The 57,671-nt window shown below is 67.5% G+C and carries 35 protein-coding genes and 1 other RNA gene (2 of these 36 cut by a window edge); 18 read left to right on the top strand and 18 right to left on the bottom strand.

The window, feature by feature from the left end:
• Both WJU27_RS10015 and WJU27_RS10010 read left to right on the top strand, forming a co-directional pair.
• Window positions 1-488: the 3' portion of a TetR/AcrR family transcriptional regulator gene (locus tag WJU27_RS10015; RefSeq protein WP_019919168.1), read on the top strand. The gene continues 184 nt to the left of window position 1, outside the view; the window shows 488 of its 672 coding nt (coding positions 185-672); its start codon lies beyond the left edge, outside the window; it ends in the stop codon at window positions 486-488.
• 84 nt (window positions 489-572) lie between these two features.
• The gene (locus tag WJU27_RS10010; protein ID WP_341422025.1) at window positions 573-1,460 is read left to right on the top strand and encodes a nitrate- and nitrite sensing domain-containing protein; all 888 of its coding nucleotides are present in this window, start codon (window positions 573-575) and stop codon (window positions 1,458-1,460) included.
• Here WJU27_RS10010 and cphA read toward each other — a convergent pair.
• Window positions 1,449-4,028: a cyanophycin synthetase gene (gene cphA, locus WJU27_RS10005; RefSeq protein ID WP_296809863.1), complete on the bottom strand. Its 2,580-nt coding sequence runs from the start codon at window positions 4,026-4,028 to the stop codon at window positions 1,449-1,451. The two genes, WJU27_RS10010 and cphA, sit on opposite strands and share 12 nt — an antisense overlap.
• A 20-nt stretch (window positions 4,029-4,048) precedes the next feature.
• On the bottom strand, window positions 4,049-6,229 hold the full coding sequence (locus WJU27_RS10000; protein WP_341422024.1) for a cyanophycin synthetase: 2,181 nt from the start codon (window positions 6,227-6,229) through the stop codon (window positions 4,049-4,051).
• A gap of 243 nt (window positions 6,230-6,472) precedes the next feature.
• Here WJU27_RS10000 and WJU27_RS09995 point away from each other — a divergent pair, with 243 nt between their 5' ends.
• From WJU27_RS09995 to WJU27_RS09975, 5 genes are all read left to right on the top strand, one after another.
• Window positions 6,473-8,734, top strand: a complete 2,262-nt coding sequence (locus WJU27_RS09995) for a cyanophycin metabolism-associated ABC transporter (RefSeq protein ID WP_296809865.1) — start codon at window positions 6,473-6,475, stop codon at window positions 8,732-8,734.
• Window positions 8,731-9,192 carry a cyanophycin metabolism-associated DUF1854 family protein gene (locus WJU27_RS09990; protein WP_341422023.1) on the top strand — a complete coding sequence of 154 codons (462 nt, stop codon included), beginning with the start codon at window positions 8,731-8,733 and terminating at the stop codon, window positions 9,190-9,192. The genes WJU27_RS09995 and WJU27_RS09990 overlap by 4 nt, the downstream gene beginning before the upstream one ends.
• 235 nt (window positions 9,193-9,427) lie before the next feature.
• On the top strand, window positions 9,428-10,651 hold the full coding sequence (locus WJU27_RS09985) for an efflux RND transporter periplasmic adaptor subunit (RefSeq protein WP_341422022.1): 1,224 nt from the start codon (window positions 9,428-9,430) through the stop codon (window positions 10,649-10,651).
• A 9-nt stretch (window positions 10,652-10,660) separates the two neighbouring features.
• Window positions 10,661-13,807 carry an efflux RND transporter permease subunit gene (locus WJU27_RS09980; protein ID WP_296809871.1) on the top strand — a complete coding sequence of 1,049 codons (3,147 nt, stop codon included), beginning with the start codon at window positions 10,661-10,663 and terminating at the stop codon, window positions 13,805-13,807.
• Window positions 13,788-15,251 carry an efflux transporter outer membrane subunit gene (locus WJU27_RS09975; protein WP_341422021.1) on the top strand — a complete coding sequence of 488 codons (1,464 nt, stop codon included), beginning with the start codon at window positions 13,788-13,790 and terminating at the stop codon, window positions 15,249-15,251. Before WJU27_RS09980 ends, WJU27_RS09975 begins: the two co-directional genes overlap by 20 nt.
• 79 nt (window positions 15,252-15,330) lie before the next feature.
• On the opposite strand, the gene ggpS is transcribed toward WJU27_RS09975, so the two are convergent.
• Together ggpS and WJU27_RS09965 are read right to left on the bottom strand one after the other, a co-directional pair.
• The gene (gene ggpS / locus WJU27_RS09970; protein WP_341422020.1) at window positions 15,331-17,595 is read right to left on the bottom strand and encodes a glucosylglycerol-phosphate synthase; all 2,265 of its coding nucleotides are present in this window, start codon (window positions 17,593-17,595) and stop codon (window positions 15,331-15,333) included.
• Between the two features lie 40 nt (window positions 17,596-17,635).
• Window positions 17,636-18,889: an MFS transporter gene (locus WJU27_RS09965; RefSeq protein ID WP_341422019.1), complete on the bottom strand. Its 1,254-nt coding sequence runs from the start codon at window positions 18,887-18,889 to the stop codon at window positions 17,636-17,638.
• A gap of 393 nt (window positions 18,890-19,282) precedes the next feature.
• Here WJU27_RS09965 and WJU27_RS09960 point away from each other — a divergent pair, with 393 nt between their 5' ends.
• The 6 genes from WJU27_RS09960 to WJU27_RS09935 all read left to right on the top strand — a co-directional run bounded on the left by WJU27_RS09960 (window position 19,283) and on the right by WJU27_RS09935 (window position 32,966).
• The gene (locus WJU27_RS09960) at window positions 19,283-20,500 is read left to right on the top strand and encodes an MdtA/MuxA family multidrug efflux RND transporter periplasmic adaptor subunit (protein WP_341422018.1); all 1,218 of its coding nucleotides are present in this window, start codon (window positions 19,283-19,285) and stop codon (window positions 20,498-20,500) included.
• Window positions 20,501-20,510: 10 nt separating this feature from the next.
• A complete protein-coding gene (locus tag WJU27_RS09955; protein ID WP_341422017.1) occupies window positions 20,511-23,597 on the top strand; it encodes a multidrug efflux RND transporter permease subunit in 3,087 nt (1,028 codons plus the stop codon).
• A gap of 76 nt (window positions 23,598-23,673) precedes the next feature.
• Window positions 23,674-26,772 carry a multidrug efflux RND transporter permease subunit gene (locus WJU27_RS09950; protein ID WP_341422016.1) on the top strand — a complete coding sequence of 1,033 codons (3,099 nt, stop codon included), beginning with the start codon at window positions 23,674-23,676 and terminating at the stop codon, window positions 26,770-26,772.
• A complete protein-coding gene (locus tag WJU27_RS09945) occupies window positions 26,769-28,205 on the top strand; it encodes an efflux transporter outer membrane subunit (RefSeq protein WP_341422015.1) in 1,437 nt (478 codons plus the stop codon). The genes WJU27_RS09950 and WJU27_RS09945 overlap by 4 nt, the downstream gene beginning before the upstream one ends.
• 218 nt (window positions 28,206-28,423) lie before the next feature.
• Window positions 28,424-30,016, top strand: a complete 1,593-nt coding sequence (locus tag WJU27_RS09940) for a FecR domain-containing protein (protein WP_341422014.1) — start codon at window positions 28,424-28,426, stop codon at window positions 30,014-30,016.
• 58 nt (window positions 30,017-30,074) lie between these two features.
• A complete protein-coding gene (locus WJU27_RS09935; protein ID WP_341422013.1) occupies window positions 30,075-32,966 on the top strand; it encodes an EAL domain-containing protein in 2,892 nt (963 codons plus the stop codon).
• Window positions 32,967-32,993: 27 nt separating this feature from the next.
• Here WJU27_RS09935 and WJU27_RS09930 read toward each other — a convergent pair whose 3' ends face one another.
• Together WJU27_RS09930 and WJU27_RS09925 are read right to left on the bottom strand one after the other, a co-directional pair.
• Complete coding sequence (locus tag WJU27_RS09930; RefSeq protein ID WP_341422012.1) at window positions 32,994-33,707, bottom strand: phasin family protein; 714 nt, start codon at window positions 33,705-33,707, stop codon at window positions 32,994-32,996.
• Entirely contained in the window at window positions 33,694-35,283 is a 1,590-nt protein-coding gene (locus WJU27_RS09925; RefSeq protein ID WP_341422011.1) for an acyl CoA:acetate/3-ketoacid CoA transferase, read from the bottom strand. Before WJU27_RS09925 ends, WJU27_RS09930 begins: the two co-directional genes overlap by 14 nt.
• Before the next feature lie 176 nt (window positions 35,284-35,459).
• On the opposite strand from WJU27_RS09925, the gene clpB reads away from it, so the two are divergent.
• Window positions 35,460-38,045 (top strand): ATP-dependent chaperone ClpB, encoded by a 2,586-nt coding sequence (gene clpB / locus WJU27_RS09920; protein WP_341422010.1) that lies wholly within the window; start codon window positions 35,460-35,462, stop codon window positions 38,043-38,045.
• Window positions 38,046-38,098: 53 nt separating this feature from the next.
• On the opposite strand, the gene WJU27_RS09915 is transcribed toward clpB, so the two are convergent.
• Window positions 38,099-38,986, bottom strand: a complete 888-nt coding sequence (locus WJU27_RS09915; RefSeq protein ID WP_341422009.1) for a cation transporter — start codon at window positions 38,984-38,986, stop codon at window positions 38,099-38,101.
• Between the two features lie 100 nt (window positions 38,987-39,086).
• Here WJU27_RS09915 and WJU27_RS09910 point away from each other — a divergent pair, with 100 nt between their 5' ends.
• Window positions 39,087-40,091 carry a tRNA dihydrouridine synthase gene (locus tag WJU27_RS09910; protein ID WP_341422008.1) on the top strand — a complete coding sequence of 335 codons (1,005 nt, stop codon included), beginning with the start codon at window positions 39,087-39,089 and terminating at the stop codon, window positions 40,089-40,091.
• Here WJU27_RS09910 and WJU27_RS09905 read toward each other — a convergent pair.
• From WJU27_RS09905 to WJU27_RS09855, 11 genes are all read right to left on the bottom strand, one after another.
• Window positions 40,046-40,873 (bottom strand): mechanosensitive ion channel domain-containing protein, encoded by an 828-nt coding sequence (locus WJU27_RS09905; RefSeq protein WP_043363790.1) that lies wholly within the window; start codon window positions 40,871-40,873, stop codon window positions 40,046-40,048. The genes WJU27_RS09910 and WJU27_RS09905 overlap by 46 nt on opposite strands.
• A gap of 63 nt (window positions 40,874-40,936) precedes the next feature.
• On the bottom strand, window positions 40,937-44,464 hold the full coding sequence (locus WJU27_RS09900; RefSeq protein ID WP_341422007.1) for a TonB-dependent receptor domain-containing protein: 3,528 nt from the start codon (window positions 44,462-44,464) through the stop codon (window positions 40,937-40,939).
• Window positions 44,465-44,543: 79 nt separating this feature from the next.
• Window positions 44,544-45,461 (bottom strand): FecR family protein, encoded by a 918-nt coding sequence (locus tag WJU27_RS09895; protein ID WP_341422006.1) that lies wholly within the window; start codon window positions 45,459-45,461, stop codon window positions 44,544-44,546.
• Between the two features lie 46 nt (window positions 45,462-45,507).
• Window positions 45,508-46,017 (bottom strand): sigma-70 family RNA polymerase sigma factor, encoded by a 510-nt coding sequence (locus tag WJU27_RS09890; RefSeq protein WP_296809909.1) that lies wholly within the window; start codon window positions 46,015-46,017, stop codon window positions 45,508-45,510.
• A gap of 179 nt (window positions 46,018-46,196) precedes the next feature.
• Window positions 46,197-47,330 carry a hypothetical protein gene (locus tag WJU27_RS09885; RefSeq protein WP_341422005.1) on the bottom strand — a complete coding sequence of 378 codons (1,134 nt, stop codon included), beginning with the start codon at window positions 47,328-47,330 and terminating at the stop codon, window positions 46,197-46,199.
• 86 nt (window positions 47,331-47,416) lie between these two features.
• Window positions 47,417-48,739: a diguanylate cyclase domain-containing protein gene (locus WJU27_RS09880; RefSeq protein WP_341422004.1), complete on the bottom strand. Its 1,323-nt coding sequence runs from the start codon at window positions 48,737-48,739 to the stop codon at window positions 47,417-47,419.
• Window positions 48,740-49,077: 338 nt separating this feature from the next.
• Window positions 49,078-49,440: a transfer-messenger RNA gene (gene ssrA / locus WJU27_RS09875) on the bottom strand.
• A gap of 31 nt (window positions 49,441-49,471) precedes the next feature.
• On the bottom strand, window positions 49,472-50,131 hold the full coding sequence (locus WJU27_RS09870; protein WP_341422003.1) for an HAD-IA family hydrolase: 660 nt from the start codon (window positions 50,129-50,131) through the stop codon (window positions 49,472-49,474).
• Entirely contained in the window at window positions 50,124-50,831 is a 708-nt protein-coding gene (gene ubiG / locus WJU27_RS09865) for a bifunctional 2-polyprenyl-6-hydroxyphenol methylase/3-demethylubiquinol 3-O-methyltransferase UbiG (RefSeq protein WP_020163932.1), read from the bottom strand. The genes WJU27_RS09870 and ubiG overlap by 8 nt, the downstream gene beginning before the upstream one ends.
• A 132-nt stretch (window positions 50,832-50,963) precedes the next feature.
• Window positions 50,964-51,707, bottom strand: a complete 744-nt coding sequence (locus tag WJU27_RS09860) for an OmpA family protein (protein WP_020163933.1) — start codon at window positions 51,705-51,707, stop codon at window positions 50,964-50,966.
• Between the two features lie 140 nt (window positions 51,708-51,847).
• On the bottom strand, window positions 51,848-53,179 hold the full coding sequence (locus WJU27_RS09855; protein WP_341422002.1) for a TRZ/ATZ family hydrolase: 1,332 nt from the start codon (window positions 53,177-53,179) through the stop codon (window positions 51,848-51,850).
• A gap of 178 nt (window positions 53,180-53,357) precedes the next feature.
• Here WJU27_RS09855 and gyrA point away from each other — a divergent pair, with 178 nt between their 5' ends.
• The 3 genes in view from gyrA to pheA are tightly spaced (at most 8 nt apart) and all read left to right on the top strand, a layout consistent with a single transcriptional unit that may run on beyond the window.
• Window positions 53,358-55,967 (top strand): DNA gyrase subunit A, encoded by a 2,610-nt coding sequence (gene gyrA / locus WJU27_RS09850; RefSeq protein ID WP_341422001.1) that lies wholly within the window; start codon window positions 53,358-53,360, stop codon window positions 55,965-55,967.
• Window positions 55,968-55,975: 8 nt separating this feature from the next.
• The gene (gene serC, locus WJU27_RS09845) at window positions 55,976-57,061 is read left to right on the top strand and encodes a 3-phosphoserine/phosphohydroxythreonine transaminase (RefSeq protein WP_341422000.1); all 1,086 of its coding nucleotides are present in this window, start codon (window positions 55,976-55,978) and stop codon (window positions 57,059-57,061) included.
• On the top strand, window positions 57,062-57,671 hold the 5' portion of the coding sequence (gene pheA / locus WJU27_RS09840; RefSeq protein WP_020163937.1) for a prephenate dehydratase. 491 nt of this gene lie beyond the right edge of the window; the window shows 610 of its 1,101 coding nt (coding positions 1-610); it begins with the start codon at window positions 57,062-57,064; the stop codon falls past the right edge of the window.

The following is a 57,671-nucleotide window of genomic DNA, read 5'->3' as shown; positions in this document are numbered from 1 at the left end:
CCAAGCGCGACCTGATGGAAAGCGTGTATCAGCGCGTGCTCGGGGCGGACGGCACACGCTCGGGCTACCTCGCCAAGCTCGAACGCGAGGCGGTCGAGGCGCCGTTGAGCGTCACCCGCATCGTCGAAACCTTCGTCGAGTCGACGCTGCGCCTGTCGCGCAAGGACACGGTGTCCGGCGCCGTGTTCAAGCAGCTGATCGGCCGCGCCTACTTCGAACCGGGCGACGATTTCATCCCCGAAGAGTACGTCCGCATCATGGACTGGTACCGCAAGGCGCTGATGCGCGCGCTGCCGGCGCTGCCCGAGGACGAACTGCTGCGCCGCATGTACTTCTTCGTCGGCATCGTGGCCTACGTGATGGCCGGGCGCGACGTGATGCACCTGCTCGGCCGCTGTTCACCGGCCTCCCGCAACGACCCTGAAAGCCTGCTGCGTGCGCTGGTGCCTTTCATCGTCGGAGGTCTCGAAGCGCCGCCGTCGGCGTGAGGCGGCCGATGCTTGGCGCGCGAATTGCTCGTGTTGTGTCATGAGCACACGCCTGTCCGTCCTATTCACCCGGGATCGCCCGCCGTGCTGAGCGTGCCCCTCGTCATGGTGCTGCTGGCGCTGGCCATCGCGCTGGCGCTGGTGTTCATGCGCCCGGAGCGCGCCAGCGACAGCTCGCCGGGGGGCGAAGCGCAGCGCGCCTTCGGCGATTGCGAGCGGCTGCTGCAACTTGTCCATTCGCTGCAGCAGCACCGCGGCATGAGTACCGCCTGGCTGGCCGGCGACGCCCTGTTCGAATCGCCGATGCGCGCCCGGCGGCGCGCCGTGCAGCACGACATCGAAGCGCTGGAGACGACCGCACGCGCCGAGATGGCGCTGGAGGGGCCGTGCATCACGCGGTACGAACTGGCGCTGCTCGACGCGCAGTGGAAGGAGCTGTGTGCCGCGCTGGACGGCAGCCCGGCAGCGATCGGCGCCGACGACAATCTGACGCGGCACAGCCTGCTGGTGTCGCACGTGCTGGGCTGGCTGGCGGCCGTCGGCAATCGCCGGATTGCGCCGGTCGCCGCGTCGTCAGGCAGCGGCCTGCTGCGCACCTGGATCAGCACGCTGCCGGCGCTGGGCGAGCAGCTGGGGCAGGCGAGGGCGGTCGGCAGTGCGGCCGCCGCACGCGGGATCTGTACGGCGGCCGAGCGCATGCGTCTGATGTATCTGGCGTCGCGTGCAGAGTCGCTGATGCATCAGGCGATCGCCGACACGCCCCGTCTGCCGGGCGCCCTGCCGGCCACCGAGCGCATCGTCCGTCTGCTTGGCCTGCTGCGCAGCGACCTGCTCGGGGCGACCGACCGGATGACGGCGGAACTGTATTTCGCCGAAGCCACCGCGGCGATCGACGCCATCTACGCCTGGATGACCAGTTGCGAAGACGCGCTGCGCGGCGTGCTCGCGCAGCAGGTCGCGTCAGCCGGCTGAACTTTCCGCGACGCGCCGGCCGATGTGGGCCAGCGCCTCTTCGACCTGATCGATCAGGATCAGACACAGGTCGCCGCTTTGCAGCCGTTCCAGCGCGTGGTCGATGGCGACGAATTCGCCATTGATGTCGCACACCTCGCGCGTGCGGCTCGCGCCCTCCAGACCTTCACGCAGCAGCGCGATCACCTCGCCGTCCTTGCGTCCGCGCTGGCACTGGTCCTGGTAGAGCACCACGCTGTCGAAGGCGGCACCCAGGATCTGCGTCTGCTTGCGGATGTCCTCGTCGCGCCGGTCGCCGGCGCCGCTGATGACCACGCTGCGGCGTTTCGCCGGCAGCGCGTCGATGGCCTGCACCAGCGCGCTGATGGCGTCCGGGTTGTGGCCGTAGTCGGCGATCAGCGTCGCGCCCTTGTAGTCGAACACATTGAAGCGGCCGGGCGCGGTCGCGGCGTCGGATACGAAGCTGGCAAGTGCTGCGCGGATGGACGACCAGTCGAAGCCGAGCGCCCAGGCGGCGCCGAGCGCTGCCATCGCGTTCTCGACCTGGAAACCCAGCTTGCCGCCACGGGTCAGCGGCACCTGCGACAGCGGGATGCGCACCGCGCTGCTGCCTTCGGCGGCCACCAGCGCGCCGTCGTCGACGTAGATGACGCGGCGGCCGCGGGCGCGGTGGGTGGCGATGACCGGGTGGGTACGGTCCTGCGCGAAGAAGGTGATTGAGCCGGGGCAGTGCTCGGCCATCGCCGCCACCACCGGGTCGGCGGCGTTCAGCACCGCCATGCCCTTGGGCGCGACGTTCTGCACGATCACCCGCTTCACCACCGCCAGGTCCTCGACGGTATTTATATAGGCGAGGCCGAGGTGGTCGCCGCTGCCGATATTGGTGACCACCGCCACCTGGCAGCGGTCGAAGCCCAGACCTTCACGCAGCACGCCGCCGCGCGCGGTTTCGAGCACCGCGCCGTCGACGTCCGGGTGGGCCAGCACGTTGCGCGCGCTCTTCGGGCCGCTGCAGTCGCCGGTATCGATGCATTCGTTGCCGACGAACACGCCGTCGGTGGTGGTCATGCCGACGCGCAGGCCGGTCTGTGCCATCAGGTGGGCGATCAGCCGCACCGTCGTCGTCTTGCCGTTGGTGCCGGCGACGGCGACCAGCGGAATGCGTGCGTCGTCACCGGGGCCGAACATGGTCGACACGATGGCTTCGCCGACCGCGCGTCCCTTGCCGAATGAGGGCGTCAGGTGCATGCGCAGGCCGGGTGCGGCGTTGACTTCGACGATGCCGCCGCCCTGTTCCTCCAGCGGCTTGAGCACGGTGCGGCAGACGATGTCGACACCGGCGATGTCCAGCCCTATGGTGCGCGCCGCCTCCACTGCGCGCGCCGCCAGTTCCGGGTGCACATCGTCGGTCACGTCGGTGGCGCTGCCGCCGGTCGACAGGTTGGCGTTGTTGCGCAGCACGACGCGTTCGCCCAGCGCCGGCACGCTGTCCGGTGAGTGGCCCTGGACGGCCAGGCGAGCGAGCGCGATGTCGTCGATGCGCATCTTGGTCAGCGAAGTGGCGTGGCCGTCGCCGCGGCGCGGGTCGGCGTTCACCTCATCGACCAGTTCGCGCACGGTGCGGCTGCCGTCGCCGATCACCTGCGGCGGTTCGCGGCGGGCGGCGGCGATGACGCGGTCACCGACCACCAGGAAGCGGTAGTCGGCGCCCGGAATGAAGCGCTCGACCATCACATCGCGGCTGATTTCGTAGGCCGCGTTGAACGCGATGCCCATGTGTTCGCGGCTGACGATGTTTACCGTCACGCCCTTGCCCTGGTTGCCGTCGCGCGGCTTCACCACCACCGGCAGACCGACTTCGAGCGCGGCGGCCCACGCTTCGTCGACGTCGCTCACCGTGCGGCCGCGCGGCACCGGCACGCCGGCGGCGTGCAGCAGCGCCTTGGTCAGTTCCTTGTCCTGGGCGATCGATTCGGCGACCGCGCTGGTGCGGTCGGTTTCGGCCGCCTGGATGCGACGCTGCCGGCTGCCCCAGCCGAGCTGCACCAGCGAGCCGTCGGTCAGCCGGCGGAACGGGATGCCGCGCGCGACGGCGGCTTCGACGATGGCGCCGGTGCTCGGGCCGAGGCGGATGTCCTCGTCCAGTTCGCGCAGCTGCTGCAGCGCCGCGGCGAGGTCGAAGCTGCCGCCTCCGGCGGCGGCGCGACAGAGCTGTTCGGCCAGTTCGAAGGCGAGGCGGCCGACCGCCTCTTCGGTGTATTCGACGACGACCTGATAGACGCCGGCGTCCACGGTCTGCATCGTGCAGCTGAAGGTGACCGGACAGCCGGCGCTGGCCTGCAGGCCGAGCGCGGCGAGTTCCAGCGCGTCGGCCATGGCCAGCGGCCCGCTGCGTGCGGTCGGGCGCAGCGGCCGGATGCCGGGGAAGAGGGCGCGCAGACGCTCGGCGAAACCGGGCATCGCGTCCAGCGAACAGTGTTCGCCGGTGCACGACACGATGGCTTCGATACAGGTGTGGCGGCTCCACAGATTGGGGCCGCGGAGGGCGCGCAGGCGGGTGATGTCCATGAAAGCGTTCAGGCGGTGTTTCAGGCCGGTACCGCGACGGGCACCGGGGGATCGAAGGTTTCGGCGCCGGTGCGCAACGCCGCCGGCGACAGGCCGAGCGACCAGGCGGCCGCCAGCGCGGCGAGCAGGTTCTCGGTCGCGTGTAGCGGTTCGCCGTCGGTCAGCGGCAGGCTGGCGAGCGGGCACAGCACTTCGGTGCGCTCGGCTTCGAGCAGACGGATCTGGCCGTCGCGCACGATGACCGCGCGGCCGCCGGACTGCACGTGGCTGCCGACGATGCCGTTGTCGGCGTGCGTGCTGTACCAGATCACCTCGCCGTCGCACAGCTCGGCCATCTCGGCCTGCAGCGGATCGTCGGCGTTCAGCACGCCGGTGCCGCGGCGCAGTACCACGTCGATCTGGCTGCGCAGCACGTTGAACACGCGGTCGGACGAGTCGATGTAGTAGTCGCCGAAATGCGCTTCCGGATCGATGCGCGTGAGCACGCCGACCTGGCAGCGGTCGTAGGCCAGGCCTTCCTTCAGTATCGTTTCGAAGCTGTTCTCGATCACTGCCACTTCGGCACCGGGATTCATCAGCACGCGCTGCGACGGTTCGAAGCGGGCGGCGTCGCCGTCTTCGAGGCGGCGGCTGTCGAGGTAGAGGCCGTCGCTGCAGGCGAGGCCGACGCGCTGGCCGGAGAAGCGCATCAGGTGCGCGATCAGCCGGGCGACCGTGGTCTTGCCGCGGGTGCCGCTGACGCCGATGACCGGAATGCGGCCGTCGTCGGCGGTCGCGAACAGGTGGTCGACGATGGCGCGACCAACCGGACGCGGCGTGCCGATGGCCGGCTTCAGATGCATCAGCAGGCCGGGGCCGGCGTTCACTTCGACGATGGCGCCGCCCTGTTCGCGCAGCGGGCGGCGGATGTCCTCGACCACCAGATCGATGCCGGCGATGTCGAGGCCGACCACGCGGGCGGCCAGCGCCACCAGACGGGCGGTGTCCGGATGGACCTGGTCGGTCACGTCGTAGGCGATGTTGCCGTTGCGCTGCACCAGCACGCGGGCGCCTTCGGCCGGCACCGAGTCGGCGCTGTAGCCCTGGCGCTCCAGTTCGAAGCGCAGCTTGGCGTCGCGTTCGGGAATCAGCAGGTCGAGCGGAAATTCCTGCTCCGGTCCGCGGCGCGGATCGATATTGATCTGGCTGTCGAGCAGCTGGCGGACGGTGGATCGCCCGTCGCCGGTGATCCAGACGGTTTCGCCGGCAACCGCCGCGACCATCTGCTTGCCGACCACCAGCAGGCGGTGCTCGTTGCCCGGGATGAAGCGCTCGACCAGTACGTACTTGCTGTAGCGGCGTGCCAGTTCGTAGGCGGTGGCGACCTCTTCGCGCTTGGTCAGTTCGGCCGACACGCCGCGGCCGTGATTGGCGTTGGCCGGCTTGACGACCACCGGCACGCCGATGTCCTCGGCCGCAGCCCAGGCGTCGTCGGCGTCGCTGACTTCGCGGCCTTCCGGCACTGGCACGCCGCAGCCGGCGAGCAGGCGTTTGGTCAGGTCCTTGTCGCGCGAAATGCCTTCGGCGATGGCGGCGGTGCGGTCGGTTTCGGCGGTCCAGATGCGGCGCAGCTTGCGGCCGTAGCCCAGCTGCACCAGATTGCCGTCGTTCAGGCGGATGGACGGGATGCGGCGGTCCTGTGCCGCCTCGACGATGCAGCCGGTGCTCGGGCCCAGGCAGTGTTCGTCGACCAGGTCGCGCAGTTCCGAAACGGCTGCCTTGACGTCGAACGGGCGGTCGTCCATCGCCGACAGCACCAGTTCGCGTGCGGCGAGTATCGCGGCACGGCTGACGATGTGATTGCCGGAGATGACCACCACCTTGTAGACGCCACGCTCGGACGTTTCGCGCGCCTTGCCGAAGTTGCCCTTCATGCCGGCCTGGTTCTGCAGTTCCAGCGTCACGTGTTCGAGTATGTGGCCGGGCCAGGTGCCTTCGCGCAGCCGGCGCACGAAACCGCCGCGCTCTTCGTAGCTGCACGTGTGTTCGTGCAGGGCGGGCAGCCAGTCGATCAGCCGATCGACGAAGCCGGGAATGGTGTTCGAGGGGGAGTCTTCGAGTTCGCCGATGTCTATCCAGACTTCGAGCGCTGGAACATAGGTCCAGATATTGGGGCCGCGCAGTTCGAGGGTGCGCAGGATTTCGATCGAGCGTTTACTCATCGTGCGGGGTCGGTGGTGGTCCGGAGCCCCGAGGTTGTTGAAAACATCGGCTTAACGGCGTCTTTGCGCTTTGGTTGACAGCTTTTTCATCTATTTTTGAACCTGCGTCGGGGACGTGTTCCGGCCCTGTCGCCGGCGCTATACTCGGCCGCCTCGCCGGGCCCCGTGTCGTCGAGCGCGTGCTCGTCGCCGGCCCCGCTTCATGCGTACCTTTCCGCACTCTTGCCGCCCGAAACCGCCCCGATGACCCGCGCCACCGACGACCGCCTGCTCCCCGACGACCTGCCGCAGGCGTGGCGCAGCGGGCTGGCGGCGCAATTGCAGCCGGGCGAGGCGGTTCAGGTCTGGTTGCAGACCGATCTCGACGACACGCTTCATTTCGCAACGAATCTGCTGGTGCTGACCGACCGCCGGCTGCTGGCCTGTGCCGGTGAGCAGTGGCGCAACTGGCCGCTGGCCGCCGGCCAGCACTTCCAGCACCACGACCACGCCGGCGTCGGCACGCTGGCGCTGCACGACAGCGAACGCCGCCTCGCCGGCTGGCGCTACACGCTGGCGCTGAACACCGAAGCACTGCGGCTGGCCGACCAGCACACGCGACAGATCGAGCGGCTGACCCATCCCGACCACGTGGTCGAGGACGAGGACGGCCTGTGCCCGCGCTGCAAGGCGCCGCTGCCGCCGGACGACGACGAGTGCCCGCTGTGCGAACGCAGCACGACGCGCCCACCGTCCACCTGGGCGCTGCTGCGGCTGTGGCGTTTCGCCCGGCCTTACCGCGGGCGTCTGTTCGCCGGCTTCCTGCTGACGCTGGCGTCGACCGCGGCCAATCTGGTGCCGCCCTACCTGACCATCCCGCTGATGGACAAGGTGCTCATTCCGCACCAGACCGGTACGCCGATCACGGTGGCGGCGGTGTGGCCCTATCTGGCCGGTCTGCTCGGCGCCGCACTGCTGGGCTGGGCGCTGGGCTGGGCGCGCACATATATATTGGCGCGCGTGTCGGAGCGCATCGGCGCCGATCTGCGCACCACCACCTTCGACCACCTGATGGGCCAGTCGCTGGAGTATTTCGGCGGCAAGCGCACCGGCGACCTGATGGCGCGCATCGGCGCCGAGACCGACCGCATCAACGTGTTCCTGTCGCTGCACCTGCTCGATTTCGCGACCGACGTGCTGATGCTGTTCATGACCGCGGTGGTGCTGTTCTCGATCAACCCGTGGCTGGCGCTGGTGACCCTGCTGCCGCTGCCGGTGATCGCCTGGATGATCCACACGGTGCGCGACCGGCTGCGCACCGGCTTCGAGAAGGTGGACCGCATCTGGGGCGAGGTGACCAATGTGCTGGCCGACACCATTCCGGGCATCCGCGTGGTGAAGGCTTTCGCGCAGGAGAAGCGCGAGTCGGCCCGCTTCGCTGCCGCCAATCGCCGCAACCTCGAAACCAACGATCGGGTGAACCGCGTGTGGTCGTTGTTTGGCCCGACGGTGACGCTGCTGACCGAGGTCGGCCTGCTGTTCGTCTGGGGCTTCGGCATCTGGCAGGTCGGCCGCGACCACATCACGGTGGGCGTGCTGACCGCCTTCATCGCCTACATCAGCCGCTTCTACCTGCGCCTGGATTCGATGAGCCGTATCGTGTCGGTGACGCAGAAGGCGGCAGCCGGTGCCAAGCGCATTTTCGACATCCTGGACCACGGTTCCAGCGTGCCGGAGCCGGCGCGGCCGGTGCATCTGGCGAGGGTCGAAGGCCGCATCGAACTGCGCGGCGTGGCTTTCCGCTACGGCAACCGCGCGGTGCTGCGCGGCGTCGATCTCGACATCGCGCCGGGTGAATTCATCGGCCTGGTCGGCCACAGCGGCTCTGGCAAGAGCACGCTGGTGAACCTGATCAACCGCTTCTACGACGTGTCCGGCGGCAGCATACGGATAGACGGCACCGACATCCGCGCGCTGCCGGTGGCCGAGTACCGGCGCCACATCGGCCTGGTGCTGCAGGAGCCTTTCCTGTTCTTCGGCACCATCGCCGACAACATCGCCTATGGCAAGCCTGAAGCCACGCGTGCCGAGATCATCGCGGCGGCGCGGGCGGCGCACGCGCATGAATTCATCCTGCGGCTGCCGCACGGCTATGACTCGATGGTGGGCGAGCGCGGCCAGACGCTGTCCGGCGGCGAGCGTCAGCGCATCTCGATCGCCCGAGCGCTGCTGATCGATCCGCGCATCCTGATACTCGACGAGGCGACCTCATCGGTCGATACCGCGACCGAGAAGGAAATCCAGCGCGCGCTCGACAACCTGGTCGAGGGCCGTACCACGCTGGCCATCGCCCACCGCCTGAGTACCTTGCGCAAGGCCGATCGCCTGGTCGTGCTCGACCGCGGCCAGATCGTCGAGGTCGGCCCGCACGACGAACTGATGGCACGCGAAGGTCACTATTACCGGCTCTACATGGCGCAGCAGCGGCTGGCCGAAGCCGATGCCGCCGAAGGAGCGCTGGCATGACGATTTCGCTCGAACGCGACGCGCACGGCCTGCTGGTTTTCGTCGACGCCGCAGGCGAGCGCCACGCCGGCGTGCAGCCGGTGCGCGCCTTCCCGCTGTCGGCGCCGGGCGAGGGTGTGGCGTTGATGTCGGCCGACGGCCACGAACTGGCCTGGCTCGATGCGCCCGATGCGCTCGACGCCGCCAGCCATGCATTGCTCGACGAGGAACTGTCGCGCCGCGAGTTCATGCCGCGCATCCGCAGCATCGCCGGCGTATCGAGCTTTTCCACGCCCTGCGACTGGGACATCGTGACCGACCGCGGCGCCACCCGCTTCACGCTGCGCAGCGAAGACGACATCCGCCGCCTCGGCGGCGCACGGCTGCTGATCACCGACAGCCACGGCATCCACTACGAAGTCGCCGACATGAAGGCGCTCGACCGGCCCAGCAGGCGCATCCTCGACCGCTTCCTGTGACCGATCCGCGGGCATCGCCGCCGGTGCCCCGCAAGCGCAGAATCGCCTTTCCTCCCATTCGCATGTCGTGACGCGAGGCCTTCGTTCGTCGAGAGCGTAATGAAAGTTTTTTTCATTGGAGTGGTTTAAACATACACGAATGTATGTTTATAATCGGCCCGGTATCTGCGTGGTCGGTCCACGCATCGATCATTGCCAAGCGCGGCGCCGACTGCGCGTTACTCCGGGATAAGCGATGAAAAAGGAAACGGATTTCTTTCGGGCCGCGGGCCTGCTGGGTGCATGCGTGCTGGCGCTCTCGCTGGCCGGCTGCGGTCAGGACAAGGGTGGCGAGCACGCCAATGGCGGCATGCCGCCGGCTGCGGTGAAGGTGCTCACCGTGACGCCGCAGGAAGTGCCGGTGCATTACGACTACGTCGGTCAGGTGGCCGGTTCGCGCGAGATCGAGGTGCGGGCGCGGGTGACCGGCATCGTCGAGAAGCGGCTGTACGAGGAAGGCCAGCGCATCAAGGAAGGGCAGGTGATGTTCCGGCTCGACGCCGCGCCGTATCGTGCGCGCGTCGCTGCAGCAGATGCCCAGCTCGATCAGGCGAAGGCGCAGCTGGCGCAGGCCGAGCGCGAGTACGCGCGGGTGAAGCCGCTGGCGGATGCCGAGGCGGCCAGCCGCAAGGAAGCCGACGACGCGCAATCGACGCGCGATCTGGCGCGTGCTGCGGTCAAGGCGGCCGAGGCGCAACTGCAGCAGGCGCAGATCGATCTGGGCTACACCGACGTGCGCGCGCCGCTGGGCGGCGTCGCCGGTCGCGCGCTGAAGGTCGAGGGCAGTCTCGCCGTGGCCGGGGGCGACAGCCTGCTGACCACGCTGGCGCAGACCGACCCTGCTTATGTGAACTTCGGCGTCGGTGAAGTGGAATACCTGCGTACCCGCGACGAAGTCGCGCGCGGCGCGCTGAAGCTCGATCCGCAAGGCTTCCTGGTCAAGCTCAAGGGCTCGGATGGCGCCGAATTCCCGCGCAGCGGCCGGCTCGGCTTCCAGGACTACAAGGCGGATACCAGCACCGGTGCCTTCGCGCTGCGTGCCACCTTCGAAAACAAGGACGGCAAGCTGTCGCCGGGCCAGTTCGTGCGCGTGCTGCTGTCCGGCGCCACCCGCCCGGACGCGATCGCGGTGCCACAGCGCGCCGTGCTCGACAGCCCGAACGGCAAGTTCGTGTACGTGATCGCCGAAGCCGAAGGCAAGACGCTGGCGCAGCCGCGTCCGGTCAAGCTCGGCGAATGGGCGCAGCTCGGCGGCGAACTGGGCAATGCCTGGGTGATCCGCGAGGGCCTGAAGGCGGGCGAGCGCGTCATCGTCGATGGCATGGCGCGCATCTTCGTGCCCGGCTCGCCGGTGCAGATCGATGACGGCTCCGCGCCGGCACAGCCGCCGGCAGGTGCTGCGGCACCGGCCGCGCAGTAAGGAGCCGCCATGTTTTCGCGCTTCTTCATAGACAGGCCGATCTTCGCCTTCGTCATTTCGATATTGCTGGTGCTGGCGGGTCTTGCCGCCATGCGCACGCTGCCGATCGCGCAGTACCCGGAAATCGCGCCGCCCGAAGTGATGGTGCGCGCGGTCTATCCGGGCGCTTCCGCCGAAACCATTGCGCAGACCGTGGCCGCACCGCTGGAAAGCGTCATCACCGGCGTCGAAGGCATGATGTACATGCGCTCGACCTCGACCTCGAATGGCGTGGTCGAGATCTACGCCACCTTCGAAATCGGCACCGACCCCGACAAGGCGGCGGTGAACGTGAATAACCGGGTCAAGCAGGCCGACGCCCGTCTGCCGGAAGAGGTTCGCCGGCAGGGCGTGGTGGTCGAGAAGGGCTCGTCCGCCTTCCTGGCGGTGATGGCTTTCTACTCGCCGGATGGCACGCACGAACAGCTCTACACGTCGAACTACGTGACGCTGAACGTGCTGGACAACATCAAGAAGATTCCGGGCACGACCAACGTGCAGATCTTCGGTGCCAAGGACTACGCCATGCGCATCTGGGTACGCCCGGACCGCATGACGCAGCTCGGCGTCACCGTGCCCGAGATCGCCGCTGCGCTGCGCGAGCAGAACGCGCAGTTCGCCGCCGGCAAGATCGGCCAGTCGCCGACCGGCGGCGGCCAGGACATGGTCTACACCATCACCACCAAGGGTCGGCTGTCCACGGTCGAGGAATTCGAGAACATCATCCTGCGCTCGAATGCCGATGGCACGAAGCTGCGCCTGCGCGACGTCGCGCGCGTCGAACTGGGTTCCAAGGACAACGACTTCAACGGCACCTACAACGGCAAGCCGGCGGTGCTGATGGGCGTGTTCCTGCAGCCGGGCGCCAACGCGCTGGACGTGGCCAAGGAAGTGAAGGGCGCGGTGGCCGAGATGGCGACCCGCTTCCCGCCGGGCATGACCTATGCCATTCCGTACGACACCACGCGCTTCGTCGAGGTATCGATCAAGGAAGTGGTGAAGACGCTGGGCGAGGCGATGATCCTGGTGTTCATCGTCGTGTTCGTGTTCCTGCAGAACATCCGCGCCACGCTGATCCCGGTGCTGGCGGTGCCAGTGTCGCTGCTCGGTACCTTCGCCGGCCTGCATGTGCTCGGCTACTCGATCAACACGCTGACGCTGTTCGGCATGGTGCTGGCCATCGGCATCGTGGTCGATGACGCCATCGTGGTGCTGGAGAACGTCGAGCGCATCATGCACGAGCAGAGGCTGAGCGCTCGCGAGGCTGCGCTGAAGGCGATGCACGAGGTGACCGGACCGGTCATCGCCATCGTGCTCGTGCTGACCGCGGTGTTCGTGCCGATCGCCTTCCTTGGCGGCCTGACCGGCGAGCTGTATCGCCAGTTCGCGGTGACGATCTCGATCGCCGTCGTGCTGTCCGGCCTGGTCGCGCTGACGATGACGCCGGCGCTGTGCGTGGCGCTGCTGAAGAACGAGCACAAGAGCACGGCGCGCATCTTCGTCTGGTTCAACGACTGGTTCGCCCGCGTCACCCACCGCTACACCGGTGCCGTGACCTGGATGATCCGTCGCTCGGCGGTCGGCGTCGTGCTGTTCATCGGCATGGTGGTGATCACCGCCGGTCTGTGGAGCAAGACACCGGGTTCGCTGGTGCCGGACGAGGACCAGGGCTATTACATCGCCGCCATCTTCCTGCCGGACGGCGCGACGCTGGAGCGCACCGACAAGGTGGTGGACGAGGTGATGAAGGCGATCCAGTCCAACCCCGCCAACGAGCACGTGATGGCCTTCGCCGGCATGGACTTCATCGGCGGTGGCTTCAAGAACAGCGCGGCCACCATCTTCGTCAGCCAGAAGCACTGGGACGAGCGGACGATGAGCACGCAGCAGCTGGTGGGCGAACTGTTCGGCAAGACCGCGGGCATCAAGGAGGCGCTGGTGCTGGCCTTCAACCCGCCGGCCATCTTCGGTCTGGGCAACACCGGCGGCTTCGAGTTCTATCTGCAGAACCGCGGCGACGGCGGCACCAAGCGCCTGGTCGAGAACATGGGCGCGCTGGTTGGCGCCTCGCACCAGAGCACGGTGCTGGCCGGCGGCCTGCAGACCCTGTGGCGGCCGAACGCACCGCAGCTCTATGTCGACGTCGACCGCGAACGCGCGAAGTCGCTGGGCATTCCGCTCGACGACGCGTTCACCACGCTGGCCGGCACGCTGGGTACCTTCTACGTGAACGACTTCAACAAGTTCGGTCGCGTCTGGCAGGTGCTGATGTCGGCCGAGAGTCAGTACCGCCGCACGCCGGAGGACATTGGCCGCCTGTACGTGAAGAACACGGCCGGCGACATGGTGCCGGTGTCGGCCTTCGCCAAGGTCGAGTACAGCTCGGGCCCGGACACGGTGGACCGCTACAACAACCTGCCGGCGGTGAAGCTGATGGGCCAGGCCGCACCGGGCTATTCGTCCGGCCAGGCCATCGCCGAGGTCGAGCGGCTGGTGAAGGATCTGCCGGGCGACATGAGCTACGAATGGACCGGCGCCGCCTTCCAGGAAAAGCGCGTGTCGAGTGCGGCCGCGCTGGCGCTGATCATGGCGGCGGTGATGGTGTTCCTGATTCTCGCCGCTCAGTACGAGAAGTGGTCGCTGCCGTTCTCGGTGCTGCTGGCCATGCCCTTCGGCATCTTCGGTGCGCTGGCGGCGGTGTGGCTGCGCGGCATGACCAATGACGTGTATTTCCAGATCGGTCTGGTGACGCTGCTCGGCCTGTCGGCCAAGAACGCCATCCTGATCGTCGAGTACGCGGTGCTGAAGCATCACGAAGGCTATCCGGTCGCCGCCGCGGCGATCGAGGCGGCGCGCCTGCGCCTGCGCCCCATCGTGATGACCTCGCTCGCCTTCATCCTCGGCGTGCTGCCGCTGGCCATCTCGACCGGCGCCGGCGCCGGCGCGCGGGTGTCGGTGGGTACCGGCGTCATCGGCGGCATGCTGGCCGCGACCTTCCTTGCCATCTTTTTCGTGCCGCTCTTCTACAAGCTCATCGTCGATCGCCGTCTGGCGACGCCGGAAGAAGAGCTGAAGGTGCACAAGCCGGAGACGCCCCATGTCCACGCACATCATTGATCCGGCGCGCCGCACGCTGCTGTCGGCCGCGCTGGCCGCGGCCCTGCTGTCGGCCTGCGCACTGAACCCGAAGCCGACGCCGGAACTCGACCTGCCGGCGGTGACCGCGACCACGCCGGCCGAGATCGACCGCTGGTGGGAAAGCTTCCGCGACCCGGTGCTGGACGGCCTGATCGCCGAGGCGCTCGAACGCAACGACGACGTCGTGATCGCCGTGCAGCGCGTGCAGTCGTCGCGCGCCGCGCTCGATCTGGTGCGCATCAACCGCCTGCCGGACGCCAGCCTGTCGCTGTCCGGTTCGCGTCAGCAGTACAGCAACGAGCGGCCGATCCCGGGCCGCCCGCGCCAGTACAACACGGTGATCGGCGGCATTTCGGCGTCCTACGAGCTGGATCTGTTCGGTCGCCTGTCCGGTCAGCGCGACGTCGCGCGCCAGCAGCTCGCGGCAAGCCGCTACGCGCTCGAAGGCCTGCGCGCGTCGGTGACCGCTCAGGTGGCGCGCGCCTATTTCAGCCTGCGTGCGCTCGACGCCGACGAGGCGCTGCTGTCGCAGACGCTCGCCACGCGCGACGCCGCACTGGCGCTGCGCGAAAAGCAGTTTGCCGGCGGCACCATCGGCCGCTACGACCTGGAAATTTCGCGCTCGGAACGCGCCAGCGTGGCGGCAGCACTGGCCACCACGCGCAGTGGGCGCGAACAGGCCGAAACCGCACTGGCTGTGCTGCTCGGCCGCTCGCCGCGCGAGCTGGTCGAGCGCATTCCGGACCGCGGTCTGGCGCTGTCCACGCTGGCAGTGCAGCCGGAAATCCCGGCCGGTCTCAGTTCCGACCTGCTGGCGCGACGCGCCGACGTGCGCGCGGCAGAGGCCAATCTGGCCGCGGCCAGTCTGAGCGTCGAAGTGGCGCGCACGCAGTGGTTCCCGACCATATCGCTGACTGCCGGCCTGGGCGGCGAAAGTGCGGCACTGGGCAGCCTGCTGTCGTCGTCCGCCCGCACCTGGAACATCGGTGCGGCGATCGCGCAACCGCTGGTCGGCCTGCTCAGCACACGCGCCATCGTCGCGCAGTCGGAAGCCGAACGTGCGCAGATCGCACAGACCTACCAGCAGGCCGCCCGCCAGGCCTACGCCGACGCGCTGAGTGCGCTGTCCGCCGCCCGCGGCGCGCGCGAGGCGATGGAAGAAACCGCCACGCTGTTCGACGCCACCTCGAAGGCGCGCGATCTTGCCGAGAAGAGCTACGAAGCCGGGCGTGCCAGCCGCATCGTGCTGCTCGACGCCGAACGCGAAAAGCTGTCAGCCGAACGCCAGCTCATTTCTACCCGCCTCGACCGCGTGACCGCACTGGTGAACACCTACCAGGCGCTGGGCGGTGGCTGGTCGGGTCGCATCGAGACCGGTGGCGACGACGAGAAGCTGGAGAACGCGCCGACCGCGTCACGCTGAAGATTTCCTTTCCTCCTCCAAGGAACTTGAGCGCGGGCTTGTCCCGCGCTTTTTTTTCGCCGCTCAGGTTGAGAGCGTTTCAGGCTGCCATCACCGTCTGCACCGGTGGTTCGCTGACCGATTCCACCGCCGCCAGAAATTCCGCACCCCAGCGCACGATGTCGTTGTGCTGGACGATGGCGAACAGCTCGCGCAATCGTGACTCGGCTTCGGCGCGGTGGATGTTCAGCGCGTACAGGCATTTGTCGCGCAGGTCGTTGCGGTCGTGCGGGTTGGTCAGCACCGCGCCGTGCAGCTCGGCCGCCGCGCCAGCGAACTCCGACAGCACCAGCACGCCACCGCCCTGCATCAGCCCCTGGGTGGCGACATACTCCTTGGACACGAGATTGAGCCCGTCGCGCAGCGGCGTGATCCACATGACGTCGGCGATGGCGTAGTAGGCCACCAGTTCGGCGAACGGGATGGGGCGGAAGAAGAACTGCACCGGCGTCCAGCCGACGCGCGAGAAGCGTCCGTTGATGCGGCCGACCGCCTGTTCGATCTGCGTCTGCAGCGTGTCGTAGATGGTCATTTCGCTCGCTGCGGGCACGCATACGGCGATCAGCGTCACTTTCTGCCGCAGCTCCTCGTTCTGTTCGAGCAGCTGTTCGAAGGCGAGCAGCTTTTCCAGCGTGCCCTTGGTGTAGTCCAGCCGCTCGACCGACAGGATGACGCGCTGGCCCGTCATTTCGCGGCGCAGACGGTCCATCAGCCGTGCGCTCTGCGTGTCGGCGAGAATGCGGCCGATACGGCCCACGTCGAGGCCGACCGGGTGAGCGCCGATGCCGATGCGCCGGCCGTGCACCTCGATCCCCGTCGTCATCTCATCCAGCCCGACCGCGCAGCCGTAGGTGAGGAAGCGCGGTGCGCAGTTCCTGGTTTCGAGCACGCGCAGCGGCGCCACGCCGCGTGCGACGTCGACGAAGTTCTCGGCCTGGCGCGGAATGTGGAAACCGATGTAGTCGCACTGCAGCAGGCTGCCGACGATGTCGCGCCGCCACGGCATCACGTTGAACACGTCGGCCGACGGGAAATAGGTGTGGTGGAAGAAGGCGATCTTCAGATCGGGCCGCAGCTCGCGCAGCGCCGCCGGCACCATCCACAGGTTGTAGTCGTGCAGCCATACCGTGGCGCCGTGCGCCGCCTCGGCGGCGGTGCGTTCGGCGAACAGCCGGTTCACCTTCAGGAACACCTGCCAGTCGTCCTCACGGAACTGCGCGCGTTCCCAGAAGGTGTGCAAGGTCGGCCAGAAGGCCTCCTTCGAGAAGCGCTTGTAGAAGATGTCCACGTCCTGCGTCGACAGTTCGACGCGGGCGCAGCGCAGGCCGGGATACTGCTCGCGGTCGACCGTGGTGTGCGTTTCGAAGCGGGCGTCGCCGGCGTGCGCGCTCGACCAGGCGATCCACGAACCTTTGCGCCCATCGGCGAAGAAGCTCAGCAGGGTGGGGATGATGCCGTTCGGCGAGCGGTGCGGCCGGCGCAGGATGGTGCCGTCGTCGTCGATCGCTTCCTCGTAGGGCAGGCGGTGATAGACGATGACCAGTTCCGACTTGCCGCAGGGCGCCATGGTTTCGCTGCCGGGCGGCAGCAGCAGCGTGCGGTCGATGAAGCGGAAGAAGTCGAGTGCTTCGAGGATGCCGGCACAGCCGACGCGGCGCGAATGCAGCACGCGCGTGCGGTCGGCGGTGGCGGCCAGCAACGCTGCTTCCGATTCGCCGACGCAGACGCCGCGGAAGCCCTGCTCGAACATCGACAGGTCGTTCAGCGTATCGCCCGCCACCAGTACGTGGTTCATGTCGATACCGAGGTCATGCACCAGCCGGCGCAGCGTGCTGCCCTTGTTCACGCCGCGCGGCAGGAAATCGAGATAGCGGTCGGCCGAGTACAGCAGGTCGCAGTTCTGTTCGTTGGCGATGCGGTATAGCTCGTCGGTCACCGCGTCGCTGTCGCAGAAATAGGAGCAGCGTCGCTGCTGCGGCACCTCCTGTCGCTGCAGGCCGGGAATGCCCTGCAGCGCCTCGCTCACTGCGCGCTCGCCCGGCCACAGCGCATCGATGTCGGCCTGCAGCGGCTGCACAGCCTGTCGGGTGCGTCCATCGACCACGGTGGCACCGACGTCGGCGATGACGTAGTGCGGCACCGGGATGGCTGCATCGGACAGGATGGGCAGCACGGCTTCGAGGCCGCGGCCGGTCACGAACACCAGCGTGATGTCCGGATCGTTGCTGATCAGTTGATAGAGCTGCTGGCGTGCGTCGGTGTCGCCGGCGAGAAAGGTGCCGTCCAGATCGGTGGCGATGAGCATGTCGTACTCCCTGTGGAAAGGTTGGCGGTCGGGGTGAAGGTCAGCGGGTCTCCGTGGTGGATGTGTCGGGATCGGGGCGGGCGGTGCCAGCCAGTTCGAAGGCGGTCGAGGTGGTGCGCACCATGGGCAGGAAGCGCGTCTGCAGCGCGACCTGCGCCGGCATGCGGCGCAGCAGCGAGGAGGTGAGCAGCGCCAGCACGCCCTGGGTCAGCGCGAACCACATTGGCAGCGCGTCGGGCCCCAGCGCGGCCATCGCCAGTCCGGCGGCCAGCGGGCCGAGCGCTGCGCCTATGCCGTGCACCAGCAGCAGTCCGCTGCTGCCGGCCAGCACTTCGTGCGGGTCGAGCCGGTCTATCAGGCGCGCCATCGCCATCGGGTAGAGCGCGAACGCGAAGCCGCCGTAGAGCAGCCCGGCGGTCGCCGTCGCGTCGGCGCCGAAGGGCAGCGCGAACATCGGCAGCAGCGCCAGCAGCGCGGCGGCAAAAGCCACCAGCGTGATGACGCGGCCGCGGTCGTGACGGTCGGACAGCATGCCCAGCGGCCACTGGAACAGCGCGCCGCCGACGATGGTCGCGCTCATGAATGCGGCTACGCCCGAGCTGCCCAGTCCACTGCGGTCGGCCCATACCGCGCCCAGCCCCCAGAAGGCGCCCATCGCGAGGCCGGAGGCGAAGGCCGCATCGAAGGCGATCGGTGCCTTTCGGTACAGGCTGCGCAGCGCCGGTGCCGCGGCATTGTCGATCTGCGGCTGGCTCAGTCGCGTCGCCGCCACCGGCATCACCGCCGCGCACACCAGCAGCGCGGCCAGCACGAACAGCGTGTGCGTTGCGGCGTCGCCGACCTGCAGCAGCTGCTGGGCCAGCGCCAGTGCGCCGAGATTCACGCCCATATAGGTCGCGAACACGCGGGCCCGTTGCGCCGGTGCGGCCTGGCTGTTGAGCCAGCTTTCGACGATGGCGTACAGCCCGACCATGGCGATGCCGGTGAGCAGGCGCACCGGCGCCCACACCCACGGCGACACCCACATTTCGTGCAGCAGCACGCTGCAGGCCACGGCCGAGGTGAAGAAGGCGAACGCGCGCACGTGGCCGACGCGGCGGATCAGCGTCGGCGCGACCCGGGTGCCGATCAGGAAGCCGGCGAAGAACAGCGAGCCGAGCAGACCCATGAAAGGGCTGCCGTATCCTTCGATGCCGCCGCGCACGGCGAGCAGCGTGGTGAGCAGGCCGCTGCCGAGCAGCAGCAGGGCGACGCCGCCGAGCAGGGCGGCGAGCGGTGCGAGATGGACGAACAAGGCTTCGACTCCGCTTGTATGGAGGGGAAGCGACCGGACGCTGGGTGATGCCGGGCGACGGGCTGCGGTGCCCGCCTGTCACGAAAGGCCGCGCTGAAGAAGTACTGGCACTGGCTGCTTGGGAGCCGACGAGGATAGCCGCGAGGCGATCACGGGTCTGTAGGAACTCGCCGACCCGTCGCACGCTCCACTGACCCGCAGTCGCAGCTTTGCCGTCGCCGTTTACACTGCATTCACCTGCCGGCGGCTCAGGCAGCGTTTCGATTAACAGGCACCCACAATAATGATCGGGTCTCGACCGTCGGTCGCACCCAACAACGCCCTTCCATCCAGATGACCACACACGGACACGATGCCGCTCCGGCCACGCGCAAACCGCGCTGGCCCTGGATCATGATGCTGCTTCTGCTGGCCGGCCTGACCGCCGGCTGGTTCTACGCCAACGAACGCACCAAGCCGGCCGACGGTGAGGGCGGACCACCCGGGATGAGGGCCGGCGGCCCGCCGGGCGGTCCTCCGGGTGGCGCACGCCGCTTCGGCGGCGAGACACGGGTCGGCAGTGCGGTGGCGCAGCGCACCGATCTGCCGGTGCATCTGGCGGCGCTGGGCACGGTGACGCCGATCGAGAGCGTGGTGGTGCGCAGCCGGGTCGAGGGCGAACTGCAGTCGCTGCATTTCACCGAAGGTCAGCGGGTGAAGAAGGGCGACCTGCTGGCGCAGATCGATCCGCGCGCATTCCAGGTCGAACTGGCGCAGGGCGAAGCGGCGAAGGCGCGCAATGCGGCGCTGCTAGCCAACGCGAAGGAGGACCTGACGCGTTACGAAACGCTGCTGGCGCAGGATTCGATCGCCGCGCAGCAGGTGACCAACCAGCGCTCGCTGGTGCGCCAGTACGAAGCGGCAGTGCTGGCCGACGACGCCACCATCGCCAGCGCCCGGCTGTCGCTGCAGTACGCCCGCATCACGGCGCCGATCAGCGGCCGCGTCGGCCTGCGCCTGGCCACGCCCGGCAATATCGTGCGCAGCTCGGACGCCGACGGCCTGCTCACCATCACGCAGGACGCGCCGATCTCGGTCGTGTTCGCGCTGCCCGAGCCGCAACTGGTCGCGGTGCGCAGTGCCATTGCGCGCGGTGGCCTGCCGGTCGAGGCGCGTGACCGCGATAACCGCACCGTGCTGGCGACCGGCACGCTGCGCATCCTGGACAACCAGATCGACGTCGCCACCGGCACCGTGAAAGCCAAGGCGATGTTCGATAACCGCGACGGCGCGCTGTTTCCGAACCAGTTCGTCAACGTGAAGCTGCGCGTCGACACCATCGCCGACGCCATCGTCGTGCCGGTGTCGGCGATACAGCGCGGCGCCAGCGGACCTTTCGTATACGTGGTCGGCGACGACCTGACCGCAGTCATGCGGCCGGTGAAGACCGGTGTGCTCGAAGGCGAACTGCAGCAGGTGACCGAAGGCCTGCAGCCGGGAGAGCGCGTCGTGACCGACGGCGTGGACCGCCTGCGTGAAGGCGACAAGGTGAAGCTCGACGACACCCCGTCCGCACCGCGTGCCGGCCACGGCGGTGCACCGGGCCGACGTGGCCCGCCGCCGGCGCAGTGAAGCGGCAGCGATGAATCCGTCCCGCCTGTTCATCCTGCGGCCGGTGGCCACCTCGCTGCTGATGGTGGCGCTGCTGGTCGCCGGCTTTCTCGCCTACCGTCTGCTGCCGGTATCGGCGCTGCCCCAGGTCGACTATCCGACCATGCAGGTGGTCACCTTCTATCCGGGCGCCAGTCCGGAACTGACCACCTCGCTGATCACCGCGCCGCTTGAGCGCCAGTTCGGACAGATGCCCGGCCTGGTGCAGATGAATTCGCTCAGTTCGGCCGGCGCTTCGGTGGTGACGCTGCGCTTCGGTCTCGACATATCGCTCGACACCGCGCAGCAGGAAGTGCAGGCGGCGATCAATGCCGCGAGCACACTGCTGCCCAACGAACTGCCGGCGCCGCCGATCTACAGCAAGGTCAATCCGGCCGACGCGCCGGTCATGACGCTGGCGGTCAGTTCGAAGGCGGTGCCGCTGCACCTGCTCGAAGAGGCGGTGAGCAGCCGGCTGGCGCAGAAGATTTCGCAGCAGTCCGGCGTCGGTCTGGTCAGCATTTCCGGCGGCCAGCGCCGTGCCGTGCGGGTGCGCGTGAATCCGTCGGCGGTCGCCGCCTACGGTCTGAGCCTCGAACAGCTGCGCGCCGCGGTGGTCGCCACCAGTTCCAACCAGGCCAAGGGCAGTTTCGACGGCCCGACGCGCGCCACCACACTGGACGCCAACGACCAGCTGCGCTCGGCCGACGAGTACCGGCGCAGCGTGATCGCCTGGAAGAACGGTGCGCCGATCCGGCTGCAGGACGTTGCCGAAGTCGTGGACGGCCCGGAGAACCGGCTGCTCGCTGCCTGGGCCAACGAGACGCCGTCGCTCATCCTGAACATCCAGCGCCAGCCTGGCGCCAACGTGATCGACGTGGTCAGCCGGATCAATGCACTGCTGCCCGAACTGCAGGCCTCGTTGCCGGACGCGGTCGACGTGCAGGTGCTGACCGACCGCACCGAGTCGATCCGCACCTCGGTGCGCGACGTGCAGATCGAACTGGTGATGGCGGTGCTGCTGGTCGTCGCCGTCATCTTCGTGTTCCTGCGCAACGCGCGCGCCACCGTCATTCCGGCGATCGCGGTGCCGCTGTCGCTGATCGGCAGCTTCGCCATCATGTATCTGGCCGGCTTCTCGGTGAACAACCTGACGTTGATGGCGATGGTGATCGCCGCCGGTTTCGTCGTCGATGACGCCATCGTGATGACCGAGAACATCGCCCGTCACCTGGAGATGGGCAAGGGCGCGATGCAGGCCGCGCTCGACGGCGCGAAGGAGATCGGCTTCACCATCATTTCGCTGACCGTGTCTCTGGTGGCGGTGCTGATTCCGCTGCTGTTCATGCAGGACGTGGTCGGCCGGCTGTTCCGCGAATTCGCGCTGACGCTCACCATCGCCATCCTGCTGTCGGCGGTGGTGTCGCTGACGCTGACGCCGATGATGGCCGGGCGGCTGCTGAAGGCCGAGGGCGAGCACGCGCACGAGGGCTGGTACGCCCGCCTGCTGGCCGGCTACGCGCGCACGCTGCGCTGGGTGCTGGATCACCAGCCGCTCACGCTGGTCGCGGCAGTCGCCACCTTCGTGCTGACCGCGCTGCTCTATCTGGCGGTGCCCAAGGGCTTCTTCCCGGTGCAGGACACTGGGCTGATACAGGGCATGTCGGAAGCGGAACCGACCATTTCCTTCTCGGCGATGAGCGCGCGCCAGCAGGCGCTGGCCGAGGTCATCCTGCGTGACCCGGACGTCGACAGCGTCAGTTCCTTCATCGGCGTCGATGGCCAGAATCCGACACTGAACACCGGCCGCATGCAAATCAGGCTGAAGCCGCTGGCCGAACGCAGCGACCGCGCGCCGGAGATCGCCCGCCGGCTCGAAGCGGCGGCGCGCGAGGTGCCGGGCGTCGCGCTCTATCTGCAGCCGGTGCAGGACCTGACCATCGAGGACCGCGTCAGCCGCGCGCAGTACCCCTTTGTCGTGCAGGCCACCAATCACGAAGATCTGCTGGAATGGGTGCCCCGGCTCGCAGCCGCGCTGCAGCAGTCGGACCGGCTCACCCAGGTCACGACCGATCTGGCCACCGGCGGCGTGCAGGCCTATGTGGACATCGACCGGGCGGCGGCGGCCCGCGTCGGCGTCTCCGTCGCCGACATCGACGCGGCGCTGTACAACGCCTTCGGCCAGCGGCTGATCTCGACCATCTTCACCCAGTCCAGCCAGTACCGCGTCGTGCTCGACGTGCAGCCGCAGTTCCAGATCGGCCCGGAAGCGATCGCGCAACTGCACGTGATGTCGGCCGATGGCCTGCAGGTGCCGCTGGGCACGCTGGTGCGTGTCGAAGAACGTCCGGCGCGGCTGGCCATGGGCCGTCAGGGCCAGTTCCCTGCCGCCACGCTGTCGTTCAACCTGCCGGACGACGTATCGCTGGGCGAGGCGGTGGATGCGGTCGAGTCGGTGCGCGCGCAGCTGGGCATGCCGGCGACGATGACGCTGAAGTGGGAGGGCGCGGCCGAGGCCTTCCGTGCCTCGCTCAGCGACACGCTGTGGCTCATTCTGGCCGCGGTGGTGACGATGTACATCGTGCTTGGCGTGCTGTACGAAAGCTATGTGCATCCGCTGACCATCCTGAGCACGCTGCCGTCGGCCGCCATCGGCGCGCTGCTGGCGCTGCTGCTGGCCGGTCACGCGCTCGACATGATTGCGGTGATCGGCATCATCCTGCTGATCGGCATCGTCAAGAAGAACGCCATCATGATGATCGACTTCGCCCTCGAAGCCGAACGCAACGAGGGCATGGCGCCGCGCGATGCGATCTTCCAGGCCTGCCAGCTCAGGCTTCGCCCCATCCTGATGACCACCGCCGCCGCGCTGCTCGGTGCGCTGCCGCTGGTGTTCGGTGGCGGCATGGGCTCGGAACTGCGCTTCCCGCTGGGCCTCACCATGGTGGGCGGCCTGCTGGTGAGCCAGGTGCTGACGCTGTACACGACGCCGGTCATCTACCTGGCCTTCGGGCGCCTCTTCCGGGTGCAGCCGGCCAGAGCGGGTGCAGAGGCGGAAGCGGGGAGCGAAGCACGATGAGCATTCCGCACGGCCGCCCGAAGGGATGCTCGCCCTCCCTCGGGGAGGTGCCGCGTAGCGGCAGGAGGGTCTGGCAATGAGTGCCTGGGCACTGCCCATCCGCCGTCCGGTCGGCACCGCACTGCTGACCGCGGCGATCGCGCTCGCCGGCGCGCTGGCTTTCCGGCTGCTGCCGGTGTCGGCGTTGCCGCAGGTCGACTTCCCGACCATATCGGTCAGCGCTGCCTTGCCGGGCGCCAGCCCCGAGGTGATGGCGGCCACCGTTGCGACACCACTGGAACGCACGCTGGGCCGCATCGCCGGCGTGACCGAAATGACGTCCAGCAGTTCGCAGGGCAATACGCGGGTGACGCTGCAGTTCGACCTCGATCGCGACGTCGAGGGTGCGGCACGCGACGTGCAGGCGGCGATCAACGCCGCGCGCGCCAGCCTGCCGACCAGCCTGCCGTCCAACCCGAGCTACCGCAAGGTGAATCCGGCCGACGCGCCCATCATGATTCTGGCGATCACGTCGGACACGGTGCCCATTCCGCGGCTGTACGACGTGGCCTCGACCGTGCTGGCGCAGAAGCTGGCGCAGATTCCGGGGGTGGGCGAAGTGGCCGTCGGCGGCGGTGCGCTGCCGGCCATCCGCGTGCAGGTCAATCCGGAAGCGCTGCACCAGAGCGGCCTGACACTGGCCGACGTGCGCAATCGCATCACCGAGTCGAACGTGAACCGGCCCAAGGGCTTCGTCGAGGACGGCGAGCGCTACTGGCAGATCGAGGCGAACGACCAGGCGCGCCGCGCCGGGGACTACGTGCCGCTCATCCTGCGCCACACCTCGGGTGCCGTGCTGCGCCTGGGCGACGTGGCGCGGGTCGAGGATTCGGTGCAGGACGTGCGCAACCTCGGCCTGACCAACGGCAAGCCGACGGTGCTGCTGGTGCTGACCAAGCGACCGGGCAGCAACGTGATCGAGACGGTCGAGCGGGTGCGCGAACTGCTGCCGGAACTGGGCGCCAGCCTGCCGGCGGCGGCGCGCATGGAAGTGGCGATGGACAGTTCGGTCACCATACGCAGCGCGCTGCACGAGGTCGAGATCGCGCTGGTCATTTCGATCGCGCTGGTCATCCTGGTGGTGTTCCTGTTCCTGCGCAACGCGCGGGCGACGCTGATTCCGGCGGTCGTGGTGCCGGTATCGCTGGCCGGCAGTTTCGCCGTCATGTACCTGCTCGGCTTCAGCCTGAACAATCTGTCGCTGATGGCGCTGACCATCGCCACCGGTTTCGTCGTCGACGACGCGGTGGTGGTGATCGAGAACATCGCCCGCCACATCGAGCGCGGGCTGAAGCCCTTCGAGGCAGCGGTGGCCGGCGTGCGCGAGGTCGGCTTCACGGTGGTGGCGATCAGCCTGTCGCTGGTCGCGGTATTCATTCCCATCCTGCTGATGGGTGGGGTGGTCGGCCGCCTGTTCCGCGAATTCGCGCTGACCATGTCGGTGGCGGTGCTGGTGTCCATGGTGGTATCGCTGACCGCGGCGCCTATGCTCGCAGCGCGCCTGCTGCGGCACAGCCCGGTCGAGCAGGAGGCGCGCTGGCAGCGTGCCCTCGGCCGCGTGTTCGACGACCTGCAGATCGCCTACGCGCACAGCCTGGACTGGGCGCTGCGCCATACGCGCATCGTCATGCTCATCTTTCTCGGCGCCATCGCGCTGAATTTCTGGCTGTTTTCCATCGTGCCCAAGGGCTTCTTTCCGAATCAGGACACCGGCCGCCTGTTCGGCAGCCTGCGCGCCGACCAGAGCACCTCCTACCAGGCGATGACGAAGAAGATGGCACAGGCGGTGGAGGCGATCCGCAGCGACCCGGCGGTGGACAACGTGAGCGCCTTCACCGGCGGTGGCCGCGGCGGCGGCGCCAACAACGCGAGCTTCTTCGTCAATCTGAAACCGCTGAAGGAGCGCGGTGCGTCGGCCGAACAGGTGATCGGCCGGCTGCGCGGCAAGCTGGCGCGCATCGAAGGCGTGCAGCTCTTCCTGGTGGCGGCGCAGGACCTGCGCGTCGGCGGCCTGCGCTCGTCCTCGCAGTACCAGTTCACGCTGACCGCCGACAGCCTGCGCGCGTTGCGCGAATGGGTGCCCAAGGTGCGCGACGCGATGCGCGACCTGCCGCAGCTGGTCGATGTCGGCACCGATCAGGAAGACCGCGCGTCGCAGACGCGGCTGGTCTATGACCGCGACACGCTGGCCCGTCTCGGCCTGACGCCCGGCACCGTCAATCAGGAGCTTTACGACGGCTTCGGCCAGCGTCAGGTGAGCACGCTGTACGAGCCGCTGAACCAGTACAAGGTGGTGCTCGAAGTGGCGCCCGAGCGCGCGCAGGACCTGTCGGCGCTGGATTCGGTGCGCGTGGCCACCGCCGACGGCAGTCTGGCGCCGCTGGACAGTTTCGCGCGGGTGGAGCAGGGCGTCATGCCGCTGTCGATCGCCCACCTCGATGGTCGGGTGTCGACCACCGTGTCCTTCGGCACTGCCGAAGGCGTCACGCTGGCCCAGGCGATGGACGCGGTGCGCGCGGCGATGGCCGACATCGGCGTGCCGGCCAGCATCAACGCCGGCTTCCAGGGCTCGGCGCGCGCCTTCCAGCAGTCGCTGGACAACCAGCCGCTGCTGATACTGGGCGCCATCATCGCGGTCTATCTGGTGCTGGGCATTCTGTACGAAAGCCTGATCCACCCGCTCACCATCCTGTCCACGCTGCCTTCGGCCGGCATCGGCGCCATCCTCGCGCTGATGGCCTTCAACATCGAGTTCGGTCTGATCGCGGTGATCGGCGTGCTGCTGCTGATCGGCATCGTCAAGAAGAACGCCATCATGATGATCGACTTCGCGCTCGACGCCGAACGCACGCGCGGCCTGGAGCCGCGGGCGGCGATCCGCGAAGCTTGCCTGCTGCGCCTGCGTCCCATCCTGATGACCACGCTGGCCGCCATGGTCGGCGCGCTGCCGCTGGCCATCGGCTTCGGTGAAGGTTCGGAACTGCGTCAGCCGCTGGGCATCGCGGTGGTGGGCGGTCTGGTGGTGAGCCAGCTGCTGACGCTGTACACGACGCCGGTCACCTATCTTTACCTCGAACGCTTCAGCCGCTTCTGCGGCCGCCTCATCGCGCGCACGCCGCGCCCGGTCTCGCCATGAACAAGATACTGCCGCTCCTCCTCGCCGCGCTGTTCGCCGGCTGCACCACGATAGGCCCGGACTACCAGCGGCCGGCTTTCGACCTGCCGCAGGACTACCGTGCCGCCGACGGCTGGAAGCCGGCCGAGCCGGCCGATCACCTGCCGCGCGGCGACTGGTGGCGGGCTTACGGCGATCCGGTGCTCGACGATCTGATCGCCCGCGCCGACAGCGCCAACCAGGATCTGCGCGTGGCGCTCGGCAATTACCGTCAGGCGCGCGCCGCGGCGCAGCAGGCACGGGCCGGCTTCCTGCCGGAGGTTGGGCTCAGCGCGTCCGCCCAGCGCAGCCGCAGCGCCGCGATACAGGGGCGCTCGGCCAATCAGTCGAACACCACCCAGCTCGGTCTCGACGCCAGCTGGGAAGCCGACCTGTGGGGCCGCATCGGCCGCGAGGTCGAAGCCGCCGGCGCAGAACTGCAGGGCAGCGCCGCCGATCTCGCGTCGGTGCGCCTGTCGCTGCAGGCCGAACTGGTGCAGAACTACTTCCAGCTGCGTGCCGCCGACAGCCAGCGCGCGCTGTATGCGCGCACCGTCGCCGCCTACGAGAGGGCGCTGGAAGTGGCGCGCAATCGCGTCGCCGCCGGCGTCGCCACGCGCGGCGACGAGGCGAGCGCACTGGCCCAGCTTCGCGCAGCGCAGGCGCAGGCGGTCGATCTCGACCTGACGCGCACCCAGCTTGCCAACGCGATCGCGGTGCTGGTCGGCGAGCCGGCGTCCAGCTTCTCGCTGGCCGAGGCTGACTGGCAGGGCGCGCCGCCGGCGACCCCGGTCGGCCTGCCGTCGACACTGCTCGAACGCCGCCCCGATATCGCCGCCGCCGAGCGCCGCGTCGCCGCGGCCAATGCGCGCATCGGCGTCGCGCAGGCGGCGTGGTTCCCGTCGCTGACGCTGAACGCCTCGACCGGCTACGCCGGCAACAACTTCGCGCAGTGGTTCAACGCGTCCAACCTGGTGTGGTCCTTCGGCCTGTCGCTGGCGCAGGCGGTATACGACGGCGGCCGGCGCGACGCGCAGATCGAATCCGCCCGCGGCGCGCACGACGTGACCGTGGCCCAGTACCGGCAGACCGTGCTCGGTGCGCTGCAGGAGGTCGAGGACAACCTGAGCGCCTTGCGTCTGCTCGCCGACGAGGCCGCACTGCGTGAACAGGCCCTCGCCGCTGCGCGCGAAGCCGAAACGCTGGCGCTGAACCGCTATCGCGCCGGCACCGCCAGCTACACCGAAGTCGTCACCGCCCAGACGGCGGCGCTCGACAACGAACGCAGCCTGATGCAGCTGCGCGGTCGCCAGTTCTCGGCCAGTGCGCTGCTGAACAAGGCGGTGGGTGGCGGGTGGGAGCCCTCAATAGCCGTCCGCAGCGCGCGCGACGATACGACAGTGAACGCGCGCTGAGCCTGCTCCCGTGCCCGCACGGGGCGGCAACGGGCCTGCTTTCGCAGCAGCCGAAACAGGCGCATGCTGGCAACGCATGTTTCTGTCGTCAGCGGAACAGGTTCACGCGCGGTGATGCAACTGGAAGTGAATTGCATAGCGTGTGCGCATAGAATCCGGCAATCGCCTTTCGGGAGAATGCGTTGCTGCCTCACCCTATCGCCCTCTCCGTGCGCTGTGTGCTCCTTTCAGGTGCTGTGCTGCTTTGCGGCGCGCCAGTGCTGGCGGCGGATTTCGCCTACGAGGTGCGCGCCGGCGACAACCCATGGAATCTGACCCAGCGCTACCTGAAGGATATTTCCTACTGGCCGCGCATCCAGCAGTACAACCGGATCAGCGAGCCGCGCCGGATGGTGCCGGGCAGCCGGCTGCTCATTCCCGAACAGTGGCTGCGCCTGCAGACGCGCGAGGTGCGCATCGACGCAGTGCGCGGCGACGTGACCATCGCCGTTGCCGACGGTCGTACGCGCCCGGCGCAGGCCGGCGACAAGCTGGAACCCGGTTCGCGGCTGGTGACCGGCGATGCGGGCAGCGTGGCGCTGGCCTTCGCCGACGGCAGCCGCGTACAGCTGCGTCCGCGCAGCGAACTGGGCGTGCGGCAGTCGGCCGATTTCGCTGCCGGCGCGGGGTCCTGGGTCCGGCTTGAACTGCTGCGCGGCTCGATCGACAGTCTGGTGGCGCCGCGCAGCGGGCCGGCCGGCCGCTTCGAGATCCAGACCCCGGCCGCGGTGGCGGCGGTGCGCGGCACACAGTTCCGCGTCCATGCCGACGAACGCAGCGCGCGCAGCGAAGTGCTCGAAGGCCGGGTCGCCTTCGGCAATGAGGCGGGCAGTCAGGCGCTCGATGCAGGGCAGGGTGCGTCGGCGCAGGCCGGCCAGGCGGTGACGCCGCCGCGAGCCCTGCTGCCGGCGCCGGCGGCGCAGCCGCTGTTCGCCGACCGCCTGCCAGTCAATCTGCCGTTTCCGGCGCTCGAAGGCGCCCGCGCCTACCGGGTGCAGGTGACGGCTGACGGCCGTTTCGACACGGTAATGTCCGATCGCGCCAGCGACCGTCCGGCGGTCGTCGTCGCCGATCTGCCGGATGGCGACTACCGCTTGCGCGTGCGCGGCATCGACGCCGACGGCTTCGAGGGGCTAGACGGCGAATGGGCGCTCACTGTGGACGCGCGGCCGGAGCCACCGGTGCTGGTCGAACCGGCACCCGAGGCGCGCGTCAGCGATGAACGGCCGCAGCTGCGCTGGAGTCGCGCCCGCCCCGACGAAAGCTGGCGTCTGCAGATCGCCGACAATCCGAGGTTCGACGCGCCGCGCGTCGATCGCAGCGATCTGAGCGAACCGGCCTACCGCCCGGACGACGCACTGCCACCTGGGATCTATCACTGGCGCATCGCCAGCCGCAATCCGGACGAGGGGGGCGGTCCGTTCAGCGACGCACAGACCTTCCGCCGCCCGCCGCCCGGCCCGGCGATGGAACCGCCGCAGGTCGGGCCCGAGGGCCTGGCCCTGCGCTGGCGTGATGCCGGCGAGGGCATGCGCTACCAGATCCAGATCGCCCGCAGCGAGGACTTCGCCGCACCCGAGGTCGATGCGCAGACCGATCGCCCTGCGTGGCTGCTGCGCGACGCGCAGCCCGGCACCGTGTACCTGCGCGTGCGCAGCCTCGCGGCCGACGGGTTCGAGGGCGACTGGGCGCCGACCCAGGCGGTCACGGTGCCGGAGCCCGAGCCGGCATTCCGTGTCTGGTGGCTGCTGCCTCTGCTGCTGCTGATCTGAGCGCGCCGATCATGACCGGGCCCTTCGTCGCTTTGATACCTTTGACGGACGCCCTGGCATGAACACGGGACAACGTCTTCTTGCCGCGCTGGGTGACCGCTACCGGCTGCCCTGGCTGTTTGCGCTGCTGGTGATTGTTGCGCTGTACGCGAAGACGCCCCTGTCGGTAGCCCGGCTCGACCTGCTGCTGCACGACCTGCTGAGCGTCGAGTTGCTGGCAGGGCCGCCGAGCGGCGGCAGCGTCGACACCCAGGCGCCGCTGGTGGTCGCGATCGACGACGCCAGTCTGGCGGCGCGCGGTCCCTGGCCCTGGCCGCGCGAACGCCACGCCGAACTGGTGGACCGGTTGTCGCGCGCCGGTGTGTCCGGCATCGGCTACGCGATCATGTTCGCCGAGACGTCTGCCGACGATCGGGGCGATGCGGCGCTGATCGACGCGGTGAGGCGCGCCGGCAACGTCGTTCTGCCGGTGGCGCCGGTGGCGTCGGCCGGTGGCGGTGTCGGCACGCTGCAGCCCTGGCCGGCGCTCGCCGATGCGGCGGCACGACTGGCGCACGTCGATGTCGAGGTCGATGCCGATGCGCTGTCGCGCCGGGTATTTCTGGAAGCGGGGGCCGGCAGTCCGCAATGGCCGGCGCTGGCCTGGGCGCTGATCGACGTGTCGCGCAAGTCGCGGCCGCTGTCCGGCATAGGCGGTCGGCGCGGAGCGGCCGAACCGGCGGCGGGGTCGTGGGTGCGCGATCACGAAGTCATCGTGCTGCCTGGCGGCGCCTGGCCGGTCGCTCATCTGTCAGCCGGCGACGTGCTGGCCGGCGCAGTGTCGCCCAATCTGCTGCGCGGGCGCAGCGTGCTCGTCGGCGTCACCTATACCGGCGCGGGCAACTCGCTGGCCACGCCAGTCTCTGCGCTGGCGGCGCCGATGCCGGCCGTGGACTTTCATGCGCGCGCCTATTCGGCGCTGCGCAGCGATCGCTACTCGACGCAGCTGGCACCGGTGTGGGGCTTGCCCGCGGCGCTGTGCGTACTCGCCGTGCTGTGGCTGCGCCGCCCGCATGCACGGCTGCGCGACATGGTGCTGGTGGCCGGCTCGCTGACGGTGCCATTGTTCATCAGCGTTGTGCTGCTCGCGCTTGCACGGCTGTGGCTGGCGCCGGCCGCGGTGATGATCGGCCTGTCGGCCGGCGCGCTGATGTGGGTGTCGATCCGCACCGTCGATCTGGCGCAGCGCCTGAAGCAGGCCAACGCGCGGGCGCACGCGACGCTGTATGCGATTTCCGATGCGGTGCTGCAGTTCGACGGCGTGTTGCGGCTGCGCTACCTGAACCGCAAGGCGGAAGAGTTGTGCGCCTGCCGGCTGGCCGAGGTGCGCGATCAGGGCATAGAGGGACTGCCCGCCATCGAGGGCGCGCTGCGCGACCTGCTGCAGGATCTGCTGTGCCGCTGCCGTGATGAGGCACGAGCGCAGACGATGCCCGGCCACGTGCTGATGCCCGCTGGCCGGTTTGGTCCGGCGCGCGCCTTGCGCCCGAGCGCCAGTCCGCTGTTCGGCATGACGGGGCGGGTCGATGGCGTGGTGCTGGTGCTCAACGATGTCAGCGATACGGTGGCGGCGGCCGACAAGCTGGCGCATCAGGCCACGCACGACGCGCTGACCGGTCTGCCCAACAGGGTGCTGCTGCGCGACCGGCTGCGGCAGGCGCTGGCACAGCGCGACGCCGGCCTGGTGGCCGTGCTGTTCGTCGATCTCGACCGCTTCAAGCGCATCAACGACAGTCTCGGCCACCAGCAGGGCGACAAGGTGCTCACCACGCTGGCCAGCCGCCTGCGCACCGTCTGCCGGGTCGGCGACACGGTGGCGCGCTGGGGCGGCGATGAATTCATGATCATCCTGCAGGGGCTGGCCGACCGCGATGCGGTCGCGCGGGTGGCGGCGAAGGTGATGCAGGCGGTCGGTCAGATCATCACGCTGGACGACGTCGATTTCCGCTTCTCGTGCAGCATAGGCATCGCCATCGCGCACGAGGACAGCGACGACGCCGACGTGCTGTTCGCGATGGCCGATACCGCGATGTATCGCAGCAAGTCGCAGTCGGGCGCGGCCATCCACTTCTACGCGCACGACATGAGCGCCGGCACACGCGACTGGATCGAGCTGGAATCAGACCTGCGCCACGGCCTCGACGAGGGGCGCTTCGAAGTGCACTACCAGCCGCAGTACGAGCTGGCGAGCGGCAAGCTGGCTGCCTTCGAGGCGCTGCTGCGTTTCCGTCGCCGCGACGGCCAGCTGCTGTCGCCCGGTGACTTCATCGCGGTCGCCGAAGAGTCGGGCCTGATCGAGGGCATCGGCGAGTGGGTGCTGCTGCAGGTGACGCAACAGATCGCCGACTGGTCGAAGCAGGGGCTGGCGGTGGTGCCGGTGGCGGTCAATGTGTCGGCACGCCAGTGCCTCGGGCGCGCGCTGGTGCGGCGGGTCGAGAACGCGTTGCGCCAGTCGCGCATCGCGCCGTCGCTGCTGCGGCTGGAACTGACCGAAAGCACCGCGATGGGTGACGTCGACCACGTCGCCACGCTGCTGGCCGACATCCGCGCGCTGGGCGTGCACCTGTCGGTGGACGACTTCGGCACCGGCTATTCGTCGCTGTCCTACCTGAAGCGCTTCCCGATCGACGAACTGAAGGTGGACCGCTCCTTCGTGCGCGATCTGGTGGGGGATGCCGACGACGCGGCCATCGTGCGCGCGACGATCGCGCTGGCGCACGGGCTGGGCATGCGTGTGGTGGCCGAAGGCGTCGAGAACGTCGAACAGCTCAACATGCTGGCCGCCCAGCAGTGCGATCTGGTGCAGGGCTACCTGTTCTCGCAGCCGGTGCCCGCCGACCTGGTGGTCAGCGAGGGGCTGCTCGGCGCGCCCGAGGGGCAGGGACGCACGCTGCGGCTGATCCGCTCCTGAGGCGCTGATCAGCCGCAGCGGCGGGCATCAGGCCGATGGCTTCTTGCTGCGCGAGGTTGCCGGTTTGGCAGCGGATTTTGCGGCCGGCTTGGCGGCCGACTTTGCCGTCGCTTTCGCAGCCGCTTTCGGTGCCGCTGCCTTCGGGGCGCTCGCCGGCTTGGCGGCCGGAGCTGCTGCGGCTGCAGCCGGTGCTTTCGCAGCCGGAGCCGCTGCCGCTGCCGCCGCAGCCGCAGCCGGTGCCTTGGCGGCCTGGCTGGCAGCGGTGCCGAACTGCTGGAAGGCGGTGCGCGCGACAGTGCTGATCTGTTCGAAGGCCTGACGCGCCTTGTCCATCGCGTCCTGCATGGTGCCCATCGACTGCTGGCTGCTGATCGGCATGCCGGCCAGCATCTTGCGCAGGCTGTCCATCAGGTCCGAGCCACCGCTGTTCAGCTGTTCCCCGACCAGGCGGCCGAACTCGGCCTGGGTTTCGGCGGTGATTTCGGCGATCTGGCGCGCGCAGCCGAGCATTTTCTCGGTGGTGTTGCGCGCCAGCCGGGCGCGCAGCTCGACCTGTGCCGCCGGCTCGCGCGTTTCCGTCACGGCGCGGGCGTTGTTGACGCTTTCCTCGAACAGAGCGCGGGCGGTATCCACCTGCAGCTGCATGATGCGCTGCGAGTTGTCCATCGAAAGCTGCGCCAGACGCATGGCCGCCTCGATGTTCTTCTTCTGCAGTTCCGACATCTGTTCAGTTTTGTTCATCGCGAGACTCCTCGGTGGGGGAAACAGGATTGTGCCGCCACAGCCCGGACAGTGCCATGACACGGTCGGCAAAAATGGCAGGGTGCATGGTGCGCAGCGCCGGTGACACCTGCGGCGCGAAGTCCATGTGGGCGAGCACGTCGCGCGCCGGGTCGATGCCAGGTGCGACCTCGATCAGTTCGATGCCGTCGTCGGCCAGCCGGAACACGGCGCGCTCGGTGACGTAGAGCACCTGCTGTCCGCGTCGCCGCGCCTCGCGGCCACTGAAGGTGCGGTGCTCGACCGCCTGCACGAACTTGCGGCTGTTGCCTTCGGCATCGATCACCAGGGCGCCGTCGCGTACCGCGATGTCGGCGGCGCCGGCGGTGAAGCTGCCGACGAAAACGAGCCGGCGCGCGTTCTGCGAAATGTTGATGAAGCCGCCGGCGCCGGCCAGCCGGTGACCGAAGCGCGACACGTTCACATTGCCTTCGGCGTCGGTCTGCGCCATGCCGAGGAAGGCGACGTCCAGCCCGCCGCCGTCGTAGAAGTCGAACTGGTAGGGCTGGTCGATGACTGCCTGGGTGTTCACCGCGGCGCCGAAGTCGAGGCCGCCGGCCGGTATGCCGCCGATCACGCCGGGCTCGGCGGTCAGCGTGACGGCGTCGATCAAGCCTTCTTCGGCCACCACCGACGCGACGCCTTCCGGCATGCCTATCCCCAGATTGACCACATTGCCCGGCTGCAGCTCGAAGGCGGCGCGGCGGGCGATCACCTTGCGGATGTCCAGCGCCATCGCCGGCAGCGCGTCGGCGGCCAGCCGCGACTCGCCGGAATAGGCCGGGCTGTAGGCGGTGGCGAAGGTCTGGTGGTGGTGTTCAGGTGGCGATACGACGACGCAATCGACCAGCACGCCCGGCACCTTGACCTGGCGCGGGTTCAGTTCGCCGCGTTCGACGGTGCGCTCGACCTGCACGATGACCAGGCCGCCCGAGTTGTGCGCCGCCATCGCGACCGCCAGCGCTTCCTGCGTCAGCGCCTCGCGTTCCATCGTCACGTTGCCATCCGGGTCGGCGGTGGTGCCGCGCACGAGGGCGACATGGATCGGGAATGCCTTGTAATAGAGGAAGTCCTCGCCATCGATCTGCATGCGGCGCACCAGATCGGTGGTGGTGGCCGCATTGATCTTGCCGCCGCCGTGCAGCGGATCGACGAAGGTGTCCAGTCCGACCCGCGTGAGCTGGCCCGGACGGTGCGCGGCGATGTCACGGAACAGCTGCGAAATGACGCCCTGCGGCAGGTTCCAGGCTTCGATCTGATTGCTCACCGCCAGCGCCTGCAGCCGCGGCAACAGGCCCCAGTGGCCGCCGATCACGCGTCTTACCAGGCCGGCGTGACCGAAGTGGTTCAGACCGCGGTGCCGTCCGTCGCCCTGGCCAGCGGCGTAGACCAGGGTGAGGTCGCGCGGCGCGCCGCTGTCGAGGAAGCGCTGTTCGACCGCGATGGCGAGGTGCTCGGCGAAGCCGATACCGACGAAGCCGGTGGTGGCCAGCGTGGCGCCGTCCGCGATGCGCGCCACGGCGTCGGCTGCGCTCATGATCTTGCTGCGGGTGTGCGGCATGTGGGACGACTCGGGCATCGGAAGCTTGTGGCGTGCGATGACGTCACTTTACCGGACGTGGGGCCCGTATTTGACCCGCATCAAGCGTTTGCCGGTTGAAAAGCGGATCGTTCGCCCCAGATAGCGTCCAGACAAAGTTCACGGAGGCGTTCATGCGTTTCGACAAGCTCACCACCAAATTCCAGCAGGCGCTGGCCGATGCCCAGAGTCTGGCGGTCGGTCGCGACCATCAGTACATCGAGCCGGCCCACCTGATGCTGGCGCTGCTCAACCAGGACGACGGCGCCACTGCGTCGCTGTTGCAACGCGCCGGCGTCAATGTCGCGCCGCTGAAGAAGGCGGTCGAGGACGCACTGTCGCGCATCGCGACGGTCGAGGGACACGGCGGCGAGGTGCAGATCGGCCGCGATCTGACCAATCTGCTCAACGTCGCTGACCGCGAGGCGCAGAAGCGCGGCGACCAATTCATCGCCTCCGAAATGTTCCTGCTCGCCGCCACCGCCGACAAGGGCGACCTGGGCCGCCTGCTGAAGCAGGCCGGGCTGGAGCGTGCCGCGCTGGAAAAGGCGGTCGAACAGGTGCGCGGCGGCTCGTCGGTGGGTTCGGCCGAAGCCGAAGGGTCGCGCGAGGCGCTGAAGAAGTACTGCATAGACCTGACCGAACGCGCCGCCGCCGGCAAGCTCGACCCGGTGATCGGCCGCGACGACGAAATCCGCCGCGCCATCCAGATCCTGCAGCGGCGCACGAAGAACAATCCGGTGCTGATCGGCGAGCCCGGCGTGGGCAAGACCGCCATCGTCGAGGGGCTGGCGCAGCGCATCGTCAATGAGGAGGTGCCGGAGACGCTGAAGGGCAAGCGCGTGCTGGTGCTCGACATGGCCGGCCTGCTGGCCGGTGCAAAGTACCGCGGCGAGTTCGAGGAGCGGCTGAAGAGCGTGCTCAACGAGGTGGCCAAGGACGAAGGCCGCATCATCCTGTTCATCGACGAAATCCACACCATGGTCGGAGCCGGCAAGGCCGAGGGCGCCATCGACGCCGGCAACATGCTGAAGCCTGCGCTGGCGCGTGGCGAACTGCACTGCATCGGCGCCACCACGCTGGACGAGTACCGCAAGTACATCGAGAAGGATGCCGCGCTGGAGCGCCGCTTCCAGAAGGTGCTGGTGGACGAGCCGACGGTGGAGGCGACCATCGCCATCCTGCGCGGCCTGCAGGAGAAGTACGAACTGCACCACGGCGTCGACATCACCGACCCGGCCATTGTCGCCGCCGCCGAGTTGAGCCACCGCTACATCACCGACCGCTTCCTGCCGGACAAGGCGATCGACCTGATCGACGAGGCGGCTGCGCGCATCAAGATGGAAATCGACTCCAAGCCTGAGTCGATGGACAGGCTCGACCGCCGGCTCATCCAGCTCAAGATCGAGCGCGAGGCGGTGAAGAAGGAGAAGGACGAAGCGTCCATCCGCCGGCTCGGCCTGATCGAGGAAGAGATCGCCAAGCTGCAGAAGGAATATTCCGACCTCGAAGAGATCTGGAAGGCGGAGAAGGCACAGGTGGTCGGCAGCGCTCACATCAAGGAAGAGATCGAGAAGGTGCGCGTGCAGATGGCCGACCTGCAGCGCAAGGGCCAGTTCGACAAGCTGGCCGAGCTGCAGTACGGCAAGCTGCCGCAGCTCGAAGCGCAACTGAAGCAGGCCGAAAAGGGGGGCGAAGCCAAGCTGCCCAACAAGCTGCTGCGCACCGAAGTCGGCGCCGAGGAAATCGCCGAGGTGGTGTCGCGCGCGACCGGCATTCCGGTCAGCAAGATGATGCAGGGCGAGCGCGACAAGCTCTTGAAGATGGAAGACCGTCTGCACCAGCGCGTGATCGGCCAGGACGAGGCGGTGCGCCTCGTGTCGGACGCGATCCGCCGTTCGCGCGCCGGCCTCAGCGACGAGAACCGCCCGTACGGCAGCTTCCTCTTCCTCGGCCCGACCGGCGTCGGCAAGACCGAACTGTGCAAGACGCTGGCCGAATTCCTGTTCGATTCGGAAGAGCATCTGATCCGCATCGACATGAGCGAATTCATGGAGAAGCACTCGGTGAGCCGGCTGATCGGCGCGCCGCCGGGCTATGTCGGCTACGACGAGGGCGGTTACCTGACCGAGGCGGTGCGGCGCAAGCCCTACAGCGTCATCCTGTTCGACGAGGTCGAGAAGGCGCACCCGGACGTGTTCAACGTGCTGCTGCAGGTGCTGGACGACGGTCGCATGACCGACGGCCAGGGTCGTACGGTGGATTTCAAGAACACGGTCATCGTGATGACGTCCAACCTCGGCAGCCAGATGATCCAGCAGATGGCGGGCTCCGATTACGGCGTGGTGAAGCTGGCGGTGATGAGCGAGGTGAAAACCTTCTTCCGGCCGGAATTCATCAACCGGATCGACGAGGTGGTGGTGTTCCACGCGCTGGACGAACGCAATATCCAGAGCATCGCGAAGATACAGCTCGCCTACCTGGAAAAGCGTCTGGCCAAGCTGGACATGGGTCTGCAGGTGTCGGACGCTGCGCTGGCCGAGATCGGCAAGGCGGGCTTCGACCCGGTGTTCGGTGCGCGGCCGCTGAAGCGTGCGATCCAGGAGCACATCGAGAACCCGCTGTCGAAGAAGATCCTCGATGGCAGCTTCGGGCCGAAGGACGTGATCGTGGTCGACGCCGACGCTGCGGGTCACTTCAGCTTCCACAAACCGAGCTGATTCTTACGCCGTTCCGGACGGGGGCAGGTCGCAAGGCCTGCCCCCGTCTGCATTCACGCCCTCAGTTTCAGTATCCGCAGCGCACCACTGGCCACCAGCAGCGCGATCGCAGTGCCGATCGCGAGATCGGGCCAGCGGGTGCCGGTGGCCGCCACCAGTCCGCCGGCAATGATGACGCCGACGTTGGCCAGCGCATCGTTGGTCGAGAAGATCCAGCTCGCCTTCATGTGTGCGCCGCCGTCACGGTGACGCGCCATCAGCAGCAGGCAGGCGAGGTTGGCCGCCAGCGCCAGCAGTGCGACGCCGCTCATCCACAGCGGCTCCGGCTCGCTGCCGGATACGGCGCGCCGCACCACCTCGGCCAGTGCGCCGCCGGCCAGCAGCAGCTGCAGCCAGCCCGACAGGTGGGCAACGCGCAGCTTGCCGGCCGCGCTGCGCCCCACCGCGTAAAGGCCCAGGCCGTAGACCGATGTATCGGCCAGCATGTCCAGCGCGTCGGCGATCAGGCCGGTCGACTGCGCCCACAGACCGCTTGCCAGCTCGAACACGAACATCGCCGCGTTGATCGCCAGCAGCGTGCGCAGCACGCCGGCTTCGTCGCGGTCGGTAGCCGAGTCCGGCGGTGCGGCGCCCGATTCCGTGACAAGCAGTTCGGCGCCGAAGCCGAGCGCCGCGAGCTTCGTCTGCAGTGGCGCCAGCGGGCCGACGTGGTGCAGCGTCACGGTGCGCGCGGCGAGGTCGATGCCGATGCCGTGCAGTCCGTCGGCGCCATCGAGTGCCATGCGGATCAGCCGCTCTTCCGACGGGCAATCCATGCCCGGTACGCGGAAGGTGCTTCGTCGCCCGCCCGCTGCGGCTTCGTCGGGAAGGAGTGGCGACGGCGCGGCGGCGCAATGGCCGCTGCAGGCGCAGCCGCCGGAGCTGTCTGCTGAGGTATTCAAGGTGTGCCCGTTCAAGTGCGGGATAATCCCGCTTCGTTTTTCATCGTCGCATCCAATGTCCCCTGACGACCCGGCCCGCGTCAATACGCCGGCGCCCGCCATGCCCCGCCTGCTGCTCGCGCCGATGGAAGGTCTGCTCGACGCACGTCTGCGCGCAGTGGTGACGCAGGCGGCGCACTACGACTGGTGCGTCACCGAATTCGTGCGCGTGACCGACAGCGTGCTGCCGCCGCGCAGTTACCAGCGCGTGGCGCCCGAACTGAAAACCGGCTCGCGTACCGCCAGCGGGGTGCCGGTGCGGGTGCAGCTGCTCGGCTCGGATCCGGCGCGGCTGGCCGACAACGCCGATCAGCTGGCGCGGCTGAATCCGGCCGGCATCGACCTCAACTTCGGCTGTCCGGCGCCGACCGTGAATCGCCATCGCGGCGGTGCGGTATTGCTGGACGAGCCTGAACTGCTGCACGACATCGTCGGCGCCGTGGGCCGTGCGGTGGCCGGGCGCGTGCCCTTCACCGCGAAGATGCGCCTGGGCGTGCGCGACACCTCGCGCGCCATCGAGGCGGCGCAGGCACTGGCCGAGGGCGGCGCGGAAATGATCGTCGTGCATGCGCGCACCAAGGCGGACGGCTACAAACCGCCGGCGCACTGGCCGTGGATCGCCCGCATCGCCGAAGCGGTGCGCGTGCCGGTGGTCGCCAATGGCGAAATCTGGTCGGTGGATGACTACCTGCGCTGCCGCAGCGAAAGCGGGCTGGCCGACGTGATGATGGGCCGCGGTGCGGTGGCCGATCCGCTGCTGGTCGAGCGCATCCGTGCGCGGCTGCGCGGCGATGACGCCATCGACCCGACGCTGGACTGGCCGCGTATCGCACCGCTGCTCGGTGACTACTGGCAGCGCGTGCTCGGACATGTCGAGGCGCGTCACGCGGCGGGGCGGCTCAAGCAGTGGTTGAACCTGCTGCGCCGCGTCTACCCGCAGGCCGAACTGCTGTATCAGGCGATGCGCCCGGTGCGCGACAACGCACGTATCGGTGAACTGCTGGCGGCGGCGCTGCCGCGTCAGGCGGTTGCTGCGCTCTCCTGCACGCTCGGCGCAGCGGCCTGAACCCGCGCCAGATACTCCGACAGCACCCGCTGTTCGATACGCAGCCGCTCCTCGACCCGGCACGGAAAGGCCGCCACCAGCTGCGCGCCCTTGTCGCTCGCCAGATCGATGAACACGCGCGGGCGGGCCGAGGGCAGGCGGCTCCAGTGCGCGGCTTCGAGGTCGAGCAGGCCGCGCTCGGCTTCCTCGATCCATGGTTCGCATACCTCCAGCGCCGCCGCTTCGAGCAGCGCGCGCCTGTCCAGGCAGGCGACCGGGTCGCCGACGAATACGCGCAGCGTCGTCAGCATGAAGTGTTCGTGCGGCGTGACGCGCAGTGTGCTGGTGATGACCGCGCTGTGCTGCAGCAGCACGCGGCTGCCGTTGATCAGGTCAGCGTCGCCGCTGGCGTCGAGCAGGGTGCTGAGAAAGCGGATGTCGGCGACGCGCCCGCGCACGCTGCCAACCTCGATGAAATCGCCGACCTGGTAGGTCCGCGTCAGGAACAGTACGGTGCCGCCCATCGCCGAAATCAGGATGTCCTTGGACACGATGAGCGAGGCGCCGGCGACGGCCGCCAGCGGCAGCGAGGACTGGTCGCCGCCCAGTGTCCAGGTCAGACCGAGCAGCGCCAGGCAGATCAGCAGCGCGATATTGCGTATGGTGACCCAGGCCTGCTTGCGCTGTGACGGATCGTCAAAGCGCGCCGCGGCCACGCGGCGGGCGGTGCGGGTGATCAGCACGGCCAGCGCGACGATGACCAGCGAAACCAGCAGTTTGGTGAGCAGCGAGGGGTCGTACATCAGCGGAATCCGGACAGACAGGCCCGCCATTATCGCTGCGGCAGCGGAGCCGCAGCGTGCCGCTCACATCGAGTAACGCAGCGTGAACCAGACGCCGCGCGGCGCGCCCGGCGCGATGAAGTTGGTGCTGAGCCAGTCGCCCGAGTTGTGGTTGTAGCCATCGGGACCGATGGCACCGAGGATGGAGGGCGAGAAGGGATTGCGGCCAAGGCGGCCGGCGGTGAAGTACTCGGTATCGAACAGGTTGTTGATCAGCAGGCCGGCGGTCAGCCCTTTGCCCAGCTTGTGGCTGGTCATGAAGTTGAAAACGGCATAGCCGGGGACAGAGCCCGGGTTGCGCGTCGGTTGCCGTGTCGCACTGACGGTACCGGTCGAGGTCGTGTAGAGCACCGTCCGGGCAACTCCCTGCCGGTGCTCGTTGTTCTCGTTGCCACGGACGTAACTGTCTGAGTGTGCGACGACGCTGAAGCCTATGGTCCAGTCGTCGGTCAGATCGTAGCTCACGCTCGCGTTGAGATTGTGCAGCGCGACGCCGGGCATGCGGCTGCCCGGACGCACGCGGATCACCTGGCCAATACCATTTAGGTTGAAGGCGCTGCTGTTATCTTGGTTCATCATCAGGAAGTCGTCTTCGAAGGTCGCGTCGGTCATCGAGTAGTTGATGCTGAATCCGAAGCGTTCCTTGCGCCCGGAAAGACCCGTTTCGACGCCGCGCCGCCGGGTGTTGCCTATGGTGTCGAAGAAGCCCTGACCATTGCCGCGGGCGACGAAGTAAATGTCGTCCTTGAGGTCCGTCTGATAGAGCGCAACGTTCCATTGCGCGTTCTCACCCGCTGCGCCGCGCAGGCCGACCTCGTAGGACGTCGATCGGATCTGCGGCAGGAACGGGTCACCAGACAGCGTGGTGGGCAATGAGCAGGAGCGGTTCTCGAAGATGCTTTTCGGCCAGTAGTGCGCCGGATTGTTCGGGTCGCTGCCGACGAACACCGGCGTCTTGTCGAAGGCGCAGCCCAGTTCGATCACGCTGGGCGTGCGAGCGCCGCGCGACACGTTGCCATAGACGTTCAGCGTTTCGCGTGCCTGCCAGCTCATGCCGATGGACGGGTTGAACGACCGATAGGTGAACTTTTCAGTCTCGGCCGGCTGCAGCTGTTTCGGATGCTTGATGCGCACCGGGACGTAGTTGCGCGGCGTGCTGCAGTCCTCGTCCGAGGTGCAGGTGTCGAATTCGTCCGGATTCGAACGCACGTCGCCGATCTGGAAGGCGCCGAAACCGTAGCGGGTGGCGATGACGTTCTTGCCGTCGGTATGGTTGTAGCGACCGGACGCGGTGATGTGCAGGGTATCGACCGGGCTCCAGGTTTCGCTGAAGTACAGGCTCTTTGTGGTGCTCGTGCCGCCGAAATCGTTGTTTGAAATCGGAGCGTCGGCGTCGCCGAACTGGGGGTGTGCCAGATCGGGTGCCAGGAAGGCGTGGCGGTCTGCCGTCAGGAAGCCCAGTTGTTGCGTATTGAGATAGGTGGCGCGCGCTGCGTCGATCGACGCGCCCACCATCACCTTGTGGCGATCGAGACTCCAGTTCAGCTGCATTGAACCGCCACTTACGATTTGGTCGATGCGGTTGTCGGTGATGACAGCCGTGGGCGTTCCTTCGACCCAGCCCGGCTGGCCGAGTGCAAAACCGTCGATCAGCCGCGGCCAGCGATTCGGATCGCTTTCATCGATGACGTTGTAAGGGCCAGGGAAGTCCACGGCCTGGTTCGGATCGCTGCGACAGGTGTCGTTGTTTACCGGTGCAAGGTAGAGCACGAAATTCTGGTAGATGTCGCCGTTGATTTCTTCGCTGTAGAAAGCCTCGCCTCCGAGAAAAAGCAGGTTCTGGCCCGGGAAGCCATTGGACGCGCCAAGCGGGCCGTTGGGCGAAAACGTGTAGACGCCCACGTCGTAGGCACTTTCCAGGGCACCATCTCCATCGAAATCGATCAGTCCGCCGCTGGGTTCAGTCTTCGGTACATAGCCGCGATTGTAGAAAAACACCTCGAACGCGTTCTTGCTGGAGTCCATGTATTCCTTCAACGCCGTCACGAAGAATTCGGGCAGCGGCAGGTTCTTCTGTGCCGCGTACTTTCCATCAAGATCGACCACGCCATTGTTGTTCAACCACTCATTGAAGATGTCGGAGGTGTAGATGTTCTCGCCCGCCGTACGGTTGATCGGTATGACGATGTAGTCCGGAACACCGTGCTGGTTCGTGCTCCGCATCAGGCAGGTGTGGCCTTCACCGGCGGCAGGCAGGCGTTTGGCAGCGCGCAGTTCGTCGTAGTCGGTGAATACGTCGGCGCCGATCTGATGACGGCGGCTGTTGCGGCGATAGGCCTGCCCGGTGACGGAAAAGCTGTCGCTGACCTGGAAGGCGCCGGACAGCTGGAACTGGGTCAGCGTGTTGGTCGTAGTGTCCGGCGAGCTGTAGATGCTGCTGCGGTCCTGCGCATACATTTCGGTGGGCAGCAGGCCGTTGCCCACCAGTTCGGTGCGTACGAGCAGGGTGCTCAGGTTCAGGTCCAGCCGCTCGCCCCGCCAGCTCGCCTTGCCGAAAGCCTGGTTTACCTTGCTCGGCGAATCGGTGCGCCAGCCATCCTCGACAAAGAAGTTGCCCGCGCCGAACAGCGCGACGCTGCCATTGTTCCAGCCGCCTTCGACCTGGAGCTGGTTGCGGCCGTAGGAGCCGGACAGCAACTCGGCGTCGAAGCCCGCGTGATTGAAGCCGTCCTTGGTTTTCACGGTGAAGGCGCCGCCTAGGGTGTTCAGTCCGAAGATCGGATTGGAGCCCGGAAAGACATCGACACCTGCGAGCGCATTCATCGGAATCATGTCCCAGTTCACGACGTCGCCGAACGGCTCGTTCACGCGTATGCCGTCGAAGAACACGGACAGCCCCTGCGGCGTGCCGATCTGCGGACCGGCGGTGAAGCCGCGGTACTGCACGTCCATCTGGAACGGATTGCCCTGATAGTCGTTCACGGTGACTGACTGCAGCTTGCGGTTGAGCAGGTCGCTCATGCTGAGCGAATGGGCCTGACGGATCTCCTCGGCGGTGATGCTCTGCACATTCCCCGGAATCTCCTCCCGCGTCAGGCCCAGCCCGGGCAGCGGGCCGATCTCGTGAAAGCGCTTGGCACGCACCTTGATCTCCTCGAGCAGCACCGGTGCCGAATCGCTGCCCAGTGCCGGCAGCGCGTCGCTCTTCGCCGGCCTCGGTGCCGCCCGGTCAAGGAAGTAGCCGCCGCGGCCGTCACCGACGACTTCCAGGCCGCTGCCTTCGAGCAGGATGCGGAAGCCTTCCTTCAGACTGTGCTGCCCTCTGAGCGGCCGGCTGTCCAGCCCCTCCGTGAGCTTGGGGTCGAACGACAACGTGATGCCGCTCTGACCGGCGAAGCGCGACAGCGCGCGCCCGAGCGGGCCGGCCGGCAGGTCGTAGCCGCGGATCTGCGTATTGGCGGCGGTTTGGGCGCGCGCGTCGGGTGCGGTATTTAGCGCGCTCACCATCAGGCCGACTGCGACGGCCGTCCGCGTCCTTCTGTTCCGGGTCATGCTGCCTCTCCTCGATGACGCTCTCCTGCAGGACAGGTCAATCGAGCACAGCAAAAGGTGACAGCCCGGACGAAATCTCTCAGCCTGCCGCCTGGATGAGACCCCAATAGCGGGTGCGCCAGACGATGCGCAGCGGACGCGTGCGCTGCAGGCTGTCGAGGATACGGTCGGGGTCGTCGAGCTGGAAGGCGCCGGAAATTGCCATGTCGGCGACGGCCGGATCGCAGCGCAGCACCCCGCTGCGGTAACGCGACAGGAGGTCGATGAATTGCCGCAGCGGCATGTGGTCGGCGTACAGCGTGCCCTCCAGCCAAGCGAGGGCGTTGTCGTCCAGCGGTCGCGGTGGCGACGCCCTGTCGTGCCCGAAGTAGGTCTCGCTGCCGCCTTCGATGATCAATGCGTGGCCCGGCGCATCCGCCGGCCGGACCTCGACGGCACCCTCGCTGACGCCGAGATAGGTGGTCTGCGCGTCCCGTCGCACCGTAAAACGCGTGCCCAATGCGCGCATCCGCCCGTGTTCGACGTCGACGACGAGGGGGCGGTGGCTGCTGTCCGGGGCGGTTTCGACATGGATCTCTCCTCTCTGCAGCAGGAGGCGTCTTTCCCGTGTGTCGAAACGGACGTCGACCGCGCTGTCGGTGTTCAGATGCAAGGTGCTGCCGTCCACCAGTGCGACTGTACGGCGTTCTCCGACGGCGGTGCGGTGGTCTGCCAGCCACCCTTCCCACGGCAGGAACTGCCAGGACAGCGTGGCCACCGACCCGGATGCGAGAGCGAGCGAGAGCGCTTTCAGCGCCACGCGGCGGTCGTCACCGAGCACACGCATGCCGAGCTTCGGTGGGATGCCACTCAATGCGCGCTGGAGCTTTTCGGCACGCTGCCAAGCCGCCGCGTGCAGGGGGCTGTGCGCACACCAGCTGTCGAGGGCCTGCTGTTCTTCGGGGCTCAGCGGACCTTCCTGCATGCGCAGCAGCCACTCGGCGGCTTCGCGCAGCACCGCGCTATCCGGCCGCTCGATTGGAGTAGGGTTGGGCGCCATCGCATCAATCCATGTGTTCGAGGCAGTGGATCATCGCCTGCGCCATGTAGCGCTTGATGGTGCGTTCGCTGCTGCCGAAGCGGAGGGCGATGTCGGCGTAGGTCAGGCCTTCGAGTTGCGACAGCAGAAAGGCCTCGCGTACGCGGCCCGGGAGACGCGCCAGCAGGTCGTCGATCTGCTGCAGTGTCTGCAGCAGCTCAGTCCGTTCTTCAGGACTGATGGCAAAGGCTTCGGGCAAGTGAGCCAGCGCGTCGACATAGGCCTTCTCGAGCGACTGACGGCGCCGGAGATTGATAAGGATGCGACGGGCAATGGTGGCCAGGTAGGCGCGCGGCTCGACGAGGCGCTCCAGCGGCTGTGACGGCGTCGTCGTCCATACGCTGACGAAGGTGTCCTGGGCGAGGTCGGCGGCATCGATGCGCGAGTTCATGCGACGCGCCAGCCAGCCTATCAGCCAGGACTGGTGATCCAGATAGAAGGACGTGAACCCGGTGTCGTCGGCAGTCTTCTGCATGGCAGGGCGGAGGGGCAGTGTCGGAAAGCGCCTGACGAATCGGGTCTCGCCGTGCCGTCAGGCAGTCGCTGGCGGCCAAATGTCCCGGTTGCGGGCCTGGGCGAAAAGGGACATCTTCCCGACTCGATGGCCGACCACGCCAGCCCGGCTGCGCGCCGGGCGATCCGCCCATGGTCCGCCTAGTGCTGCCGACCGAGGTGGTCGACCATGTTGATGATGGTGCGCATCTGCGGCGCTTCCCGCGTCGCGTAGCCGTACAGATCGCCCGGCGTGGTGTAACCCCACCAGTCCCAGCAGCCCATCGGGTTGCCGACGCTGTCCCAAAGCCCGCGCTCGAATGGTTCGATCGCGCCGACACGCGGGAACAGCAGCACCAGCTTCAACGGACCGGCCCAGCGGACGTAACCGGCGCCGTCGGTGAAGGCGCGGTAGGAGGAGTCACTCATCCCTTGCTTGCAGCCGTGCAGTGCGACGTGGATCTGGCAGCTTTCGCTGCTGCAGCGCTGGGGCACATAGACGCGCGCTTCCTCTGCGAGGCCCAGCGCGCGACGCCGGGTCTGCGCATCGCCGGGGCCGGCCGGCACGAAGTCGGCCTGCTTGAGCACGTACCAGCGACCGTTACCCGCATTCGGGCGCGCGTCGGGCCGACGGCGCAGATGACGCAGCAGTTCGCCGGCGGCATCGAAGTCGCAGCCGCTGACATAGTCCTCGTCACGGGTGTCGCAGCTGCCCTGGGCAGGATCGCTGGTCGGCATGGTGTGCGGCGTCGACCGCGGCTCGCCCCGTTTTGGCACGGCGCCGAAGGCGCGGAAGTAGGCGTGCTGGGCGGCTGATGCCTTGGCGCCGACCACACGATCATCCTGTCCGCGGTATTCCCAGATCTGCTGCGAAGCGAGGCCGTCGACCGGATCGATCCGCCGCTGTCGCGCCAGCTTGTGTGTATCGCTCACCAGATCGTCCACGTCGATGTCGCGTTCGCCGGAACTGAACAGGGACAGCCCGAACAAGGGCCCGAACAGCTCGCGCAGGCGGTCGCGGCCGAGCACAAGGCAGTCGTTGGTGGCCCGCGTCACGAAGCCCTGTGCGCACAGATAGGGCGGCCCCGACACGATGCCGATCCCGCGCACCCGCGACGAATGCGCGACGCCCAGCTGGACCGCCATGGCGGCGCCGGACGACAGGCCGGACACGGTGAAGTCCGTGCGTTCGATCCGGTCGAGCACCGGTGGCGCTTCGGCCATCGCGGTGCGGATGGAGAATGTGGCAAGGAGCAGGGCAGCGAAAACGGCGTGGAGAGGACCGCGCAGGCGCATGAGGGTCGTCCGGGAGTATCGATGACGATTCAGTATGCGCAGTTGAATGCTGCATTGCAACAGTGTGGCGTGGACGCGGAGCCGCGTCAGGACGAACGGTAACGGCGATACTGTCCGCGCCCGGCGCGCTTGGCGTCGTACATCGCCTCGTCTGCGCAGTCGATCAGGCCGGCCGCGTTGTCGGCGTCGTCGGGATAGAGCGCGATGCCTATGCTGGCACCGATGTGCAGCGTGTGGCCGCTCACCTCGAACGCGGTGCCGAGCGCTCCGACGATGCGCGCCGCAAGCTGGGTGCAGGGCTGAGGCTCGTTGTCCAGCAGCGGCATCAGCACGACGAACTCGTCGCCGCCAAGCCGCGCCACGGTGTCCTCGCTGCGCAGTTCACATTGCATCCGATCGGCGACCTCCTTCAACAGCAGATCGCCCACTGCGTGCCCGTGCTCGTCGTTCACCTCCTTGAAACGGTCGAGATCGACGAACAGCAGGCCGACCCGCGCCGTGCGCCGCTGTGCCTGCTTGAGCGCCTGTGCCAGGCGTTCCAGCAGCAGGGCGCGGTTGGGCAGGCCGGTCAGGGTGTCGTGACTGGCGCGCCGCATCAGCGCCTCGTCGGCGAGCCGCTTTTCCGTCACGTCGACAAAGAAGCCGGCCAGACAGCGGCGGCCATCGATTTCGATCAGGTTGTGCGTGATGTCGGCATGGAAGAGCACGCCATCCTTGCGACGCATCAACGCGCCCTCGAGGCGGCCGCTCTCGATGCCGGCGCAGCGCGCGAACTGTTCGACGTTGGCGGGATACAGTTCGGGCGGCTGCAGGTCGCGCCACTCGAGTGCGCGCATCTCGTCGCGCGAGTAGCCCAGCATGACGCACAGCGCCGGATTGGCGTCGACACAACGACGGCTCGCCACGTCGACGATCAGGATGCCCTCTGCCGACGTGGCAAACAGGATTTCCGAGCGGCGCAGCGATTCGCGCAACTGGCGCGCAGCCTCAGCAGCGCGCAGCACGAAGCGGATGCGATGTGGCAGCAGGGTCCAGCTGATCGGTTTGGTCAGGAAGTCGCTCGCGCCGACGGCAAAGGCACGTTGCACCGATGCGGCATCGTCGCTCGCCGTCATGATGATGATGGGGCAGGTATCTTCGCCGCCCAGTTCACGCATGCGGGCGCAGGTTTCGTAACCGTCGGCACCCGGCATGTGCACGTCCAGCAGCGCCAGATCGGGCGGTGCCTGGCGGAATGCCTCGATTGCGGCGAGGCCGTCGGCCACGGCATGCATTCTCATGCCGCGTGTCGACAGCACCTTGTTCACCATCAGCGGGATGATGGGATCGTCGTCGGCAACAAGGATGAGCGGCGACTCGTCGTCCGTCTTTTCGCGGTAAATGTCGGGGTTGTGTTGCTCGCCGTGCATTCCGGGCGCTCTCCGCATATCGGTTCCAGGGTCTGGAAGAAGCCCGCACGCTGACCGGGCTGCACGTGCGGGCGGCGCGTCACCGGCAGGCTTCATCGCCGGCGGCATATTCCGCTCCAGGGTGGATATTCGGCCGGAAGGCCGGGCGGCGCAACCGTGCGAGGACTCCGGATGATGCGAAGTGCACATCGGAAGAGCTTCCGGGCGGCGGTCCCGGACGGTGCCGCAAGCAAGGGCGCCGGGCGCCGGTCGCGGAGACGAACGCCGTCAGCGCGACCCGATCACGATGCGATCAGGCAGGAAAAAGGGCCCGGAACGAGATCCGAGCCCTGATATGGTGGTGGAGGCGGCGGGAATCGAACCCGCGTCCGCAAGCCCTACACAGACAGTTCTACATACTTAGCCTGGCCATTTGATTTAGCCCGTCACCCGCCGACCCGGCAGGCTGATGAAAGGCGATCCGCTTGATTTTCGTGATGCACCACGCGGCGGAGTGCATCCTTACTTTAGCTGTTAATGGCGCTGCGACCGGTTGCCCGGCCCGACCCGCTAATCAGTCGGTGCAGCGTCCGGCCTTAGGCGGCCAGAGCGTAAGATTCGTCGTTGGCGACTATCTAATTTTCGGTTGGATTTACGAGGTACTCCGACCCTCGGTATGCCCTGCGCTGCTTCGCGACCCACGTCGAGACCAGGTCGCCCCCAGTGAGCGATAGATGGTACCACCTCGACCGATTACAAGAGGGGCAGAAGTTCGAGCGGGTGGTGGATGGTGTGGTCGGCGCCCCATTCGCTGTGGTGGCGGGCGCAGCCCAGATAGCCGAAGGCCGCGGTGACCGAGCGCATGCCGGCGGCGCGCGCCGCCTGGATGTCGCGTTCGTCGTCGCCGACGTAGATGCAGTCGCGGACTTCAACGCCCAGTTCGCTCGCTGCCAGGCGCAAACCTGCCGGATCGGGTTTGGGCACCGGCACGCTGTCGCCGCTGACGATGCTCGCGGCACGCTCGTGCAGGCCAAGTTCGCGCATCAGCGGCACGGTGAAGCGAGCGGCCTTGTTGGTCACCACGCCCCACGGGATGGCGGCCTGCTCTAACCGGGTCAGAACTTCGCCCATGCCGTCGAACAGCCGCGTATGGACGCAGATCGCGGCCGCGTAGAGCGTCAGGAATCGGTCCGCCAGTTCTGTGTAGCCAGCATCTTCCGGCGTCACGCCGAAACCTGCGCCGATCAGGCCGCGGGCACCCGCCGAGGTATGCGGGCGCAGGGTGTCGGCAGGAAGCTCGGGCAGGCCCCGTTCGATGCGCAGGCGGTTCAGCGCGCCGCCGAGATCAGGCGCGGTATCGGCCAGCGTGCCGTCCAGATCGAACAGCACGCCGCGTGCGCGCGGCTCATTCATCGCGTACGCACCGCATCAAGTAATTGACCGCGGTGTCCTTGCCGAGCGAGTAGACCTTGGTGAAGGGGTTGTAGCTCATGCCCATAAGCTCTGCTTCGCGCAGTCCGGCGTCGCGCGCGTCGCGCGCCAGTTCCGACGGCTTGATCATCTTCTCGTATTCATGGGTGCCGCGCGGCAGCAGGCGCAGCACGTACTCGGCGCCGATAACCGCGAACAGCCACGATTTGGGATTGCGGTTCAGCGTCGAGAAGAACACGGTACCGCCGGGCCGAACGAGGGTCGCGCAGGCACGCACGATGCTGGCAGGATCGGGCACGTGTTCGAGCATTTCCATGCAGGTCACCACGTCGTACTGGCCGGCGCGCGCTCGGGCGTGGTCCTCGGCCGATTCGAGCAGGTACTCGACGCGGTTTCCGCTTTCCAGCAGGTGCAGGCGTGCGACCGACAATGCCTTCTCGCCGAGGTCGATGCCGGTCACGCTGGCGCCGCGTACCGCCATGCTCTCGGCGAGGATGCCGCCACCGCAGCCAACGTCAAGCACACGCTTGCCGGTCAGGCCGACGCAGCGGTCTATCCAGTCCAGACGCAAGGGATTGATGTCGTGCAGTGGCTTGAACTCGGATTCCGGATCCCACCAGCGGTGGGCGAGCTCGGAAAATTTCTCCAGTTCGAGCGGGTCGGCGTTCTGATGTGTCGTCATGAGCGAAAGGACAGTCTGGCGTGCGCGAGGTTTCACGACCGGGGTAGCGATAGTAATGCCGCGATCCGGTTGGCGACGGGCGAAAAAAAGCCCTGCACGAATGCAGGGCTTTTGACGAGATCGGGAACCCGATTACTTCTGGGTACCGATGATCTCGATTTCAACGCGACGATCCGGCTGCAGGCAGTCCACCAGCTTCTTGTTGCTGCGGTGTTCCTTGCCCATCTTCATGCAGCTGTCGCCGGTCACCGGCTGGGCTTCGCCCTTGCCTTCGGTGTAGACGCGGTTGGCTTCAACGCCCTTGCTCACCAGGTAGTCCTTGACGGCAGCAGCGCGCTTTTCCGACAGGGTCTGGTTGTACTTTTCCTTGCCGATGCGGTCGGCGTGACCAACGGCGATGATGACTTCGAGGTCGATCGAGCTCAGCTTGCTGACGGCGTCGTCGATCTTGGCCTTGCCTTCCGGACGCAGCGTGGCCTTGTCGAAATCGAACAGGGCGTCAGCCGACAGGGTGACCTTCTGGGCAGCGGGCTTCGGAGCCGGAGCGGGGGCCGGAGCCGGCTCGGCAGCCTTCGGCGCCGGTGCGGCGACAGGAGCCGGCTTCTCGCAGACGTCCTTCGGCAGCAGATCCTTGTCGCAGGCGCAGCCAACTTCCGGGATCGAGGCAGCGTAGGCCGGCGTCCAGTAGCCGGTTCTCCAGCACAGGCCGTTGGCGCTGCGGGCGACGACGCCACGGGCGTCGATCACGTAGGGAATGTGGGCCTTCATTGCCGGGTCGACCTTGATGTCTTCCATGGCCGACACGTTGGAGGCGAAACCGGCCGTGGCGGCCAGCAGGGCGATGAGCAGCGGTTTTTGCGTCAGTTGTTTGAGCATGATCCCCTCTTATAAAACTTGAAGCGGTTGTCAACCGGCCTGCCCGCCTGTCTTGGACCTGACAGGCAAAACTGGCGGCAAACCCACGTACAACTGTGGTGTTGCCGGGCAGCGATGCATGAAAACAAGGCCGCAAGCCGTTATAGAGCCACCTGATTTTGCCACAGGCGCGCGCGTGCCTTCAAATCGTTGTTGTGCAGGTGCAACAAGCTTCCATTCTCCACGCGCGCTTCCCCTGCGACCCATACATCGGTCACGTGTTCCCGGCCTGCAGCGTAGACAAGATGCGACACGGGTGAATAGCACGGGCGCGTCGCGGCATCGTCGAGACTGACTGCACACAGGTCTGCACTCTTGCCGGTGGCGATGGAACCCGTTTCTGCATCGAGGCCCAGCGCGCGCGCGCCGCCAAGCGTTGCCATGTGCAACAGGTGGCCGGCTGCAAGGGCGGCGGCGTCGCCAGAGCTGAGCTTTGCCAGCAGGCCGGCGTGGCGCATCTCCTGGAACATGTCCAGCCGGTTGTTGCTGGCGGCGCCGTCGGTGCCAAGCCCGATATTGACGCCGGCCACAGCGAGCGCGGCGGTCGGGCTTGCGCCACTGGCCAGCTTCATGTTCGACGTCGGGCAGTGCGCCACGCTGGCGCCTTCGCGGGCGAGCAGGGCGATGTCGTCGTCGGTCAGGTGTACGGAATGGACGGCGATCAGGTTGGGGCCGACGAGACCGAGCCGGCGCAGCCGCTCGAGCGGACGCACGCCGTGTTGCGCAATGCCCTGTTCGATCTCGTCAGCGGTTTCGTGGATGTGCATATGGACCGGCAGATCCAGTTGCTCGGCCAGTGTGCGGACGCGTTCGAAAGTGGCGTCTGAAACCGTGTACGGCGCGTGCGGCGCCAGCGTGAAGTGGAGCAGCGCCTCGTGCTTGAAGCGATCGCGCACGGCCAGGCCCTTGCTGAGGTACTGGTCTGCATCGGCCGCCCAGGCGCTGGGGAATTCCAGTACGACGATGCCCAGCGCCGCGCGCATGCCAGCCTCGAGCACCGCTTCGGCCGCAGCATCCGGGAAGAAATACATGTCGCTGAAGGTCGTGACGCCGCCGCGGAGCATTTCGGCGCAGGCGAGCAGGGTGCCGTCGCGCACGAATTCGTGGCTCACATGCTTCTGTTCGGCCGGCCAGATGTGCTCAGTCAGCCAGCGCATCAGTGGCTGGTCGTCGGCGTAGCCACGCAGCAGGTTCATCGCGGCGTGAGCGTGCAGGTTGATCAGACCGGGGATGAGCACGTGCTCACCCAAGGTGCGCAGCGTGCGCGGACGGTAGCGGCGGCGCGCTTCGTCGGACGGCAGCAGATCGGCGATACGCCCGTCCTGCACCGCAACGGCGTGATGTTCGAGTACCACGCCGGCCGGCTCGACCGGGATGACCCAGCGGGCCTCGATCAGCAGGTCGATATCGGTCTGGGCTTCGTGGCTCTGCATGGCGGACGGATTCGGCTGTCTGGATTCAGGTGGCGCAGTGTAGTCCGGCGGCTGCCCGCTGCGGGGCCCTGAGGTCAATGCAAGCGCATGTTAAACTTGCGGTTTGGCTGAACAAACTGGCGGTTTTAAACGCGCCGGGTTCATTTCAACAAGCAGCCGACGTCCGCCCGATCCCCCGATGACCACATCTTTTGCCAAGGAAACGCTGCCCATTTCGCTCGAAGACGAAATGCGGCACTCCTATCTCGATTACGCGATGAGCGTGATCGTCGGCCGCGCGCTGCCCGATGTGCGCGACGGCCTGAAACCCGTGCATCGACGCGTGCTGTTCGCGATGCACGAAGCGAACATCACGCACAGCCGCCCGTATGTGAAGTGCGCGCGCGTGGTCGGTGACGTGATGGGTAAGTATCACCCGCACGGCGATTCGGCGATCTACGACACGCTGGTCCGTATGGCGCAGGACTTCTCGCTGCGCTACACGCTGATCGACGGTCAGGGCAACTTCGGTTCGGTCGATGGCGACAACGCGGCGGCCATGCGTTACACCGAGTGCCGTCTCGACAAGATCGCGGCCGAACTGCTGGCTGACATCGACAAGGAAACCGTCGATTTCGGGCCGAACTACGATGGCAAGGAGCAGGAGCCGCTGGTTCTGCCCAGCCGCATCCCCAATCTGCTGATCAACGGCAGTGCCGGCATCGCGGTCGGCATGGCGACCAACATCCCGCCGCACAACCTTGGCGAGGTGCTCGATGCCTGCCAGTTGCTGCTGAAAGAGCCGGAAACGACGATCGAACAGCTGATCGACATCGTGCAGGCGCCCGATTTCCCGACCAGCGGCCTGATTTACGGGCTGTCGGGCGTGCGCGAGGGCTATCTGACCGGTCGCGGCCGTGTCGTGATGCGCGCACGCACCCACTTCGAGGACATCGACCGGGGCAACCGTCAGGCCATCATCGTCGACGAGCTGCCGTACCAGGTGAACAAGAAGACCCTGCTCGAGCGCATCGCCGAGCTGGTGAACGAAAAGAAGGTCGAAGGCATTTCCGACATCCGCGACGAGTCGGACAAGTCCGGCATGCGCGTGGTGATCGAGCTGAAGCGCGGCGAGGTGCCGGAAGTCATCCTGAACAACCTGTACAAGCTGACCCAGCTGCAGGACACCTTCGGCATGAATATGGTGGCGCTGGTCGATGGCCGGCCGCGCCTGCTGAACCTGCGCGACATGCTGGACTGCTTCCTGTCGCACCGGCGCGAGGTGATCACCCGCCGCACCGTGTTCGAGCTGCGCAAAGCGCGCGAACGTGGCCACGTGCTGGAAGGCTTGGCCGTCGCGCTGTCCAACATCGACGAGATCATCGCGCTGATCAAGGCCTCGGCGTCGCGTGCGGAAGCGCAGGTAGCGCTGATGGAGCGCGCCTGGAAGTCGCCGCTGGTCGACGAAATGCTGGCCCGCGCCGGCGCTGAATCCTTCCGTCCGGACGGGCTGGATGCCGCATTCGGCTCCTTCGCCGACGGCTACCGCATGTCGGACGCGCAGGCCAAGGCCATTCTCGACATGCAGCTGGCCCGCCTGACCGGGCTGGAGCAGGAAAAGATCATGTCGGAGTACAAGGAGGTGATCGAACAGATCATCGACCTGCTCGACATCCTGGCCCGCCCGGAGCGGATCAACTGGATCATTTCCGACGAAATGCGCCAGATCCGCGAACAGTTCGCTGATGGCCGCAAGTCGGAAATCATCGTGCACACGCAGGATCTCGGCATCGAGGACCTGATCGCGCAGCAGGACATGGTGGTCACGCTGTCGCATGGCGGCTACTTCAAGCGCCAGCCGCTGGCCGATTACCGGTCGCAGAAGCGTGGCGGGCGCGGCAAGCAGGCGGCGGCGGTGAAGGAAGACGATTTCGTCGACCAGCTCTTCGTCGCCAACACGCACGACTACATCCTGTGTTTCTCGAACCGGGGCCGTGTCTATTGGCTGAAGGTGTACGAGGTGCCGGAGGGCTCGCGCAATTCGCGCGGCAAGCCCATCGTGAACCTGTTCCCGCTGTTCGAGGGCGAGAAGATCACCGCGGTACTTCCGGTCAAGGAGTTCGACGAAGATCACTACATCTTCATGGCCACCGGTCGCGGTACCGTGAAGAAGACGCCGCTCGCCGACTTCGGTAACCCGCGCAAGGCGGGCATCATCGCCGTCGACCTCGACGAGGGCGACGCGCTGATCGGCGTGGCGATTACCGATGGTTCGGACGACATCATGCTGTTCTCCGATGCCGGCAAGGCGGTGCGCTTCGCCGAAGCCGACGTGCGCCCGATGGGGCGTACCGCGCGCGGCGTGCGCGGCATGATGCTCGAGGACGGTCAGAGCGTGATCTGCATGCTGGTGTCGAAGAACGACGAACTGAGCGTGCTGACCGCGACCGAAAACGGTTACGGCAAGCGCACCCGCGTCACCGAATACCCCAAGCATGGCCGCGGCACCAAGGGCGTCATCGCGATCCAGACCAGCGAGCGCAATGGCGGCGTGGTCGGTGCGGTGCTGGTCGAGCCGACCGACGAAATCATGCTGATCTCGACCGGTGGCGTGCTCATCCGCACCAAGGTGGTGGACATCCGTGAAATGGGACGCTCGACCCAGGGCGTCACGCTGATCAATCTCGACGACGGCACCCTGCTGGCCGGTCTGGAGAAGGTGATCGAGAGCGACAGCGAGCAGGACGCCGAAGCGGATGCCGACGCCGATAAGGACGCTGACGCCGCAGCCGGCGAGGGCGAGGAATAGGAAGGGCGATGCGTGCGCGCGCGTACAACTTCGGAGCCGGTCCGGCCATGATGCCGGACGCGGTGATCGAACGTATCGCGCGCGAGTGGCAGAACTTCCGCGGCGAGGGCTACTCCGCGATGGAGTTGGGTCATCGCAGCGAGCACTTCGCCGACATTCACGCCCGCGCCAAGGCCGATCTGCGTGCGTTGCTCGGAGTGCCGGAGTCGCACCACATCCTGTTCCTGCACGGCGGTGCCACACCGCATTTCGCGATGGTGCCGCTGAACCTTGCCCAACCGGGTCAGAGTGCGGATTACATCCACACAGGTTATTGGTCGGACAAGGCGATGGCCGAGGCGACCTCGCTGGTGAATGTGCGCATCGCGGCGAGTGCCGCGGCCAGCGAATTCGATCGCGTGCCTGAGCGCGCCGGCTGGCAGCTCGACCCGGCGGCTGCCTATGTGCACATCTGCGCCAATGAAACGATAGGCGGCGTCGAGTTCGCCGACTATCCGGACACCGGCGACGTGCCGCTGGTGGCCGACATGTCGTCCAACATCCTGTCGCAGCCGCTCGACGTCGCGCGTTTCGGCCTGATCTACGCGGGCGCGCAGAAGAACATCGGCCCGGCGGGTCTCGCCATCGTCATCATCCGCGACGACCTGCTCGGTCGCGTGCGCAGTGGCGTACCGTCGGTGATGAACTACGCGCGTCACGTCGAATGGGATTCGATGTACAACACGCCCGCTGCCTTTGCTATCTGGGTCGCAGGGCTGGTGTTCGAATACGTGAAGAAGGAGGGCGGCGTGGTCGAGATGGCGCGCCGCAGCGCAGCCAAGGCGAAGTGCATCTACGATGTGCTGAATGCCTCGCAGTTGTACACGAACCGTATACAGCCGGCTTCGCGCTCGCGCATGAACGTGCCCTTCTTCCTGCGCGAGCCGCGGCTGGAGACACGTTTTCTCGATGGCGCGCGTCGACGCGGACTGCTGAATTTGAAGGGCCACCGCGCGACCGGCGGCATCCGCGCCTCGCTCTATAACGCGATGCCGCTCGACGGCGCGCGCGAGCTGGCCGAGTACATGACTGAATTTGAACGCAGACACGGTTGAATGATGGCCTCCGATCCGAGCTCGAACGACGAACTACTTAAACTGCGCGACGCCATCGATGCGATCGATACCCAGGTGCTGCAGCTCATTTCCGAGCGCGCACGACACGCGCACCGCATCGGAGAGATCAAGCACGGCAACATCTACCGTCCGGAGCGCGAGGCGCAGGTGCTGCGCCGGCTGGCCGACGACAACCCGGGCCCCTTGCCGCCGCAGGCGGTGAAGACGGTATTCCGCGAAATCATGTCGGTCTGTCTGGCGCTGGAACAGCCGCTGACCGTCGCCTTTCTCGGACCGGTCGGCACCTTCTCGGAGAGCGCGGCGCGCCGGCACTTCGGTTCCGCGCCGACCTTCCTGCCGCTCGCCACGATCGATGACGTGTTCCGCGCGGTCGAGTCGGGCAACGCGTCCTACGGTGTCGTGCCGGTCGAGAACTCGACCGAAGGCGCGGTCGGTCGCACGCTGGACATGCTGCTCAGCACGACGCAGATGGTGTGCGGCGAGGTGATGCTGCGTGTCGAGCAGAACCTGATGACCCGCGACACGCCGCTGAAGGACATCCGCTGCGTCTATTCGCACGCGCAGTCGCTGGCGCAGTGCCACGAGTGGC

This window comes from Methyloversatilis sp. NSM2, from assembly GCF_038066675.1.
In the GTDB taxonomy this organism is placed as follows: Bacteria; Pseudomonadota; Gammaproteobacteria; order Burkholderiales; family Rhodocyclaceae; genus Methyloversatilis; species Methyloversatilis discipulorum_A.
This window is presented reverse-complemented; position numbering and strand designations above follow the sequence as displayed.

Coding starts and splice junctions, on each gene's coding strand:
- cphA (WP_296809863.1), bottom strand. CDS start 4,028: ATGGACATCACCCGCCTGCGCGCCCTCCGCGGCCCCAATCTGTGGAGC.
- WJU27_RS10000 (WP_341422024.1), bottom strand. CDS start 6,229: ATGAGTAAACGCTCGATCGAAATCCTGCGCACCCTCGAACTGCGCGGC.
- WJU27_RS09995 (WP_296809865.1), top strand. CDS start 6,473: ATGACCCGCGCCACCGACGACCGCCTGCTCCCCGACGACCTGCCGCAG.
- WJU27_RS09990 (WP_341422023.1), top strand. CDS start 8,731: ATGACGATTTCGCTCGAACGCGACGCGCACGGCCTGCTGGTTTTCGTC.
- WJU27_RS09985 (WP_341422022.1), top strand. CDS start 9,428: ATGAAAAAGGAAACGGATTTCTTTCGGGCCGCGGGCCTGCTGGGTGCA.
- WJU27_RS09980 (WP_296809871.1), top strand. CDS start 10,661: ATGTTTTCGCGCTTCTTCATAGACAGGCCGATCTTCGCCTTCGTCATT.
- WJU27_RS09975 (WP_341422021.1), top strand. CDS start 13,788: ATGTCCACGCACATCATTGATCCGGCGCGCCGCACGCTGCTGTCGGCC.
- ggpS (WP_341422020.1), bottom strand. CDS start 17,595: ATGCTCATCGCCACCGATCTGGACGGCACCTTTCTCGCCGGCGACACC.
- WJU27_RS09960 (WP_341422018.1), top strand. CDS start 19,283: ATGATGCTGCTTCTGCTGGCCGGCCTGACCGCCGGCTGGTTCTACGCC.
- WJU27_RS09955 (WP_341422017.1), top strand. CDS start 20,511: ATGAATCCGTCCCGCCTGTTCATCCTGCGGCCGGTGGCCACCTCGCTG.
- WJU27_RS09950 (WP_341422016.1), top strand. CDS start 23,674: ATGAGTGCCTGGGCACTGCCCATCCGCCGTCCGGTCGGCACCGCACTG.
- WJU27_RS09945 (WP_341422015.1), top strand. CDS start 26,769: ATGAACAAGATACTGCCGCTCCTCCTCGCCGCGCTGTTCGCCGGCTGC.
- WJU27_RS09935 (WP_341422013.1), top strand. CDS start 30,075: ATGAACACGGGACAACGTCTTCTTGCCGCGCTGGGTGACCGCTACCGG.
- WJU27_RS09930 (WP_341422012.1), bottom strand. CDS start 33,707: ATGAACAAAACTGAACAGATGTCGGAACTGCAGAAGAAGAACATCGAG.
- WJU27_RS09925 (WP_341422011.1), bottom strand. CDS start 35,283: ATGAGCGCAGCCGACGCCGTGGCGCGCATCGCGGACGGCGCCACGCTG.
- clpB (WP_341422010.1), top strand. CDS start 35,460: ATGCGTTTCGACAAGCTCACCACCAAATTCCAGCAGGCGCTGGCCGAT.
- WJU27_RS09910 (WP_341422008.1), top strand. CDS start 39,087: ATGCCCCGCCTGCTGCTCGCGCCGATGGAAGGTCTGCTCGACGCACGT.
- WJU27_RS09905 (WP_043363790.1), bottom strand. CDS start 40,873: ATGTACGACCCCTCGCTGCTCACCAAACTGCTGGTTTCGCTGGTCATC.
- WJU27_RS09900 (WP_341422007.1), bottom strand. CDS start 44,464: ATGACCCGGAACAGAAGGACGCGGACGGCCGTCGCAGTCGGCCTGATG.
- WJU27_RS09890 (WP_296809909.1), bottom strand. CDS start 46,017: ATGCAGAAGACTGCCGACGACACCGGGTTCACGTCCTTCTATCTGGAT.
- WJU27_RS09885 (WP_341422005.1), bottom strand. CDS start 47,330: ATGCGCCTGCGCGGTCCTCTCCACGCCGTTTTCGCTGCCCTGCTCCTT.
- WJU27_RS09880 (WP_341422004.1), bottom strand. CDS start 48,739: ATGCACGGCGAGCAACACAACCCCGACATTTACCGCGAAAAGACGGAC.
- WJU27_RS09870 (WP_341422003.1), bottom strand. CDS start 50,131: ATGAATGAGCCGCGCGCACGCGGCGTGCTGTTCGATCTGGACGGCACG.
- ubiG (WP_020163932.1), bottom strand. CDS start 50,831: ATGACGACACATCAGAACGCCGACCCGCTCGAACTGGAGAAATTTTCC.
- WJU27_RS09860 (WP_020163933.1), bottom strand. CDS start 51,707: ATGCTCAAACAACTGACGCAAAAACCGCTGCTCATCGCCCTGCTGGCC.
- WJU27_RS09855 (WP_341422002.1), bottom strand. CDS start 53,179: ATGCAGAGCCACGAAGCCCAGACCGATATCGACCTGCTGATCGAGGCC.
- gyrA (WP_341422001.1), top strand. CDS start 53,358: ATGACCACATCTTTTGCCAAGGAAACGCTGCCCATTTCGCTCGAAGAC.
- serC (WP_341422000.1), top strand. CDS start 55,976: ATGCGTGCGCGCGCGTACAACTTCGGAGCCGGTCCGGCCATGATGCCG.